The organism is Rhizobium sp. Pop5 (genome assembly GCF_024721175.1).
GTDB lineage: Bacteria > Pseudomonadota > Alphaproteobacteria > Rhizobiales > Rhizobiaceae > Rhizobium.
This window is the reverse complement of record NZ_CP099399.1, coordinates 2,758,559-2,814,999: the sequence shown is the minus strand read 5'-3', so window position 1 is coordinate 2,814,999 and position 56,441 is coordinate 2,758,559. Positions and strand designations below refer to the sequence as shown.

General features: G+C 61.9%; 52 protein-coding genes and 2 pseudogenes (2 of these 54 running past the window's edge). 26 read left to right on the top strand and 28 right to left on the bottom strand.

Features of this window, described 5'->3' with window-relative positions:
* On the bottom strand, positions 1–1,316 hold the 5' portion of the coding sequence (locus NE852_RS16275; protein ID WP_008530658.1) for an aspartate aminotransferase family protein. The gene continues 10 nt to the left of window position 1, outside the view; the window shows 1,316 of its 1,326 coding nt (coding positions 1–1,316); the start codon lies at positions 1,314–1,316; its stop codon lies beyond the left edge, outside the window.
* Between NE852_RS16275 and NE852_RS16270 the strand changes: the two genes are divergently transcribed.
* Positions 1,315–1,572, top strand: coding sequence for a hypothetical protein (locus NE852_RS16270; protein WP_128623586.1), 258 nt, complete (start codon positions 1,315–1,317; stop codon positions 1,570–1,572). The two genes, NE852_RS16275 and NE852_RS16270, sit on opposite strands and share 2 nt — an antisense overlap.
* A complete protein-coding gene (locus tag NE852_RS16265; RefSeq protein WP_008530659.1) occupies positions 1,565–3,538 on the top strand; it encodes a PhoX family phosphatase in 1,974 nt (657 codons plus the stop codon). Before NE852_RS16270 ends, NE852_RS16265 begins: the two co-directional genes overlap by 8 nt.
* Positions 3,539–3,686: 148 nt before the next feature.
* On the opposite strand, the gene NE852_RS16260 is transcribed toward NE852_RS16265, so the two are convergent.
* From NE852_RS16260 to NE852_RS16240, 5 genes are all read right to left on the bottom strand, one after another.
* Positions 3,687–4,004 carry a helix-turn-helix transcriptional regulator gene (locus NE852_RS16260; protein ID WP_008530661.1) on the bottom strand — a complete coding sequence of 106 codons (318 nt, stop codon included), beginning with the start codon at positions 4,002–4,004 and terminating at the stop codon, positions 3,687–3,689.
* A gap of 115 nt (positions 4,005–4,119) precedes the next feature.
* On the bottom strand, positions 4,120–4,869 hold the full coding sequence (locus tag NE852_RS16255) for a HugZ family protein (RefSeq protein ID WP_008530663.1): 750 nt from the start codon (positions 4,867–4,869) through the stop codon (positions 4,120–4,122).
* 31 nt (positions 4,870–4,900) lie between these two features.
* Positions 4,901–5,953, bottom strand: coding sequence for a choline ABC transporter ATP-binding protein (gene choV / locus NE852_RS16250; protein WP_008530665.1), 1,053 nt, complete (start codon positions 5,951–5,953; stop codon positions 4,901–4,903).
* The gene (gene choW, locus NE852_RS16245; protein WP_037172916.1) at positions 5,950–6,795 is read right to left on the bottom strand and encodes a choline ABC transporter permease subunit; all 846 of its coding nucleotides are present in this window, start codon (positions 6,793–6,795) and stop codon (positions 5,950–5,952) included. The genes choV and choW overlap by 4 nt, the downstream gene beginning before the upstream one ends.
* A 74-nt stretch (positions 6,796–6,869) precedes the next feature.
* Positions 6,870–7,826: a choline ABC transporter substrate-binding protein gene (locus NE852_RS16240; RefSeq protein ID WP_258155831.1), complete on the bottom strand. Its 957-nt coding sequence runs from the start codon at positions 7,824–7,826 to the stop codon at positions 6,870–6,872.
* Positions 7,827–8,063: 237 nt separating this feature from the next.
* Between NE852_RS16240 and NE852_RS16235 the strand changes: the two genes are divergently transcribed.
* From NE852_RS16235 to NE852_RS16225, 3 genes are all read left to right on the top strand, one after another.
* Complete coding sequence (locus tag NE852_RS16235) at positions 8,064–8,666, top strand: thymidine kinase (protein WP_008530677.1); 603 nt, start codon at positions 8,064–8,066, stop codon at positions 8,664–8,666.
* A gap of 77 nt (positions 8,667–8,743) precedes the next feature.
* A complete protein-coding gene (locus NE852_RS16230) occupies positions 8,744–9,817 on the top strand; it encodes a hypothetical protein (protein ID WP_008530678.1) in 1,074 nt (357 codons plus the stop codon).
* A 241-nt stretch (positions 9,818–10,058) separates the two neighbouring features.
* Positions 10,059–11,189 carry a DUF2333 family protein gene (locus NE852_RS16225; RefSeq protein ID WP_008530679.1) on the top strand — a complete coding sequence of 377 codons (1,131 nt, stop codon included), beginning with the start codon at positions 10,059–10,061 and terminating at the stop codon, positions 11,187–11,189.
* Here NE852_RS16225 and NE852_RS16220 read toward each other — a convergent pair.
* Together NE852_RS16220 and NE852_RS16215 are read right to left on the bottom strand one after the other, a co-directional pair.
* Positions 11,186–11,653, bottom strand: coding sequence for a PAS domain-containing protein (locus NE852_RS16220; RefSeq protein WP_008530680.1), 468 nt, complete (start codon positions 11,651–11,653; stop codon positions 11,186–11,188). The genes NE852_RS16225 and NE852_RS16220 overlap by 4 nt on opposite strands.
* Positions 11,654–11,701: 48 nt before the next feature.
* A complete protein-coding gene (locus NE852_RS16215) occupies positions 11,702–12,427 on the bottom strand; it encodes a LuxR family transcriptional regulator (RefSeq protein ID WP_037172926.1) in 726 nt (241 codons plus the stop codon).
* Between the two features lie 332 nt (positions 12,428–12,759).
* Between NE852_RS16215 and NE852_RS16210 the strand changes: the two are divergent.
* A pseudogene (locus tag NE852_RS16210) lies at positions 12,760–13,698 on the top strand (hypothetical protein); the annotation flags it as partial.
* Positions 13,699–13,706: 8 nt separating this feature from the next.
* On the opposite strand, the gene NE852_RS16205 reads toward NE852_RS16210, so the two are convergent.
* On the bottom strand, positions 13,707–14,237 hold the full coding sequence (locus NE852_RS16205) for a TIGR00645 family protein (protein ID WP_008530684.1): 531 nt from the start codon (positions 14,235–14,237) through the stop codon (positions 13,707–13,709).
* A 258-nt stretch (positions 14,238–14,495) separates the two neighbouring features.
* On the opposite strand from NE852_RS16205, the gene NE852_RS16200 reads away from it, so the two are divergent.
* Positions 14,496–16,175, top strand: coding sequence for a formate--tetrahydrofolate ligase (locus NE852_RS16200; RefSeq protein WP_008530685.1), 1,680 nt, complete (start codon positions 14,496–14,498; stop codon positions 16,173–16,175).
* Between the two features lie 132 nt (positions 16,176–16,307).
* Here NE852_RS16200 and NE852_RS16195 read toward each other — a convergent pair whose 3' ends face one another.
* Positions 16,308–17,267 (bottom strand): extensin family protein, encoded by a 960-nt coding sequence (locus tag NE852_RS16195; RefSeq protein WP_037172931.1) that lies wholly within the window; start codon positions 17,265–17,267, stop codon positions 16,308–16,310.
* 251 nt (positions 17,268–17,518) lie between these two features.
* Between NE852_RS16195 and NE852_RS16190 the strand changes: the two genes are divergently transcribed.
* From NE852_RS16190 to queF, 6 genes are all read left to right on the top strand, one after another.
* Entirely contained in the window at positions 17,519–19,753 is a 2,235-nt protein-coding gene (locus NE852_RS16190; protein ID WP_008530687.1) for a TonB-dependent hemoglobin/transferrin/lactoferrin family receptor, read from the top strand.
* A 269-nt stretch (positions 19,754–20,022) separates the two neighbouring features.
* On the top strand, positions 20,023–22,212 hold the full coding sequence (locus NE852_RS16185) for an anthranilate synthase (protein WP_008530688.1): 2,190 nt from the start codon (positions 20,023–20,025) through the stop codon (positions 22,210–22,212).
* 101 nt (positions 22,213–22,313) lie between these two features.
* Positions 22,314–22,553, top strand: coding sequence for a hypothetical protein (locus NE852_RS16180; RefSeq protein ID WP_008530689.1), 240 nt, complete (start codon positions 22,314–22,316; stop codon positions 22,551–22,553).
* A gap of 12 nt (positions 22,554–22,565) precedes the next feature.
* Positions 22,566–23,246, top strand: a complete 681-nt coding sequence (locus tag NE852_RS16175; protein ID WP_008530690.1) for a DUF2161 domain-containing phosphodiesterase — start codon at positions 22,566–22,568, stop codon at positions 23,244–23,246.
* 199 nt (positions 23,247–23,445) lie between these two features.
* Complete coding sequence (gene emfA / locus NE852_RS16170; protein ID WP_008530691.1) at positions 23,446–24,360, top strand: CDF family cation efflux transporter EmfA; 915 nt, start codon at positions 23,446–23,448, stop codon at positions 24,358–24,360.
* A complete protein-coding gene (gene queF, locus NE852_RS16165; protein ID WP_008530693.1) occupies positions 24,360–24,824 on the top strand; it encodes a preQ(1) synthase in 465 nt (154 codons plus the stop codon). The genes emfA and queF overlap by 1 nt, the downstream gene beginning before the upstream one ends.
* A 193-nt stretch (positions 24,825–25,017) precedes the next feature.
* Here queF and NE852_RS16160 read toward each other — a convergent pair whose 3' ends face one another.
* Entirely contained in the window at positions 25,018–25,791 is a 774-nt protein-coding gene (locus tag NE852_RS16160) for a DUF2076 domain-containing protein (protein ID WP_008530695.1), read from the bottom strand.
* Positions 25,792–26,022: 231 nt separating this feature from the next.
* Here NE852_RS16160 and NE852_RS16155 point away from each other — a divergent pair, with 231 nt between their 5' ends.
* The 4 genes from NE852_RS16155 to leuA all read left to right on the top strand — a co-directional run bounded on the left by NE852_RS16155 (position 26,023) and on the right by leuA (position 30,052).
* On the top strand, positions 26,023–26,607 hold the full coding sequence (locus tag NE852_RS16155; RefSeq protein ID WP_008530697.1) for an ATP-dependent Clp protease proteolytic subunit: 585 nt from the start codon (positions 26,023–26,025) through the stop codon (positions 26,605–26,607).
* Between the two features lie 184 nt (positions 26,608–26,791).
* Entirely contained in the window at positions 26,792–27,991 is a 1,200-nt protein-coding gene (locus tag NE852_RS16150) for a benzoate/H(+) symporter BenE family transporter (protein WP_008530698.1), read from the top strand.
* Between the two features lie 60 nt (positions 27,992–28,051).
* Positions 28,052–28,177: a hypothetical protein gene (locus NE852_RS16145; protein ID WP_258155830.1), complete on the top strand. Its 126-nt coding sequence runs from the start codon at positions 28,052–28,054 to the stop codon at positions 28,175–28,177.
* Positions 28,178–28,333: 156 nt separating this feature from the next.
* Positions 28,334–30,052, top strand: a complete 1,719-nt coding sequence (gene leuA / locus NE852_RS16140) for a 2-isopropylmalate synthase (protein ID WP_258155829.1) — start codon at positions 28,334–28,336, stop codon at positions 30,050–30,052.
* A 340-nt stretch (positions 30,053–30,392) separates the two neighbouring features.
* Here leuA and NE852_RS16135 read toward each other — a convergent pair whose 3' ends face one another.
* The 4 genes and pseudogenes from NE852_RS16135 to NE852_RS16120 form a co-directional block, all read right to left on the bottom strand.
* Positions 30,393–31,235, bottom strand: a complete 843-nt coding sequence (locus NE852_RS16135; protein ID WP_008530704.1) for an anti-sigma factor — start codon at positions 31,233–31,235, stop codon at positions 30,393–30,395.
* A gap of 1 nt (position 31,236) precedes the next feature.
* Positions 31,237–31,746, bottom strand: a complete 510-nt coding sequence (locus tag NE852_RS16130) for an RNA polymerase sigma factor (protein WP_008530705.1) — start codon at positions 31,744–31,746, stop codon at positions 31,237–31,239.
* A gap of 187 nt (positions 31,747–31,933) precedes the next feature.
* Positions 31,934–32,494, bottom strand: a complete 561-nt coding sequence (locus NE852_RS16125; RefSeq protein ID WP_008530706.1) for a hypothetical protein — start codon at positions 32,492–32,494, stop codon at positions 31,934–31,936.
* 158 nt (positions 32,495–32,652) lie between these two features.
* Positions 32,653–33,560: pseudogene (locus NE852_RS16120) on the bottom strand (metallophosphoesterase family protein).
* A gap of 70 nt (positions 33,561–33,630) precedes the next feature.
* On the opposite strand from NE852_RS16120, the gene NE852_RS16115 reads away from it, so the two are divergent.
* Entirely contained in the window at positions 33,631–34,110 is a 480-nt protein-coding gene (locus tag NE852_RS16115) for an NUDIX domain-containing protein (protein WP_008530716.1), read from the top strand.
* Between the two features lie 83 nt (positions 34,111–34,193).
* Here the strand turns inward: NE852_RS16115 and NE852_RS16110 are convergent, their stop codons facing one another.
* Complete coding sequence (locus NE852_RS16110) at positions 34,194–35,204, bottom strand: glutathione S-transferase family protein (protein ID WP_008530717.1); 1,011 nt, start codon at positions 35,202–35,204, stop codon at positions 34,194–34,196.
* A 203-nt stretch (positions 35,205–35,407) separates the two neighbouring features.
* Here NE852_RS16110 and NE852_RS16105 point away from each other — a divergent pair, with 203 nt between their 5' ends.
* Positions 35,408–35,971, top strand: coding sequence for a GNAT family N-acetyltransferase (locus NE852_RS16105; RefSeq protein WP_008530718.1), 564 nt, complete (start codon positions 35,408–35,410; stop codon positions 35,969–35,971).
* Here the strand turns inward: NE852_RS16105 and NE852_RS16100 are convergent, their stop codons facing one another.
* From NE852_RS16100 to NE852_RS16080, 5 genes are read right to left on the bottom strand one after another with little or no spacing between them, the layout of a single operon-like run.
* Positions 35,972–36,388, bottom strand: a complete 417-nt coding sequence (locus tag NE852_RS16100; RefSeq protein ID WP_008530720.1) for a GNAT family N-acetyltransferase — start codon at positions 36,386–36,388, stop codon at positions 35,972–35,974.
* Positions 36,389–36,390: 2 nt separating this feature from the next.
* Complete coding sequence (locus NE852_RS16095) at positions 36,391–38,460, bottom strand: hypothetical protein (RefSeq protein WP_258155828.1); 2,070 nt, start codon at positions 38,458–38,460, stop codon at positions 36,391–36,393.
* A 1-nt stretch (position 38,461) separates the two neighbouring features.
* Positions 38,462–41,275 carry a DUF4159 domain-containing protein gene (locus tag NE852_RS16090; RefSeq protein ID WP_258155827.1) on the bottom strand — a complete coding sequence of 938 codons (2,814 nt, stop codon included), beginning with the start codon at positions 41,273–41,275 and terminating at the stop codon, positions 38,462–38,464.
* Positions 41,272–42,192 (bottom strand): DUF58 domain-containing protein, encoded by a 921-nt coding sequence (locus NE852_RS16085; protein ID WP_008530728.1) that lies wholly within the window; start codon positions 42,190–42,192, stop codon positions 41,272–41,274. Before NE852_RS16085 ends, NE852_RS16090 begins: the two co-directional genes overlap by 4 nt.
* A 13-nt stretch (positions 42,193–42,205) precedes the next feature.
* Positions 42,206–43,216 (bottom strand): MoxR family ATPase, encoded by a 1,011-nt coding sequence (locus NE852_RS16080; protein ID WP_258155826.1) that lies wholly within the window; start codon positions 43,214–43,216, stop codon positions 42,206–42,208.
* Positions 43,217–43,374: 158 nt separating this feature from the next.
* Here NE852_RS16080 and NE852_RS16075 point away from each other — a divergent pair, with 158 nt between their 5' ends.
* From NE852_RS16075 to NE852_RS16065, 3 genes are read left to right on the top strand one after another with little or no spacing between them, the layout of a single operon-like run.
* Positions 43,375–43,998 carry a DUF1285 domain-containing protein gene (locus tag NE852_RS16075; RefSeq protein ID WP_008530734.1) on the top strand — a complete coding sequence of 208 codons (624 nt, stop codon included), beginning with the start codon at positions 43,375–43,377 and terminating at the stop codon, positions 43,996–43,998.
* Positions 43,995–44,645 (top strand): CoA pyrophosphatase, encoded by a 651-nt coding sequence (locus tag NE852_RS16070; protein ID WP_008530736.1) that lies wholly within the window; start codon positions 43,995–43,997, stop codon positions 44,643–44,645. The genes NE852_RS16075 and NE852_RS16070 overlap by 4 nt, the downstream gene beginning before the upstream one ends.
* Entirely contained in the window at positions 44,642–45,898 is a 1,257-nt protein-coding gene (locus tag NE852_RS16065) for a CCA tRNA nucleotidyltransferase (protein ID WP_008530738.1), read from the top strand. Before NE852_RS16070 ends, NE852_RS16065 begins: the two co-directional genes overlap by 4 nt.
* 67 nt (positions 45,899–45,965) lie before the next feature.
* Here the strand turns inward: NE852_RS16065 and NE852_RS16060 are convergent, their stop codons facing one another.
* From NE852_RS16060 to hemF, 3 genes are all read right to left on the bottom strand, one after another.
* Positions 45,966–46,151, bottom strand: coding sequence for a DUF1059 domain-containing protein (locus NE852_RS16060; RefSeq protein WP_008530739.1), 186 nt, complete (start codon positions 46,149–46,151; stop codon positions 45,966–45,968).
* A 111-nt stretch (positions 46,152–46,262) separates the two neighbouring features.
* Complete coding sequence (locus NE852_RS16055) at positions 46,263–46,523, bottom strand: hypothetical protein (protein ID WP_008530740.1); 261 nt, start codon at positions 46,521–46,523, stop codon at positions 46,263–46,265.
* Between the two features lie 103 nt (positions 46,524–46,626).
* A complete protein-coding gene (gene hemF, locus NE852_RS16050; RefSeq protein ID WP_008530741.1) occupies positions 46,627–47,538 on the bottom strand; it encodes an oxygen-dependent coproporphyrinogen oxidase in 912 nt (303 codons plus the stop codon).
* A gap of 178 nt (positions 47,539–47,716) precedes the next feature.
* On the opposite strand from hemF, the gene NE852_RS16045 reads away from it, so the two are divergent.
* Positions 47,717–47,977, top strand: coding sequence for a hypothetical protein (locus NE852_RS16045; RefSeq protein WP_008530742.1), 261 nt, complete (start codon positions 47,717–47,719; stop codon positions 47,975–47,977).
* Positions 47,978–47,980: 3 nt separating this feature from the next.
* On the opposite strand, the gene NE852_RS16040 is transcribed toward NE852_RS16045, so the two are convergent.
* The gene (locus NE852_RS16040; protein WP_008530743.1) at positions 47,981–49,627 is read right to left on the bottom strand and encodes a Na/Pi cotransporter family protein; all 1,647 of its coding nucleotides are present in this window, start codon (positions 49,625–49,627) and stop codon (positions 47,981–47,983) included.
* 197 nt (positions 49,628–49,824) lie between these two features.
* Positions 49,825–50,286, bottom strand: a complete 462-nt coding sequence (locus NE852_RS16035; protein ID WP_008530745.1) for a tRNA (cytidine(34)-2'-O)-methyltransferase — start codon at positions 50,284–50,286, stop codon at positions 49,825–49,827.
* Positions 50,287–50,671: 385 nt separating this feature from the next.
* Between NE852_RS16035 and NE852_RS16030 the strand changes: the two genes are divergently transcribed.
* Together NE852_RS16030 and NE852_RS16025 are read left to right on the top strand one after the other, a co-directional pair.
* Positions 50,672–52,528, top strand: coding sequence for an ABC transporter ATP-binding protein (locus tag NE852_RS16030; RefSeq protein WP_258155825.1), 1,857 nt, complete (start codon positions 50,672–50,674; stop codon positions 52,526–52,528).
* A 97-nt stretch (positions 52,529–52,625) separates the two neighbouring features.
* Positions 52,626–52,895 carry a ribbon-helix-helix domain-containing protein gene (locus NE852_RS16025; protein WP_008530753.1) on the top strand — a complete coding sequence of 90 codons (270 nt, stop codon included), beginning with the start codon at positions 52,626–52,628 and terminating at the stop codon, positions 52,893–52,895.
* A 350-nt stretch (positions 52,896–53,245) separates the two neighbouring features.
* On the opposite strand, the gene NE852_RS16015 is transcribed toward NE852_RS16025, so the two are convergent.
* On the bottom strand, positions 53,246–53,476 hold the full coding sequence (locus NE852_RS16015; protein WP_008530755.1) for a CopG family ribbon-helix-helix protein: 231 nt from the start codon (positions 53,474–53,476) through the stop codon (positions 53,246–53,248).
* Between the two features lie 166 nt (positions 53,477–53,642).
* Between NE852_RS16015 and NE852_RS16010 the strand changes: the two genes are divergently transcribed.
* Positions 53,643–55,556, top strand: coding sequence for an ABC transporter ATP-binding protein (locus tag NE852_RS16010; RefSeq protein WP_258156710.1), 1,914 nt, complete (start codon positions 53,643–53,645; stop codon positions 55,554–55,556).
* Here the strand turns inward: NE852_RS16010 and NE852_RS16005 are convergent.
* On the bottom strand, positions 55,512–56,441 hold the 3' portion of the coding sequence (locus tag NE852_RS16005) for an endonuclease/exonuclease/phosphatase family protein (protein WP_258155824.1). Its footprint extends 3 nt past the window's final position; 930 of the gene's 933 nt are visible here — the last part of the coding sequence; the start codon falls outside the window, past its right edge; the stop codon is at positions 55,512–55,514. The two genes, NE852_RS16010 and NE852_RS16005, sit on opposite strands and share 45 nt — an antisense overlap.

Here is a 56,441-nt window from a genome sequence, read left to right as displayed (position 1 = left end):
TTCTGCAGGATGGTGCGCAGCTTGCCGAAGAGTTCATCGATATGGTGCTTCTCGATGATCAGCGGCGGGGACAGCGCGATGATATCGCCGGTGGTGCGGATCAACAGGCCGCTTTCATAGGCTTTCAAGAAGGCCGTGAAGGCGCGCTTTGTCGGTTCGCCGGCAATCGGGTCGAGCTCGATCGCGCCGATCAGGCCGGTATTTCTGATGTCGATGACATTGGGGCAATCCTTCAGGGAGTGCAGTGCATCGGCCCAGTAGTCGGAAAGCTCGGCCGCGCGGGTGAGCAGGCCCTCTTCCTTGTAGGTGTCGAGCGTGGCGAGGGCGGCTGCGGAAGCGATCGGGTTGCCGGAATAGGTGTAGCCGTGGAAGAACTCGATCATGTGCTCCGGACCGCTCATGAAGGCATCATGGATCTCGGAGGTGACGAAAACGGCGCCCATCGGGATGACGCCGTTGGTCAGGCCCTTAGCGGTGGTGATCATGTCGGGCTTGACGTCGTAATATTGCGCGGCGAAGGGAGCGCCCAAGCGGCCGAAACCGGTGATGACCTCGTCGAAGATCAGAAGGATGCCGTGCTTGGTGCAGATTTCGCGCAGCTTCTGCAGGTAGCCCTTCGGCGGGATCAGGACGCCGGTGGAGCCGGCCACCGGCTCAACGATGACGGCGGCGATGGTGGAGGCGTCATGCAGCGTGACGATGCGCTCGAGTTCGGTCGCGATATCTCCGCCATGCTCGGGCTCGCCGCGCGTGAACTTGTTTTTGCCGGGCAGGTGGGTGTGCGGCATGTGATCAACGCCGGTTAGAAGCGTGCCGAACATCTTGCGGTTGGAGACGATGCCGCCGACGGAGATGCCGCCAAAATTGACGCCATGATAGCCGCGCTCGCGGCCGATCAGGCGGAAGCGTGAACCATTGCCCTTCACGCGATGATAGGCGAGCGCCACCTTGAGCGCCGTCTCCACGGATTCGGAGCCGGAATTGGTGTAGAGAACGTGGTTCATGCCTTCCGGCGCGATGTCGACCAGGCGGTTCGCCAGTTCGAAGGCCTTGGGATGGCCGAGCTGGAAAGCCGGCGCGTAGTCGAGTTCACCGGCCTGCTCGCGGATCGCCTCGGTGATTTTCGGGCGGCAGTGGCCGGCATTGACGCACCAGAGGCCCGCCGTGCCGTCCAGCACCTGGCGACCGTCATGGGTGGTGTAATACATGTCCTTGGCGCCGACGAACAAACGCGGCTCCTTCTTGAACTGACGGTTTGCCGTAAACGGCATCCAGAAGGCGCGAAGATCGTTCGGTGTATTGAGGCGGTTGGACATGCTGTTCTCCTGGCCGCTGACGGCCCGTTCCCGGGGCTTTACGCCCAAATTTTTACTGCCCGGTCAAATTATCAGCGCTTCCCGAGGCGTCAACGGGAAAGTCTCGAAAGCCGCTTCGTCGGCGCGCTGCCGCAGGCGGCCGTCATCATTCCTTCGCCTCCGCTTGCTAGAAAAGGCGATGGCCCGCGGGCGCGATGGCATTTTGATTAATTCACTGAAATCAAACGATATTTCGACCGGAGATCCTCATGTCTGACCGTCAGAAGACAAGAGCGCGGCCCACCCGGCGCCGCGCATTCGCGCCGAGCTATGGCGCCATCCTCGAAGAGGGCGTTCGCCGCCGCAGCGTTCTCAAGGGTTTCCTCGCCGCAATGGGTGTTGCGGCCTTTGCGCCAGCGCTCGGAGCATCGCGCGCGGAGGCTGCTGTATCCAGCCTGACATTTCCCGAACTCAAGCGTGTCCGCGATACCGCCGACCACTGGCCGGACGGATATGAGCGCCAGATTCTGGCGCGTTGGGGTGACGCGCTTTTTCCCGACAGCCCGGAATTCGACATCGCAACGCTTGATGGCAAGGCCGCTGAGCGGCAGTTCGGCTACAACAACGACTTCACGCAGTTCCTGCCGCTGCCCTGGGGCGAGAAGAGCTCCGATCATGGGCTGATGGTCGTCAGCCATGAATATGCGACGCCCTTCCTGATGTTTGCCGGGCTGACGAAGGAGGACTATCGCGAGAAGCTCTCGGACAATCAGATCCGCGCCGTCATGGCCGCTCTCGGCGTCTCGATCTTCGAAGTGAGAAAGACGGACGGCCAATGGGCGATCGTCAAGGACGGCAAATACAATCGCCGCATCCATATGAGCACGGAGATCGGCATCTCGGGTCCGGCCGCGGGCGACGACCGCCTGAAGACCAAGGCCGATCCGAGCGGAACGGTCGTGTTCGGCACGGTCTCGAACTGCAATGGCGGCATCACCCCCTGGGGCACGATGCTCTCGGGCGAGGAAGGCGCGATGGATGCCTTCGCCGGCGACTACAAGACGCTGGCAAACCAGGAACTGGTCGAGCGTCAGGGTTGGGATGAGGATGAGAACGATATCTACGCCGTGAGCCGCGTCGAGCCGCGCTTCAAGTTCGAGGAAGAGCCGAACGAATGGATGCGTTTCGACTGGGTGGTCGAGATCGATCCGTTCGATCCGACGGCAAGGCCGGTCAAGCGCACCTCGCTCGGCCGCATGACGCATGAGGGCGCGCAGTGCTGCGTCGCCCCCGACGGCCGCGTGGTGGTCTTCATGGGCGATGACGACGATTTCGAATATATCTATCGCTTCGTCACCCGCGATCCCTGGAACCCGAATGATCGCGCCGCCAACAAGGACCTGCTCGACCATGGCACGCTTGCTGTCGCCAAGTTCGAAAGCGACGGCACGATGGCCTGGATCCCGCTCGTTGCGGGCGAGGGGCCGCTGACGGCGGAAGCCGGCTTCAAGAGCCAGGCCGATGTCGTGCTGGCGACGCGCGCCGCAGCCGACCTCGTCGGCGCCACACCGATGGACGGGCCGGAAGGCTTCATCCCGCATCTCGGCACCGGCAAACTTTATGTCGCCATGACGGAGAATGAGGATCGCTTGCCGAAGGGCGAGGGCGGCGACAAGAAGGAGGCGGTCAATATCGCCAATCCGTGCGGCCCCAATCCGCATGGTCATCTGCTGGAGCTTGCCGCACCCGGCGGCCCTGAAAAGCCGGACTATGCGGCTGCGAGCTTCAAGTGGGACGTCTTCATTCTCTGCGGCGATCCTGCCAAACCTGAGGACCAGGCGATGTTCCATCCGGCCACGACCTCCGCCGGCTGGTTCACTGACCCCGACAATCTCGCCGTCGATCCGGCCGGCCGCCTCTGGGTCACGACCGATGGGCCGCCGCCGGAAGGCATCGCCGATTCCGTCTATGTGATGGATACCGAGGGCCCGGGCCGGGCGCTGCCGAAGCTGTTCTATATCGCGCCCGTCGGCTCGGAAACCTGTTCGCCGACCTTCACCTCGGACGGCAGCAGCGTCTTCCTCTCGATCCAGCATCCGGGTGAACTCAGAATGGCCGACAACGAGGATGCGACCTCGATGGAGGATGCCGGCACCAACTGGCCCGATTTCAAGCCCGGCATTCCCGCCCGCCCATCGCTGGTGGTGCTGAGCCGCGCCAACAACGGTGTTGTCGGCAGTTAAATGCGACATGCTTTAAAAGGCACGACCGGCAGATTGCGAAATCTGCCGGTCGTGCCATTAAGGTTCTGGTGCTGAAATATCGTTGTCGCGCCTCCGGGAACATCCCCTTCCGGCACAACATCGGCCGACGTTCATGTCAGCGCTATCATCAGGCTGCGGATCTGCTCCTGCTTTTTGTCAGATAGATGTCCTCCAGCGTCGCCAGGATCTTCATGACCGGCTCGGAGCTGCTGGAATAATAGATGGTCTGCGCATCCCGGCGGGTTTTGACGAGCTTTTGAGCACGCAATTTCGACAGGTGCTGGGAGAGAGCCGACTGGCTGAGGCCAACCTGTGTCGCGAGCACGCCGACGGCGACTTCGCCTTTCACGAGGCTGCACAAGATCAGCAATCTCTTCGGGTTGGCCATGGCCGACAATAAAGCTGCCGCCACGTTCGTGTGGTCGGCCAAATCAGAGGTTTCCATATTGTTATCTTCCTAATGCGAAACGTACATCATCCGTGTTGGCACAGGCCGCCAGCCGGTTTCGACTGGGCGGCAAAAATTAGCAATTAGGCTCGAAGATTGTATATACCTAAATTTAAGGTATCGAGTATGCTATTTTAGATATGTTTGAACAAATGTGATCGGAATCCACAGCGAGGGTTTCGAATTCGTATCGCAGCAAAAAATCACCGGAAATGATATCAAAGCCCGCGGGATCGATACCGCAGATGCGCCAGGAACCCGATTCCGGCGCCTTCAGCCGCGCTGCGAGGGCTTCGGCTATATCGGGGTGGCGTCCTACTAAATCTTGCACTGTCTCGTCAGCTTTTGCGGCAACCTCCTCATTTGCCGGCGACGGGATGATGAGATCGTCGCCTTCGAGCAGGTAGGCGCGGCCGAAGCCGCCGTTGAGGCTGGCCTGTACGGGTTTGAGACAAAAGAAAAGGAAATCGGGAAAGTCGATATAGAGCTTTGCCTTGACGTGGCGATCGAGAAAACGCCTGCGGATGCGCTCGTGGACCGCGCTGCCGCGCTCTACCGGCTCCGCCATGCATTGGGTCGTCAGGCGGGGATGAGCGAGGGGATCGCCCTTGCCGGGCTCACCGGTGAGCAACGATGCGCGCGGATCTTTCGCAAGCGCCTTCGTGTGGGCCGACAGCCTGGAAACGAGAATGACGGGCGCGCCGTCGATATCCGTGGCGAGCAGGACGCGGCTTGCAAAGGGAAAGCCGGTCTCGGGGTCGATAACGGCAATCGCCGCGTACCTTGCTGAACGCAGAAGTACGCGGGCGAGTTTTCGGGCCTCGTCGTCGGTTTCGCGTAAGGGGGAAGGCTGATCTTTCATATCCGCTTTGTGGCAAAGCGGATTGAAAACATCAAGCATCCTCCTTTCGGCGATGGCGGGTCAGGCCGGCGATGATGTCCTGCGCCGTGATCGTGCCGACGACCGAGCCGTTTTCGACGATGCCGATGCTGCCCGGCTGGCGGGCGAGCACGTCGAGGATATCGATAAGCGGGGTTGCGGCGCGGGCTGTGGCGCTGACGCTCATGCCGGCGGCGGTCTGGCCGAGGCCGGGCTGCATGACGTCGGCTGCGGTCAGCATGTTGATCGGATTGAGGTGCTGCACGAAATCGGCGACATACTGATCGGCGGGATTCTTGACGATGTCATGCGGCGTTCCGCACTGGATGATGCGGCCCCCTTCCATGATGGCGATACGGTTGCCGATACGGAAGGCTTCGTCGAGATCGTGACTGACGAAGAGAATGGTCTTCTTCAGCCGCCGCTGGAACTCCAGGAGTTCGTCCTGCAGACGGGTGCGGATCAGCGGATCGAGCGCGGAGAAAGGCTCGTCCATGAGCAGGATCGGGGCGCCTGTCGCAAAGGCGCGGGCAAGGCCGACACGCTGCTGCATGCCGCCTGACAGTTCGTTGACCTTGCGGCCCGCCCATTTCGTCAGGTTGACGAGTTCGAGCTGTTCGCCGACGCGGACCTTGCGCTCGGCCTCCGGCATGCCGGCCAGCTCGAGGCCGAAGCCGACATTCTCGGCGACAGTGCGCCAGGGCAGGAGAGCGAACTGCTGGAACACCATCGAAACGGTGTGGGTGCGCAGGTCGCGCAGCGCCCTGGAACTGCACTTGTAGGGATTGACGGAACCGGTCGTCGTGGAAACCGAGACATCACCGCGCACCACGGGAGCAAGCCCGTTGACGGCGCGCAGAAGGGTCGACTTGCCCGAGCCGGAAAGGCCCATCAGTACCAGGATCTCGCCTTCCTCGATCGTCAGCGAGGCGTTGGCGACGCCGAGCACCAGGCCGGTGGCGGCGCCGATTTCGTCGCGTGTTTTGCCCTGGTCGACCATGGCAAGGGCTGTCTCTGGCCGATCGCCGAAGATGATGCTGACATCCTTGAAGCTTACCGCGGTCATGCGCCGTCTCCTTCACCCGCCGTGCGGAACATGCGGTCGAGAATGATCGCCAGGATGACGATGCAGAGACCGGCTTCAAAGCCTTTCGCGACATTGACGGTGTTCAACGCGCGCACCACGGGCACGCCGAGACCATCGGCGCCGACGAGGGCGGCGATGACGACCATCGACAGCGACAGCATGATGGTCTGGGTGAGGCCCGCCATGATCTGCGGCGTGGCGAAAGGAAGCTCGACCTTGCGCAGCACCTGCATCGGCCTTGCCCCGAAGGCGACGGCGGCTTCGACGAGCGAAGGCGGCGTCGAGATGATGCCGAGGCGCGTCAGCCGGATCGGTGCGGGGATCGCGAAGATGACGGTCGCGATCAGGCCCGGCACCATGCCGAGACCGAAGAGGATGAGGGCCGGGATCAGGTAGACGAATGTCGGGATCGTCTGCATGAGATCGAGCACCGGGCGCATGGCCGCATAGACCCAGGCGCGGCGGGCGGCCGCGATGCCGAGAGGAATGCCGATCACCATGCTGACGAAGGTGGAGGCGAGCACGAGGGCAAGCGTCTCCGTCGTTTCCTTCCAGTAGCCCTGGTTCATGATGAGCAGCAGCCCGAGAAAGGTGAAGAGGGTGATGGCGATCGACCGGCGCAGCCAGAAGGCGAGCGCCGCGACGACGGCGATGACGATCAGCGGGTGAGGCTTCTGCAACACGAAGAGCAGGCCGTCGATGACATGCGACAGCAGGAAAGCGAGCTGGTTGAAGAACCACTCGCCGTTCGATGTCAGCCAGTCCACGAAGGATTTGGCCCACGAGCCGATGGGAATTTTAAAGTCGGTGATCCAATTCAAGGGGGGCGCCTATCCAAAAAAATCATCAATCGGACAAAAATGAAACGGGGCGGCAAACCACCCCGTTCATGTCATCAAAGGCCGAGGCCGGTCTTGGCAGCCGCCAGTGCGTCGCCCTTGCCGTCGCGGGTCTTGACGCCGGCGAGCCAGGGCCCGAGGGCGGAAGGATTGGCCTTAAGCCATTCGGTGGCCGCAGCTTCCGGCTCCTTGCCGTCGTCGAGGATCTTGCCCATGATCTGGTTCTCCATCTCGAGGGAGAACGTCATGTTCTTCAGCATCGCCCCGACATTCGGGCAATCGTTGAGATAGCCGGCGCGGACGTTGGTGTAGACCTTGGCGCCGCCGAAATCGGGTCCGAAGATATCGTCACCGCCGGTGAGGTAGGTCAGCTTGAAGTTGGTGTTCATCGGATGGGGTTCCCAGCCGAGGAAAACAACGGGCTTGCCAGCCTTTTCAGCGCGGGCGACCTGGGCGAGCATGCCCTGTTCGGAGGATTCGACGACTTCCATCTCCTTCATGCCGAAGGTGTTCTTTTCGATCATGTCCATGATCAGGCGGTTGCCGTCATTGCCGGGCTCGATGCCATAGATCTTGCCGTCGAGATCGTCCTTGTGGGCGGCGACATCCTTGAAGTCCTTGATGCCGAGCTCGGCACCCTTGGCATTGGTGGCGAGCGTGTACTTGGCGCCGACGAGGTTGGGGCCGAAGGATTCGACCGACTTATCGTCGATATAGGGACGGACGTCCTTTTCCTGCGTCGGCATCCAGTTGCCGAGGAAGATGTCGATGTCCTTGTTCTTCAGCGAGGTGTAGGTAACCGGCACGGAGAGAACCTTGATGTCCGTCTGATAGCCGATGCTTTTCAGGACGACGGAGGCCGTGGCCGTGGTGGCGGTAATATCAGTCCAGCCGACATCCGAGAAGTGGACGGTGGAGCAGCTGTCAGGATCGGCGGCGAAGGCGGCAGTCGCAACGGAGAGGGCGGCGACGGCAGTTGCAGTGACAAGTTTGAATGCGCTTGTTGTTTTCATTTTAGACTCCCAGTCTTTAAGTCCCCAAGCCAATCACCAATAGCCGAGTTTGACAAGCGACCTCAGTGCGTTTGCGCCGTATCAACGGGTGCGATTGCGACGTTGAGGATTTTTCTCCTGCCCCTCTGTTTTCAAGGGTTTTGGCGATTTCCGCGCATGGATTCCTGTGATTATCGCCGTTACGGGGCTTTTCTTTGCCATCCCGAGCTTCCAATAAGCCGATTAAGGAGAAATCGGATGGCAAAACTCTATTTCAACTACTCGACGATGAATGCCGGCAAGTCGACGATGCTGCTGCAGGCCTCCTACAATTATCAGGAGCGCGGCATGCGCACGGTTCAGCTGATCGCAGCCTTCGACGAGCGCGCCGGCCGCGGCATCATCGGTTCGCGGATCGGGCTGGAGGCCGATGCCATTCCCTTCGAGCCGCACGAAGATCTGTTCGGGCTGATCACGGGTTTGCGCGGAGAAGGTGCGCCGATTTCCTGCGTTTTCGTCGATGAGGCGCATTTCATGACCTCAGCCCATGTCTGGCAGCTCGCCCGCGTCGTCGACAGGCTCGGCATCCCGGTCATGGTCTACGGGCTTAGAACCGATTTCCAGGGCAAGCTGTTTCCGGCCTCGCAAGAGCTCCTGGCGATCGCCGACGAAATGCGCGAAGTGCGCACGATCTGCCATTGCGGGCGCAAGGCGACGATGGTGGTGCGGCTCGATGCGCAGGGAAAGGTGCTGCACGAAGGCGCGCAGATCGATGTCGGCGGCAACGAGAAATATGTCTCGCTCTGCCGCAGGCACTGGGACGACGAAATGAACGGAGCCTGGATCGCCGAGCCGGTCTGAGGCTGATGATGCCGCCTGTTTTCTTTGACGTCGCAAGAGACTAGCTTGGGGCGCAGGAGATTCCCTGGAGAGATCAGGTGCGCAACCCCCCGCCATTCGACAGCCAGTATGAAGCCGCAGGCGGCCTTGCCGAGAAGATTGCGGCGGAGGGCGCCTATTGCGTGGCCGCGATCAACGCCTTCAGCAGCGACGAAACACGGTCGGCCGACGAGGTATTCGTTGATCAGAATGCCCGCTTCCAGGCCCATATTGCCGATGGCGTCGCGCTCGACGCGCTGCTGGCCGAACTGGTCTTTTCGCTCGACCGGCTGACGGCCGAAGTTTCGGCCGATCTCGACAGTTTCCGAGGGCTGACTTTGCGCGAGAAGATGGCAGGCTGGACATCACGCCAACGGATGTGGCGCATGTATACCGAGCGCGTGCGCGAGGCGCCGGTCGTCGAGCGGTTGCTCGATCTTCTGACAAAGTCAGACGTGCTCGCCAGGCTGATCGCAAGCCAGCGCGTCTCGTTGACTGAACGGCACAAGGCGGCCGAACGCGGCCTCGTCGACATCGTCGAGCAGCGGCGCCGGCTGGTCGACTCCATCGATATCGCCCGCCTCAAGATGAAGGAACTCAACGCCAAGGCGCTGACGACGCAGGGCCGTATCGGCGTTTACGGCAACAGGGCGCACTGGGAGCAGATGGAGGCGGAGCGACGGGCGCTGAAGGCAGAGGCCGAGCGCATTTCCGCCGAGGAGCACGAGATGCGCGACGACAGCCAGCGGCGCGAGCACTTCATCGGGTTATTCCAGTCGTTCGTCGATTCGCTGAACGGCAGGATCGCCGTCTGCAACGTGCTGTTGCGCAAGCTGATGATCGATGTCGAGGAGCGGCTGATCATCTACCAGGCGCAGGTCGATACCGACCGCCCGGGCACGAAGATGCGGATCAAGCCGGAGTTCTTTCCCGATATCGCCACACCGATCAGGCTGTTCGAGAAGGGTATGCTGGTCGCCCAGGATCTGGAGCGACGCAAGAGCCGCGCCGATCTCGAAGCTGCGGGGAGGTTCCCGGCCTATGCCGAACCGTCGCCGGAAGCATCGGGAGCGCCGCTGATCGACACGGCGCGCAGGTCCTTCCGCTTCAGTCTGCCATTCCTGCGTTCCTGATCCGTCGGGCGCGTGGTTCGCGCTGCTTTCATTTCTAAAAATCGAAGGCCTCGTGTTGTGCTCGGTCCACCGAGCGCATATGTGGATGCAACGGGGCGGCGATGCCCCACTGCATAATTCCTTAAATCGGAATCGATTTAAGGATAAAATTATGCAGCAATTTAAAGTGCTACAGCGTCCTTTGCGCTTCTGAAAGGATGCGCGGCGCTGTAGTGTTCGCCTCGCCTGACAGGAGACGACGATGCTTGACCGGATAGCCGGTTTTTTCAGGCTGATCGGCCAGACGATCGGCCGCTGGGCCCGCCTGTTTTTCGCCTGGGCCTTCTGGCCCTTCCTTGCCGCACATGGTTGGTATCAGCGCCGAAGCTGGATGATCCGGCTGCCGGTCATCGCGTTCGTGGCACTCTTCGTCGTGCTCTACGGCTATTTCTTCTGGCAGACGCAGGTCTGGACGAATTTCAACACCGCCTTCGTCGATCAGTACAGGCTTTCCGAACGCAAGGTTGCCGCCGGGCAGGAGCTGCCGGCCGCCGAGGGAACTGGGACGACGACCGCAAAGACCTGCCAGCGCTCGGCCATCGTCGACGTGACGGCCGATCTGACCGATTTCAACGTCAATCAGAACGCATGGATTTCCTCCATGCTGCTCTACAAGATGGGCTTCTTCGGCATCGACTGGGACCATACGCCCTTCCTCGACAACAAGGCGTCGTTCCAGCGCGGCATCAACCAGGCGGTTCGCCGGACGTCGGCGGAGCTTGTCGATACGCTCGGGCGCGTGCGAGGCACCTCGGGCATCAACAACGATTTGCAGCGCGCGCGCGGCAATCTGCAGTTCGACGAATACAGCTGGTATTTCGGACTCAATCCCTTCGGCCCGAAGACGCCGACGCCTTCTTTCTATCGCACGGCGATCGGAGACCTGCGCAAATTCAACACCGATCTCGCCGCCTGCAATGCCATTTTCGACGGCCGCGCCGACAATCTGATGCAGTTCATCGACCGCATCGCCAACGATCTCGGCAGCACCTCCGACATGCTTGCGGAACGCTCGGAGCACCATAATCGCGGCTGGTTCGATACGCGCGCCGACGACCGGTTCTGGTTCGCCTACGGTCAGCTCTACGCCTATTATGCCATCCTGACCGCCGCACAGGCCGATTTCTCGCAAGTTGTGCAGGAACGCAATCTCGGCGCGATCTGGGGCGGCACGACGCGGCAGTTCCAGGCAGCGCTGCGCATCCAGCCGGCGATTATCTCGAACGGGCGCGAGGACGGCTGGCTCATGCCGAGCCACCTCGCCACCATGGGCTTCTATATCTTGAGGGTGCGTTCGAACCTCGTCGAGATCAGATCTGTGCTCGACCGCTAAACTTCATCGCGCGGCGTGTTGTCTTCGATGCCGACGATGCGCAGTTTCTCGACGAATTCATAGGTGACGCCGACGATGCCGCCGCCGCTTTCGTCGTCGCGAAAGCGGCCGACGCTGCGCACCAGCTTGTAACCGCCGAGCCGGTTATCGACGCGATAGACGAAATGGAAGCCAACTCGGTGAAGGCTCGCCTGTTCGAAGGTTTCGGCGATCAGGCTGCGATCTTCCTCGTGGATGCGCGACATCAGCTCGGCCAGATTGACCGGGCCGTCGCTGTAGGGAAGGTCGAAGATCGTGTGGACATCCTCGCTTGCGAAGAAATGTCCCGTTTCGATGTCGATGCGCCAGAAGCCAAAAAGGCGATAGGCGGCAAGCATCTGGATGATTTCCGTATCGGTGATGCCGATATGGGCGCGAGATTGTTCGATCTTGTCGACAAAGGGCTGTTCGAAGCGAAGAGGCACGGGGTTCCCCCAGGTCACGGGACGACCCGCTGACTCTCTTCTGAATCCTCAGTTGATCAGCTTCAATCGAATGGCTTTAGCTACCAACTGGGTCCGGTTGACGCAATCGAGTTTTTTGATCGCGTTGGTCATGTAGGCATTCACCGTATGGTCTGACAGCGCCAGGATCTGGCCGATCTCGATCGAGGTCTTGCCCTGCGCCGTCCAGCGGACGACTTCCAGCTCGCGAGCCGAGAGCGCGTTATGCGCGCTTTCCTCGTTTCGCTTGACCGCATTATACGCGTCGAGCGCATGCAGGATGATCATCGCCAGCTCGTTGACTTCGCTCTGGCCAAGCGCCGCACGCTCGCCGCAGAACCAGAAGACCAGGCGCTGGCCGTCGGCTGCGATGGTCGGCATGGCGACACCCGCCGGAATGGCATGGCGCAGCATCAGGGCGCGCAGTTCAGCGGGAAAGGCCTGGCCGTTGACGGCATCGTTCAGATGCCACACCGGCGGCACGGCCGATTCCCTCAGCCGCAAGCCGAAAGGGCAGCCACGCATCATATGCGCACGGTCGAAATCCCTGATATAGGCGGAGGGAAGCGAGCTCTCGATCAGCAGCGGTTTCAGGAGCAGGTCTTCCGGGGAGGGGGCATGCATCACCGTCGCATGCGACAGTCCGAAGGCCGCGGATACTCTGTTGAGCGCCTGTGCAAACAAACCGCGCGTTCTTGCAGCCGCAAGTTCCGCCGAAAGCAGTGACTGTCTTTCAGAGGTGGTCATGTACGACATTTATACGCCCCCGGCAGCCCTCATGTTACCGCTATCAAATACAGAAACTCGGCCATAGGCTAGTCCTACCCCACTTCATACAAGCCGATTAATTCAAATTGTGAAGAAATAGTCACAACTGCGCGCGTCTCGGTTGAGCTGACGCTGACGTAAGTAGCGCTACGGTATCGCTGACGAGCTATTGGTTCGGTAACTGCCAGTTTTGCCTGTGCCGGACCGGAAGGGAATCACTTCGGGGAGAGCCTCGGCGGCAACCGCCATCGAAATCTGGCTTGCCGCGATTCAATGCAATTGCTAAGCGTATTGCCATGTATAACTGAGGCGATCTAATCGTGCGCTTTGCAGGTTCTGTTTTCCAGAAGTATTTATTTTTCCTGACGTTACTTTCTTTGTTCCTTTTTAACTTGCCGATCGCTGCAACTTCGCTGGCCGCGGAACAAAAGAAGCAGGCTGAACAGGCCCCGATGCGTTTCATCGTCGTGCGTAGCTCCCTCTGCCAGGAAAACTGTCCGGAATGGATATCGGCGGAGGGACGCATAACCGCCGAGACGCCCGCTCGCTTGAGAAAGATGCTCAAGAAGCTCGGCGACAGGAAATTGCCGGTCGTTTTTCGTTCGGAAGGCGGCGACGTCGAAGCCGCCTATGTGATCGGCCGGATGATCCGCAAGGCCGGGCTGGAAACGGCAGTCGGCGGTTCGCGGCTGAAGGGCTGTCCGGTTCAGGACACGCTCTGCGAGGCCGCCATCGCAAAGGACGGAAGCGCAGTCGGATATACCTATTCGGCCGGCGCATACTGCTTTTCCGCCTGTCCGCTGGCGTTCGCCGGCGGTACGTCGCGGGTCGCGTCGCAATGGTCCTTCATCGGCGTCCATCAGATCACGACCATCTACAACAGGGTGCATGTCTCCTACCGCATCGAATACAAGATCGTGAACGGCAAGAAGAAGGAAATCTCCCGCAAGGAGGTCGGACGGAAGGTGGCCGGCCAGAGCAGTTCCACCAAGCTCGGCAAGAAAGCCAATGCCGCTCTCACAGCCTATCTGAAGGAAATGGGCGTCAGCAGTGACCTGATCGACATGATGATGAGTGCCACGCCCGACAACATCCATATCGCGCCAGCTGCGGATGCTCTTCGAACAGGTCTCACCACGGCTATGCTGGCTTACAACGAGTGGCCCGGCATGCCGCTCTGCGCGCCGGATGCCGCAGCCGAGGCTGTCTGCCATGGCCATCGCGCGATCGAGACGCCCGCGCCAGCCTTAGCGACGCCCTCGGGCGGCTAGCCCTTATCTTTCAGATCATTCTTCGACGTCACGCTCATCAGCTTCTCGAGGAAGCCGAGCATAACGGCGGAGGCGACGAAGGCGAGGTGCATGAAGGTCAGCCACATGATCTTGGCGTCGGCATATTTGTCGGCGTTGAGGAAGACCTGCAGCAGGTGGATGGAGGAGATGGCGACGATCGAGGAGGCGACCTTGATCTTCAGGCTGCCTGAATCGAGCTTGCCGAGGAAAGAGACCTCGTTGTCGGCATCGCTGGCCTCGTCGAAGCGGCTGACGAAATTCTCGTAGCCCGAAATCATCACCATGACGATCAGGCTGGCGACGAGGGCTGCGTCGATCAGGCCTAGCATGGCAAGGATCATCTCCGCCTCGTCGAGTTCGAAGACGCCGGCGGCAATCTTCAGGAACTTGTAGCCGAAGGAAACGCCATAGACGGCGAGTGCCGCCACCAAGCCGATATAGAAGACGACAAGCAGCCAGCGGCTCGACAGGATGATGCGCTCGATGATGAGTTCCAGTGATTTCATATCTTCACCCTGTCAAACCATGAGGTTGAATGCCACATAAACGCCTAGCGCATCGACTCGAAAATCGGAATCGATTTTCGAGTCGATGCGCGGATTGAAATTGTTACCGCGTCCTTTGGGCGTCTGAAAAGACGCGCGGCGCTGCAAGTGTGGCGCCCGCAAGGCGCGGCGCTATTCACACCTCGCCGATATTTCGCTATCCCGATGAAGGGAGAAGGAAAGCCTCCGTTCCCGCGGAGGTCGGGACGGGGAACATCCATGCCAGCAATCAAGTCCGACATCGAAATCGCGCGCGCCGCGGCCAAGAAACCGATCTCCGAGATCGGGGCGAAACTCGGCATTCCGGTTGAGCAGCTCGCCCCCTACGGTCACGACAAGGCGAAGGTAAGCGCCGAATTCATCGCCGCGCAGGCGGGCAAGAAGGACGGCAAACTGATCCTCGTCACGGCGATCAATCCGACGCCGGCGGGCGAGGGCAAGACGACGACGACCGTCGGGCTCGGCGACGGGCTGAACCGGATCGGCAAGAAAGCCATCATCTGCATTCGCGAGGCTTCGCTCGGGCCCTGCTTCGGCGTCAAGGGCGGGGCAGCTGGCGGCGGCTATGCGCAGGTCGTGCCGATGGAAGACATCAACCTGCATTTCACCGGCGATTTCCACGCGATCACCTCTGCGCACAATCTGCTGGCGGCGATGGTCGACAACCATATTTACTGGGGCAATGAGGAGAATATCGACATCCGCCGCATCACCTGGCGGCGTGTCATGGATATGAACGACCGGGCGCTGAGGAGCATGGTCTGCTCGCTCGGCGGTGTCGCCAACGGCTTTCCGCGCCAGGGCGGGTTCGACATCACCGTCGCCTCCGAAGTGATGGCGATCCTTTGCCTTGCCACCGACCTTAAAGATCTGGAGCGGCGGCTCGGAGACATCATTGTCGGCTACCGCTTCGACAGGACACCGGTGCATGCGCGTGACCTGAAAGCCGATGGCGCCATGGCGGTGCTTCTGAAGGACGCGATGCAGCCGAACCTGGTGCAGACGCTGGAGAACAATCCGGCTTTCGTGCATGGCGGGCCTTTCGCCAACATCGCCCATGGCTGTAATTCGGTGACGGCGACGAAGACAGCGCTGAAGCTCGGCGACTATGTGGTGACCGAAGCAGGCTTCGGCGCCGATCTCGGCGCCGAAAAATTCTTCGACATCAAATGCCGCAAAGCCGGGCTGAAGCCGGATGCGGCCGTCATCGTCGCCACCGTGAGAGCGTTGAAGATGAATGGCGGGGTGAAGAAGGAGGATCTCGGCACGGAGGACGTCTCAGCGCTGAAGAAAGGCTGCGCCAATCTCGGCCGGCACGTCGCCAATGTGCGCCGCTTCGGCGTGCCCGTGGTCGTCGCGATCAATCATTTCACCTCGGACACCGATGCCGAGATCGCGGCGGTCAAGGAATTCGTCTCGCGGCTCGGCGCCGAAGCGATCCTCTGCCGGCACTGGGCGAAAGGTTCGGCCGGCATCGAGGAACTGGCGCACAAGGTGGTGGAGCTTGCCGAATCCGGCCAGGCGAAATTCCAGCCGCTCTATGGCGACGATCTTTCTCTTTTCGAAAAGATCGAGATTGTCGCCTCGAAGATCTACCATGCCGGCGAGGTGACGGCCGACAAGGCGGTGCGCGACCAGCTGCAGACATGGGAGGACCAGGGTTACGGCAAACTGCCGGTCTGCATGGCGAAGACGCAATATTCCTTCTCGACCGATCCGAACCTGCGCGGCGCCCCGGAAGGGCATATCGTTTCCGTGCGGGAGGTGCGGCTTTCAGCCGGCGCCGGTTTCGTCGTGGCCATCACCGGCGAGATCATGACGATGCCGGGCCTGCCGAGATCACCGTCGGCGGAGCGGATTTTCCTGAACGACCAAGGTTATATCGAGGGGTTGTTCTGATCCGGGGATGGTGAAGGGACAGGACGCGACCTTTCGATTTCCACTTCTCACCGACGGGAGAAGACGGTAAGCCGCGCCGCCTCCGTTCTTGGTCAGCTCTCACTCGACGGCATGTTTCAAGCGCTGAAACCATCAATGGCAGTAACGATAGCCGCCCTTTCTCTCGATCACGTCGAGGTGGAAATGGGTTTCGTGGGCGGCGTCGCTTTCGGGGTCGAGGACGGTGGTGAAATAGAGGCAGCCGGCGGCGCTGACGGTGCGCTGGAAGGCGCCGGTCAGTGTCGGGTCCTCGCGGCGGGAGCGGACGGCGACGTCGTCGCCCTTTTCGAAATGGAAGCTCGCAATGTCTATGGCGTTGCCGCGGGCATGTTCGGAGATCTTGCCGGTTTCGGCGCCGTTGCGCAGGCGGCACATATAGGCGGTCGCCTGGTTGACCGTCGTGAGGCGGCCCTGTTCCGGCAGGGCGGCTGATGCGGTGGGGATGACGCTCTCCTTCATCCAGCGCGCTAGGGCGAGGGCGGCCGGGCAGCGGATCGTCGCCTCCGGCTTCAGTTTGATGCCGGGCAGGGCCTCGGAAACGATGATCGGCTTGTCGATGCCGCAGCCGTTGCCGTCGTCGATGCGCGGCGTTTCCTTGAAGACGACGCCCAAGGCCTGGAGTGCCGCTGTGCATTCGGCATGCTCTTTGTCGCTTTCGGGCTCGATGGTCAGATGCTGCTCTTCCAATGTCTGCTCGCCGGGCGGCTTGGCTTCTTCCGGCGCCTGCGGGCTTTCGAGCCCTCCCGGCGGCAATGGCGGACCTTGCATCGGTTTTGCGGGCTTCGCCGGTTCGGGCGGCGGCGCGGGTGGGTGTTCCGGCGCCGGTGCCCCGGGCTCCTTCACGTCAGGCTTCTGCTGGGGCGCCGGCACATCTTCCGGCGCGGGTGGCTCGGCCTTATCGGGGAGCGGGGTGGGTTTCGTCGTATCCGCAGTGTCCGGTCGAGCTTGAGGCACTGGGCCGTGCGGTGGCAGGCGGGCGCCGGTAAGAAAGGCGGTTGCGGCGAAAAGGATCGCCAGTATCGAAAGTTTTCTCAACGCATCCGCTTCCCTGATGTCGATGGGAGAGGAATAACGCGCGAGGGCGGGTTTCGTTGCAATTGTGCAACGTCCGGAAAGATCGCTTAAACGTGATTATAATATTCAACATAAGTTCGTGACTTATGTTGACAATGTAAGTCATGTTTTTTATGCGGCGAAAAGAAGGTGAAATTCCACTTCGCCTTCATCCGTAAAAGCCCAGCCAGCCCCTCGAGCGTTCGACGCCACGACCAGCCAGCCCGGTATTCATCATCAGAGGGTAGGTTATGATCGTCCGGCATTGGCGCTCGGTATTAATGGTCTGCACGGCAGCCGCAGTTGTTCTTCCTGTATCGCAGTCTTTCGCGCAAAGCGCTTCGGCGACCGCGCCGCAAGCGACGGCGGATGATAGCACCGTCCTGCAGAAGATCGTCGTCAAGGGCAAACGCGTGGCGCCGGGCAGCGTCGCCGATACGCCGCTGGCGACCGAAATCACCAAGAAGCAGCTGGAAGAAAAGCAGGTCACGAGCTACGACGATATCGGGCGCAGTGTCGATGCGAGCGTAAACTATTCGCGCGCCGACTCGGGCTTCAACCTGCGCGGTCTTTCCGGTTCCCGGATCCTGACCACCATCGACGGCATTCCGATCCCCTATATTTCGAACAGCGCGCGCCAGGGTGCTTTCGCGCCTGCTAACGCCAACGGCGGCGGCGATACCTTCGATTTCGATTCGCTCTCCTCGCTCGATATCGTGCGCGGCGCGGATTCGAGCAAGGGTGGTTCGGGCATGCTCGGGGGTGCCATCGTTCTCAATACGCTGGAGCCGGAGGATCTCATTCCCGAAGGCCGCAATTGGGGTGCGATCGTCAAGTCGACCTATGACAGCGAAGATCGCAGCATTTCCGGCTCGGCCGCCGCTGCCAAGAAGATCGGCAACACGTCGATCCTGTTTCAGGGCGGCTACCGCAAAGCGCATGAACGCGACAATATGGGCGACAATGACGGCTATGGCCGTCCTCGCACCGAGGCGGATCCCGCCGATTTCGACCAGCACAACCTGCTTTTCAAGCTGCGCCAGGACCTGGAAGGCGGCCATCGTATCGGCCTCACGGCTGAACGCTTCCGCCGCGATCTGAATACCGACCTGCGCGAACTCCAGGGCGGCACGACGCCCCGCAATTTCATGACCAACAATTATGACGGCCGCGAGCAGCGCGACCGCGATCGCGTTTCGCTCGACTATGACTATGAGGCGCAGTCTTCCGACGCTTTTTTCAGCAGTGCGCGCGCTACGCTCTACTGGCTGGATCTGAAGAAGGAAGCCGGCAGCAAGGGTCGTACGACCGCCAATGTCGCCTATGGCCGTAACAACAAGATCGAAAACGAAACCTGGGGCTTCAGCGGCACGGCGACGAAGGACTTCGAATATTCCGGTCTCAGCCACTCCGTTCGCGTTGGTCTCGACGTCGGCGTTTCGAGCTGGAGCCAGTTTAGCTCGGCGCTTTGCCCGACACCGACGACCTGCCCGGCGCTGAACAACCAGGCTGAGGTGCCCGATGTCGACAGCCAGAATCTGGCATTGACCTTCGAAGACAAGATCGAAATCGGCAATACCGGCTTTGCCCTGACGCCCGGCTTCCGCTTCGATTGGTTCAACTACGATCCCTCGACCGGCAGCGGCTTTGCAAACAATACCGGGCTTACCCGTTTCGGCGACCTTCGCGACCGGACGGAAGCCGGCCTGTCGCCGAAGATTCTGGCGACATACGATCTGACACCCGACGTGCAGCTCTATGCGCAGCTCGCCGTCGGCTTCCGTGCGCCGACGGTCGACGAGCTCTACAGCCGCTTCTACAACCCTACGGGCCGCTACGCCCAACTCGGCAATCCGGATCTGGAGCCGGAAATCGGCCGCGGCGTCGAAATCGGCGCCAATTTCGACACGGGCGATTTCACCGGCCGGGTCGCGGCTTTCCACACCCGCTACCAGAATTTCATCGAGACGGTGACGAGCGTCGATGCGACCGGTTTCACGACGTTCAACTACACGAACGTGTCGTCAGCCGTGATCTCGGGCGTTGAAGCCAGCGCCGCAAAGGCGTTCAACAACGGCATCAACCTGCATGCCTCGCTTGCCTATGCCTATGGCCGCAACGAGGATACGGGCAAGTACCTGCGATCGGTTGCACCCTTCAAGGCGATCGTCGGCGGCGGTTGGAGCAACGATAGCTACGGCTTCGACCTTTCTTCCACGCTCTCGGCAGGTATGCCTGACGACGATGCTGCGAACACATTCGATGCGCCTGGCTACGGCATCGTCGATCTGACGGCATGGTGGACGCCGGAACAGTTGAAGGGCCTGCGCATTCAAGGTGGTGTGTACAACATCTTCGACCAGGAATATTTCAATGCGCTTGCCGTGCGCGACGTCAACCTGACTTCGCTGACCGCGTCCCAGCCGCGTGAGTGGTATTCCGAGCCGGGCCGCACATTCAAGATCTCGATCACCAAGACCTTCTGAGCGCCGATCATATCTTTAAGGCTGGGGGGAGGGCGGCCTTCGGGCCGCCCTTTTCATTCCCGCAATCGCCTCTTGCACGACGGCTGATCTCAGGCTAACAATTTTCCCATGATCACGTCCTTGAACATTGCTGTTTGGTGGTGGGCTCGCTGAGGCGGCCTCGACCAATCGTGTCCAAAGACGACGACGAGTGAGCCGCCCGAAACTTCGAGGCGGCTTTTTTGTTTTATCGCCGCCTGTCGTCCGGGCCCCGATAACGGAGTGGAACAATGGTAACGATCCTGCGGGATGATGGTGCGGAAATCTACGAGACCAAGGGCGGCATCACTGTCACCCGGCAGCGGCGGGCGATACCCTATGCCGATGCGGTCTCTTCTTATATCGACAAGCTCGACGAGCGCCGCGGCGCGGTGTTTTCGTCGAACTACGAATATCCGGGCCGTTATACACGTTGGGATACTGCCGTCGTCGATCCGCCGCTCGGCATCTCCTCCTTCGGGCGCGACGTCTGGATCGAGGCCTATAACGAGCGCGGCGAGGTCATTCTCGGCTTTGTGGCCGAGCGGCTGAAGATGGTGCCCGAACTCGTGCTCGGCGCTTCCTCCGCCCGTCGCCTCGACCTTTCCGTCAAGACGCCGGACCGGGTGTTCACCGAGGAAGAGCGCTCGAAGATGCCGACGGTTTTCACGGTGTTGCGTGCCGTCACCGACCTCTTCTATTCGCAGGCGGATGCGAGCCTCGGGCTCTACGGCGCCTTCGGCTACGACATCGCCTTCCAGTTCGATGCGATCGATCTGAAGCTGACGCGGCCGTCCGACCAGCGCGACATGGTGCTCTACCTGCCGGACGAGATCCTCGTCGTCGACAATTACGCCGCCAAGGCCTGGATCGACCGTTATGATTTCGAGAAAGGCGGCGTAACGACCGAAGGCAAGGCCGGCGATATCGCGCCGGAGCCTTTCAAGCATACGGATGCCATTCCGCCGAAGAGCGACCACCGGCCGGGCGAATATGCCGAGCTCGTCGTCAAGGCGAAGGAAAGCTTCCGCAAGGGCGATCTCTTCGAAGTCGTGCCCGGGCAGAAGTTCATGGAGCGATGCGAAAGCAAGCCGTCCGATATTTCCAAGCGGCTGAAGGCGATCAATCCGTCGCCCTATTCCTTCTTCATCAATCTTGGCAATCAGGAATATCTGGTCGGCGCTTCACCCGAAATGTTCGTGCGCGTATCCGGCCGCCGCATCGAGACCTGCCCGATCTCGGGCACGATCAAGCGCGGCGATGATCCGATCGCCGACAGCGAGCAGATCCTGAAGCTCTTGAATTCCAAGAAGGACGAATCCGAGCTTACCATGTGCTCGGACGTCGACCGCAACGACAAGAGCCGCGTCTGCGAACCGGGTTCTGTCAAGGTGATCGGCCGCCGGCAGATCGAGATGTATTCGCGCCTCATCCACACGGTCGACCATATCGAGGGGCGGCTGCGCGACGATATGGACGCTTTCGACGGATTCCTCAGCCACGCCTGGGCCGTCACTGTCACAGGGGCGCCGAAGCTCTGGGCGATGCGCTTCATCGAGAGCCGTGAAAAGAGCCCGCGTGCATGGTATGGTGGGGCGATCGGCATGGTCGGCTTCAACGGCGACATGAACACGGGCCTGACGTTGCGCACCGTGCGCATCAAGGACGGCATCGCCGAGGTGCGCGCCGGCGCGACGCTGCTCAACGATTCCATTCCAGAGGAAGAAGAAGCCGAAACCGAATTGAAGGCCTCCGCCATGCTTTCCGCCATCCGAGACGCCAAGACCGGCAATTCCGGCAAGATTCAGCGCGACGTCGCAAGCGTCGGCAAGGGCGTCAGCATCCTGCTCGTCGACCATGAGGACAGCTTCGTCCACACGCTCGCAAATTATTTCCGCCAGACGGGTGCGACGGTTTCGACCGTACGCACGCCGGTGCCGGAGGAAGTTTTCGATCGGCTGAATCCGGATCTCGTCGTCTTGTCTCCCGGTCCCGGCAATCCCAAGGATTTCGACTGCAAGGCGACGATCAAGAAGGCGCGGGCGCGCAACCTGCCGATCTTCGGCGTCTGCCTCGGCTTGCAGGCGCTTGCCGAGGCCTATGGCGGAGAACTGCGCCATCTCGCGCTGCCGATGCACGGCAAGCCGTCGCGCATTCGCGTGCTAGAGCCGGGCATTGTCTTCTCCGGCCTTTCCAAGGAGGTGACGGTCGGCCGTTACCATTCGATCTTCGCCGATCCCTCGACCCTGCCGCGTGAATTCATCATCACGGCGGAAAGCGAGGACGGCACGATCATGGGTATCGAACACGCCAAGGAGCCGATCGCCGCAGTACAGTTCCATCCGGAATCGATCATGACGCTCGGCGGTGACGCCGGTATGCGGATGATCGAGAATGTCGTGGCGCATCTGGCACGCAAGGTGAAGACCAAGGCAGCTTGAGGTCAGTTCTGCCTCGCCCCTTTCCGCGTGGGAAGGGGCGAGGGTTGACTCTATCAGGCAAATCAGAACATTTCCGGAACGATCAACCGGGAACTATCGCCGTGGCCAATGCTGAGAAGTTCATCATCCTTCCCTACCGCAAGAACCGCGGCAACCTCGTGCCCGGCGAAATGCGCCAGGCCTCGAATGCCGTCAGCGCGGAAAAGATCGCTTCGGCGATGGCCGAGCGTTTCGTCGGCGTTGCGGCCTATGCCGTGATCGTCGACGAGGAGACCGGCGACATGACCTCGCCGCGGTTGCTCGCAAAACATGGCGAGATTGCCGATCTCAACCCCGCCTGAGCGCCTTTTTCCATGGAGACGTCGCTCTACCTGCCGGTCAAAGCCTTCCTGGAGACGGCCGGTTATGTCGTCAAGGGTGAAGTCGCAGGATGCGATCTCGTCGGCTTGAGCGATGGCGAGCCGCCTATTGTGGTGATCTGCGAGCTGAAGCTCTCCTTCAATCTTGAACTGCTTCTCCAGGCGGTCGACCGGGCTGCGATGAGTGATGAGGTCTGGATCGCTGCGCGCGTTTCGGCCAAGGGGCGCGGGCGAGAGAGCGACAAACGCTACCGCGACCTTTGCCGGCGGCTCGGAATCGGTATGCTCGGCGTCTCGGATGGCGGCGAGGTCAGCGTCATCGTCAGCTCCGTGTCACCGATGCCGCGCACCAATCCGAAGCGGCGTTCTCGCCTCGTCAAGGAGCATCAGCGTCGTCGCGGCGATCCCGCCATCGGCGGCGGTTCGCGGGCACCGATCATGACGGCCTATCGCCAACAGGCGCTGCTCTGCGCGGCCGCGCTCGAGCGGGGTGTCGTGCGCCCGCGGGATATGAAGGCGCTGACCCCAAAGGCCGGGCCGATCCTGCGCGACAACGTCTACGGATGGTTCGAGCGCCAGGAAAAGGGCGTCTATGCCCTGACGCCGGCGGGGCAGGCCGCCCTTCTGCAATGGCCGCAGTCCGTCCAGCTCGATCCGGCCGCCTCGGTGCTGTAGCGGGATTGCGTATCCTGCGCCTGCACTGCCTGTTTCCCGGGGCGACAACATCTGTGAGAGACGTGTCATTCTCTTTGACAAATCCTCCATCATCGCCCATATCACCCTCAACTGGGCCGCCTGCGCGACATTCGCGTGGGCGGTTTTGCATTTCAATGGCTTAGACCCTGCAATTCATTCGCAACCGCAGGAGGACGATATGAGCGACAACGGCGATCTCACGGTTCGGAAGCTGGCGATGTGGGGGATTCCACTGTCGCTCGGCGTCATGGGGCTGAAGATGGTGGCCTGGTGGGTCACCGGCTCGGTGGCGCTGCTCTCGGATGGGCTCGAATCGACGGTCAACGTCGTTGCCGCCTTCGTCGCCTTCTTCGTCATCCGCTATGCGCAGAAGCCGGCCGATCACGACCATCCCTTCGGCCACCATAAGGCGGAGTATCTCTCCGCCGTCACCGAGGGCGTGCTGATCGTCGTTGCCGCACTGCTGATCGTCAACGAGGCGATCGGTTATCTCGCCGCGCCGCGCATGCTCGATGCGCCGGTGCTCGGCCTTGCGATCAATTTCGCGGCCGGCCTCATCAACGCGATCTGGGCGCGGCTTTTGATCCGGAGCGGGCGCAAACACCGGTCGGCGGCGCTGACGGCGGATGGGCAGCATATCATGTCCGACGTCGTCACCTCGGTCGGCGTGCTCGTCGGCCTGCTGCTGGCGTTGGCGACCGGTTACGCGATCTTCGACCCCGTGCTTGCCATCCTCGTTGCCGTCAACATCATCTATCAGGGCTGGAAGGTGATCTCGCAGTCAATCGGCGGGCTGATGGACCAGGCGGTTGAACCGCAGGAAGAGGAGGCGATCAAGGAGGCAATCGCTACCCATGCGGCAGGTTCGATCGGAGTGCATGACCTGAAGACGAGGCGGGCGGGCACCGTCACTTTCATCGATTTTCACCTGGTGGTGCCCGGCACTATGTCCGTGCGGCAGGCGCATGATATATGCGACCGCCTTGAGGATGCCATCAGGATGGTTCACGAGGGCGCTAAAATCGCCATTCATGTGGAGCCGGAGGGCGAAAAAGCCCACGGCATCCGCGTCAAAGTCGTCAAGGAGGCATGATGCCGAATACAGATGTTTCCAGCCTGTCGATGCTGGGTCAGCAGACCGAAACCGCCAAATCGCCTGAGGAGGCGGTGCTGGAGAAGGTGCCGTCCAACCATGCCGGAACCGACTATGTGGTGCGCTTCACCGCCCCGGAATTCACTTCACTCTGCCCGATGACCGGGCAGCCGGATTTCGCCCATATCGTCATCGACTATATCCCGGGCGAATGGCTGGTGGAATCGAAGTCGCTGAAGCTCTTCCTGCATTCCTTCCGCAATCACGGCGCGTTCCACGAGGATTGCTCGATCTACATCGCCAAACGCATCGTCGAGCTGCTCGATCCCAAGTGGCTTCGGATCGGCGCCTACTGGTATCCGCGCGGCGGCATTCCGATCGACGTCTTCTGGCAGACGGGCAAGCCGCCGGAAGGCGTATGGCTGCCGGAGCAGGGGGTTGCTACCTATCGTGGACGTGGGTGAGCTGCGGTGCCGCCAAAGGCGGCAGCAATCGATAGCTTTTCCTTCAACGCAATTCCGGACGAAAAACCGCTGCGCGCTTTTTCTGGAATTGGTCTGAATCGATTGCAGCGGCGAACGCCCTGAGCCCAAGCGAAGGGCAGGGCAACGGTGCGGCAATTGAACCAGCTGCCGCTCCCTCCTTGACTATCAATCCTCAGACATCCGTAACGTCGCCGGACGAGTCATCGCTGTAATCGTCGCCATCGTCGTAATCGGCCTGCTGAATATTGTCATTGTCCCTGTCGTCGGCATTATCCGAAGCTTGGCGGGTGCCGTCGTTGCCATAATAGTTGTTGATGACGGTTTCTTCGGTCGGTGCGCTGGCATTGCCGAAGGGGTCGGCGCCGAAGGGCGAGCCCAAGCCGAGTGAGGACATGTGATTGCCGAAGATGCCGCTCAGCGAATTGGCAAGCAGCATGCCGCCGGCAACGCCCGCCGCCGTGCCAAGGGCGCCGCGCAGGAAGCTGCCGCCGGCAGACGGCGCATAGGCTTGCTGGCTCCAGGGGCCGGTCGGCTGCTGCGGCATCTGGCGGTCATAGCCGCGGGGTTCGTCATAGGAGCGGGAGGGCTGGCCCCAAGGGCCGGGATTGGAGGGGCCGGGATTGGATGGAACTGGGGCTGGCTGCTGCGTCTGGGTATTGCCGAAGATCGAACTCAGGAAGCCGCCGCCCTGTTCGGCCTGGTGGTGCTCGCTCGCGCCGGCTTCGAGCTGTCGGACGCGCTCCTCGAGTTCCTTGATATGGTTGGCCGCCGCTTCCAGTCCCTTTTCCTGAACGATGACGGCCTGAGCTAGATAATAGGTGGCTGACGGCTGTTCGCGCGTCGCCTGGTCGATCAGGGCTTCGGCCTCGCGGTCGCGCGGCTGGGCGGCTGCCGTGCGCACGCGGTCGAAAAGGGCGGTCAGCAATTGGCGTTCTTCCGGTGACATGTCCTGTCTCCTGTTGATCTCGTATGGCGGTTGCCATGTGAGGGGTGAGGTAGGAACCGATTCTGGCTTTTCAAAGCCTTTCATCGTTACATTTCAGTAAGGCTTGCAGAACTGCGCGCGGCTTCTTAAGGATATCTCCACCGCTTCGGTGCCTTGTGTTTTTCCCGCATTGTTTTAGGCATTGAGTCGCACTATGTGCGAGGAACCCGAATTCATCTCCGAGAGGTTCGAATGAACGACGAAGAACAGGACGACAAGACGAAGGAACTGCCGCTCGGCAAGGAAACGGAGGCGAATCTTTTCAAGTCGCGTTCGATCTTCATCTATGGACCGATCAACCAGGAACTGGCGCAGAAGGTCTGCTCGCAGCTCGTGGCGCTTGCCGCGGCCAGCGACGAAGATATTCGCATCTATGTCAATTCGCCCGGCGGTCACGTCGAATCCGGCGATTCCATCCATGACATGATCAAGTTCATCAAGCCGAAGGTCTGGATGATCGGCACGGGCTGGGTCGCTTCGGCCGGCGCGCTGATCTATGTCGCGGCTCCGAAGGAGCGGCGCTTGTGCCTGCCGAACACGCGCTTCCTGCTGCACCAACCGTCGGGTGGCACGCGCGGCATGGCATCCGACATCGAGATCCAGGCACGCGAGATCATCAAGATGAACGAGCGCCTGAACAAGATCATGGCGGAGGCCACCGGCCAGCCGCTCGACAAGATCGCCAAGGATACGGATCGCGACTATTGGCTCTCGGCCGAAGAGGCGAAGGACTATGGCCTCGTTTCGCGCATCGTGACGTCGCAGTCCGATATCTGAGCTTTCCAAGCTCAAGCCGTTAAGAACAGCCCTTGCCTGCCAACCGCAGGCGAGGGCGTTTCGTTTTCAGACGATGCTTGCGGTCATCCATCGGCGAGGGCTGGACGGAAAAGGCTGATTCCGGACTTGCGCGGGCGGCAACTATCATGCTCCGTGCGCCATTCCCGCAATTCAGAGTTTCGTCATGCTCAAAGATTTCTCAATCCAGGCCCTGTTCATGGGGCTGCTTGCCGCTTTCGTCGGTTCCGCCAGCTCTTTCGCCGTTGTGCTGCATGGGCTGCAGACGGTGGGAGCGACGGATGCGCAGGCGGCTTCGGGGCTGATGGCATTGTCGATCTCCATGGGCGTCTGCGCGATCGTGCTCAGTGCCGTAACGCGGTTGCCGATCAGCATCGCCTGGTCGACACCGGGCGCAGCACTGCTTGCAAGCACCGGCGCGATCGAGGGCGGCTTCAATGCGGCGGTCGGCGCGTTTCTGATCTGCGCTCTGCTGATTATCATCGCCGGGCTGTTCAAGCCGCTCGGTCGGGCGGTCGCCGCCATTCCCGCGCCGCTTGCCAATGCGATGCTATCAGGCGTGCTGATCGGGCTCTGCTTCGCGCCGGTCAAGGCGATCGGTTTCAATCCGCTGTTCGGGCTGCCGATCGTCATTTCCTGGATCGTCGTCGGCGCCTTCAAGCGCCTCTGGGCGGTGCCGGCCGCACTCGCCGCCTTCGTGCTGGTGCTTGCCTTCGGCGTCGATATTCCCGCCGGCGCCTTTTCCTTGCTCGAGCGATCGCTGGTCCCGACGGCGGAATTCGTCTGGCCGGTGTTTAACTTTGCCGCTTTCATCTCGATCGCTCTGCCGCTTTTCATCGTGACCATGGCCTCGCAGAACATTCCCGGCATCGCCGTCCTGAAGGTCCACCATTACGATCCGAAGCCTGGTCCGCTCTTTGCCGTCACCGGCTTCTTCTCTTTGCTGTCGGCGCCTTTCGGCGGCCACGCGGTCAATCTGGCGGCGATCACCGCGGCCATGTGCGCGGGGCAGGATGCGCATGCCGATCCAAAGCGGCGCTACTGGGCATCGCTGATCGCCGGCGTCGGCTATATCGTCCTCGGGCTGCTTGCCGGCGCGGTCACCGCTTTCGTCGCGCTCGCGCCGCCCATTCTGATCGAGGCGGTGGCGGGACTGGCGCTGGTCGGGGCCTTCTCATCCTCGGCGATGTCGGCCTTCCAGGCGGTGGAATCGCGCGAGGCGGCGGCGATCACTTTCCTCGTCACCGCATCGGGCGTTTCCTTCGGCGGCATCTCAGGCGCTTTCTGGGGATTGATCGCCGGCGGGCTGATGCTCGTGCTGCAGCGGCTGGTGAAGATGTCGAAAGATCGCGCTCAGCAACGGTAACGGAAGCCGGCGGGCCGCGAGGGCTTGCCAGTTTTCCCGCCCGAGGTTATAAGCGCGGCCATGAAGACCTCAGGCGCCAAGATTTCCGACACGATTGCACGCGGCCGTATCGCCCTGCGTGACAACACACGCGCCCTGACCTCGCTTCTTCTCCTCGGCCTTACGCGCGGTTGCCGGGTCCGTTGAGGAGCGCCCGGCGGCCGAAAGCCCGCCCGGCATCGCTCCTCGCGACTCACTTTCAAAATTGACCTAACGACCGACGAAGGTCCGCATTTGTTTATCGCCAAGCCCGATGCGATCGGCTAAGGAGCGAGGCAAATGCCGGGACGAGGAGACAAGACAATGGACAACACCAACAGCCGAGCCTCCGCCAAAGGCATGCCCGATGCCGCGGTGAAATACCGACCCTATCCGCAGGTGAACATTCCCGACCGCACCTGGCCGACGAAGACCATCACCAAGGCGCCTGTCTGGTGCTCGGTGGATCTGCGCGACGGCAACCAGGCGCTCGTCGATCCGATGGGCCACGACCGCAAGGCCCGCATGTTCCATCTGCTGCTCGAGATGGGCTTCAAGGAAATCGAGATCGGCTTCCCCTCGGCTTCGCAGACGGATTTCGATTTCGCCCGCTGGTGCGTGGAGGAGGGCAACGTACCCGCCGACGTCTCGCTGCAGGTGTTGGTGCAGTGCCGCCCCGAACTGATCACCCGCACTTTCGAAGCACTGGAAGGCGCAAACCGGCCGATCGTGCACTTCTATAATTCGACCAGCGAGCTGCAGCGCCGCGTCGTTTTCGCCAAGGATGTACGGGGCATCAAGCAGATCGCCGTCGATGCCGCCAAGATGATCACCGACATGGCGGCCAAGGCCGGCGGCGGCTATCGCTTCGAATATTCGCCCGAAAGCTTTACCGGCACCGAGCTGGAAGTGGCGCTGGAGATCTGCAACGCCGTCATCGAGGTGGTGAAGCCGACGCCCGACAACAAACTCATCATCAACCTGCCGTCCACCGTCGAGATGGCGACGCCGAACGTCTATGCCGACCAGATCGAGTGGATGTGCCGCAACCTCGACAATCGCGAGAACCTGATCGTTTCGCTGCATCCGCATAACGACCGCGGCACCGGCATCGCCGCTGCCGAACTGGCTTTGCTGGCCGGTGCCGACCGCGTCGAAGGCACGCTCTTCGGCAATGGCGAGCGCACCGGCAATGTCGATGTGGTGACGATGGCGCTCAATATGTTCACGCAAGGGGTCGATCCCGGGATCGACTGCTCGAATATCGAGCGCATCAAGGAAGTGTTCGAATATTCGAACCAGATGGCGATTGCCGAGCGTCACCCCTATGTCGGCGAGCTGGTCTATACGGCCTTCTCCGGCTCGCATCAGGATGCGATCAACAAGGGCATGAAGGCGGCGCAGGTCGCCAATCATCCGGTCTGGGAAGTGCCTTATCTGCCGATCGATCCGCGTGACGTCGGCCGTTCCTACGAGGCGATCATCCGCATCAACTCGCAGTCCGGCAAGGGCGGCATCGCCTATATCCTGCAGCAGGATTATGGGCTCAACCTGCCGCGTAACCTGCAGGTCGAGTTCCGCGAGGACATCCAGCGCATCACCGACGTAGAGGGCAAGGAGCTTCCCTCGAAGCGTATCCATGACCGCTTCATCGAGCGCTATGTGACGCAGCCCGATGCGCGCCTCAGGTTCGTCGACCACCACACCTATCCGGACACCGAGCGCAAGGGTCAGCGGATCGTCGCGGCCGAGATATCAGACAATGGCGAGATCAAGCGCATCGAAGGGCGCGGCAACGGCCCGATCGACGGCTTCATCAACGCGCTGTCGCATTATCTCGGCATCGAAATGTCCGTCGAGGACTATTCCGAGCATTCGCTGCAGCACGGCTCGAACGCGGCGGCGATCTCCTATGTCGAGACCTCCTATCCCGGCGGCAAACTCTTCGGTGCCGGCATCAATACCAACATCGTCGCGGCGTCGCTCGAAGCGATTGTTTCGGCGGCCAATCGGGTGCTTGAGGTGAAGGCCGGCAAGGCCTGATCCTGGAAAGACCCAGGCCGCGATTGCGTCAGTGCAGCGCGGCCTGATGACTAGGTTGGCTCGTTGTGCCTTCGCTTAGCGCAAGCGCGAGCAATGAAGGGCCTGCCGTGCGGCCCGCTCATCCGCCCTACGGGCACCTTCTCCCCGCTGGGGAGAAGAGGGAGCAAGCCGTTCGCTATGCCTTCCCACTGCAGACGCTTTTAGGAACTGAGACATTGCCACATGTCTCTTCTCCCCTCGGGGAGAAGGTGCCGGCAGGCGGATGAAGGGGCGGCTGGTGCTGATGGTCGATGTTGCCTCGTTCGCACGCCGACCGTTCGCCATATACTACAGCCGATAATCAAATCGCCGTAGCGATTTCCATCGCCAGCTGGCTGAGGGCTGCTTCGGCGGAGGGGCCTGCGAGGACGTAGGAGGTGCCGGCATTGTGCCAGGTGACCAGGCCGATCTCGTCCTTGATCGTTTCCTTGAAATCGTCGGTCTCGGGCGGCTGCGCGTCCTTGCGGAAGCAGATGGAGATGATGTCGCCGTCATTGTTGGAATAAACGAGCTGGCCGACAGGGCGGTTGTCGCCGAGAATGACGCGGGCGCCCTGGAAGGTCCAGGATTGGCCGCTGAGATCGGGCACGCGGAAGGGGACGCCGATTGCGGTCGTCAGCCAGCTGGAGATTTCCTCGGCCTGCGAGGCAGGCACTTCGACGAGATGACGGGGCTGGCGCATCAGCAGGCGTTGATAGGCGGTGACGTCGCCCAGCCAATCGTTTGTATTGGCAGGCGCCGTGGCAGAGGTCGTGGTGGCGATATCGTCGGCATCCGGGCTTTTGCCGACGAAATAGCCGATGCCGCAGCCGACGACGAAGAGGATGAGGGCGGCGGCCAGCGCCTGCGGACCGCTAGGCGCCAGTTTCACCTGCGGGCGCGTGGCGCGCTGGGCAATCGGCGTCTTCGGCGGCTGCGTGCTCTTGATCGAGCGGACGAGAGAGAGCGGCACCGGCTCCTTCAGGACGTCTTCGAGGCGGCGGCGGCCGAAATCGGCGCCGTGGCGCAGCTTCTCATGCAGCCGGCGCGCATTCTCGTCGCTTGCCAGGCGCTGCTCCAGTTCGTGCCGCTGTTCGGGCGAGACTTCGCCGTCGAGAAGGGCGGTGAGCTGGGCTTCGAGCGGCAATTTTCTGAGATCGAGCAATTCAGTACCTGTGGATCGGGTGGGAGCCGGCGAGCCCGGCGAAATGCAGCCTTGCGGTGGCGAGCTGGGAGACGACGCTGGCCGCGGGAATGCCCATGATGTCGGCCGCCTGCTGATAGCTGTGGCCCTCGACGTCGACGAGCAGGAAGATCGAGGATACGCCATCCGGCATTTCGGCGATCATGCGATGAATGACATCGGGATCGGCCGCGGCCGAGCGTTCGCGCGCGGCCTCTCTGATATCGGTGACGTTGCCACGGACCGACGCCTTCGGCTTGCGCTTGCGGCTGTCGTCGGCCCATTGCTGGCGGGCGAGCGTATAGATCCAGCTTTCCAGCCGGCCTTCGCCGTTCCACTGATGTCCCTTGGCGATGGCGCGCTGACAGATCGCCTGGACCAGTTCGTCGGCCACGGCTGCATCACCCGCGAGCGTGATCGCGAAGCGGCGGAGGCGGGGCAGAAGACCGACGAGGTCACGCCGGAGATCGATGGTCGTTGCGGGCTGACGCATTGTCTATCCAAGAAGCATTCACAATGGTTTCGCGGACGAAGGGTTCGCCATCGGGCGCGAAACCGGCTTTATCGACACCGGCGATGCAAGAGCTTTATGAAACAAGTCTCCTGCACTGTGCAAGCATCCGGTCGTCTTCATCCCCCTTTCTCAAGGGATTTTCGTAGCGTAGCCCGCAAAGCTTGCGTCAATATGTCCTGTACCCGTTCAAGCTTTGCAGCAGGGCGCGGTAGGCCCAGGTCCCCTCGCCGCCGCGATCGCGGATTTCGACGAGCTGGACGCGGGCGCCCTGAATGTCTCCCTGTTCCGCCAGCGCCATGCCCATGTAAGAGCGGGCGAGGATGTAGTTCTCATCCGCCTGCAGCGCCTTGCGATAATAGGACATGCCGAGTTCCATGCGGCCCGCCTTGCGGTTGGCATAACCGAGATAGTTCAGGATGCGCGGGTCGTTCTGGTTGCTGGCGAGGTTCAGCACGGTGATGGCGTTCTCATACTGGCCGGCATAGGCGAATTCGCGGGCGAATTTATAGAGATCGTCGTCGTTGAAGCTGCTCTTCTTCGGGGTGACGCATTCCTTCTTAGCCTTGTCCCAGACCTTGCCATCGGTGCAGGTCTTGGTCGTCTGGGTCTTCGGAGGCGGATTGGTGTCGTCGTTGTTGCCGCCGACCGCGAAAGCGGCCGTAGCCATGCCGACGGCAAAGCCGGCAACAAGCGAAAGTCTGCACAAGCGATGGAAAGGGGAAGTCATTGGCGGCTCCGTTCTGAGGCGATGCAGTTATCAGGAGTGTACGCTTAACGCCAAAAATACCAAGGGGGTAAGCGGCCCCCGCGGCAAATGTTGCGACGACGGCCCGATCTCCTCACAGACTGATTCAAGCGCCGCATAAAGACGGTTCACAGAGAACGCTAAGGGGCGAAAATATCAGTGCTTTCCTGCATGACCGCATCGCCGGTCCTGTTCACGCTGAAGCGTTCGCCGGTGAGCTCCCAGGCGCCGGGAGAGCCGTCGATCGAGAAGAGGTTGTAGGCGGCGGGCGGCTTGATGCTGCCCGGTCCCTGCGAGGCCGAGGCGACGCCGACGACGGGCACCGGCTGCACCTGGCCGCGCAGCCAGTGCAGCGTATTGAGGTGCGTGTGGCCGTGCAGCACGAGCTCGGCGCCGCCGGTCGAAATCACGGCGGCGAAGCGGCGGATACCGATCATGCGCTTGTGAAAGGCGGTGGCGCCGCGGATCGGCGGATGATGGATCATGACGACGCGGAAGAGGCCGGCTTCACCAGCTGCGCGCAGCATGTTCACCGTATCGCGGGCCTGGCGGGCGCCAAAGAAGCCGGAGGCGGCGAAGGGGGGGTGGCGACCGCCGTCGAGCAGCCGACGATCGCGACTTTGCCGCGCACGCGCAGATAGGGGAAGATATGGCGGTCTTCCTGCCGTTGCGGCGGGGAAAGATCACCGCGGACATAATCGTACCAGGCGCGCATCGACTTCTCGTAGGCGCCGGGCACATAGGCGTCGTGATTGCCGGGAACGACCGAAGTGTCGGCGGGATCGCCGAGTTCGCGCAGCCAGGCGGCGGCGGCGCGGATCTCGATGCCGCTCGCCAGATTGACGAGATCGCCGGTGACGGCCAAGTGATCGGCCTGATGGGCACGGATGTCATCGAGCAGCAGATCCAGCGTACTGCCGAAAAGGTGCTTGCGTCGATTTCGATGCCAGTTCACAAAGCCGGTTATGCGTTTTGAAAACAGCTCTTGAATGGAAAGACGGGGCAGCGGTCCGAGGTGGACGTCGGAAATATGCGCGAGCTTGAACATGCTACGAGACATAGACCAGCTTATTGACAATTCAAACACATCCGGCGTGATGAAGAGCTGAAACGGAGCAATGGTGGATAACGAGAAGCGGCCCTTTCACATCAGAGCGGCCCTGCGCCTCCTGCATGTCTATTTCTCCTTCGCCCGCGGCATGACGATGGGCGTCAGAGCCGCCTGCTTCGATGCGGAGGGGCGGATTTTCCTTGTGCGCCACAGCTATGTCGGCGGCTGGCATATGCCGGGCGGCGGGCTCGAGCGCAACGAGACGGTCGAGGAAGCGCTGGTCAAGGAGCTGCGCGAGGAGGGCAACCTCAGGATTATCGGCAAGCCGCGGCTTGTCCACGTCTATTTCAATACCTCGATCACCCGGCGCGACCATGTCGTGTTCTACCGGGCGACCGTCGAGCAGACAGCGGTTCGTCCGCCGGATTGGGAGATCTCCGACAGCGGGTTCTTTTCACTCGACAACCTGCCGGCGGGCACGACCGAGGCGACGCATCGCCGCCTCGCCGAGCTTCGGGGCGAGCAAGAGCCCGACCACCGCTGGTGAGAGGCTTCAGGCGGCGTTCAGCCTGCTGCATAATTTCTTAAATCGGATTCGATTTAAGAGTAAATATGCAGCAATTTAGAGTTCTACAGCGTCCTTTGCGCGTCTAAAAAGACGCGCGGCGCTGTAGTGCGGCCGTGCGGGCTGTCGAGATCGAGGACCGGGCCTAATGGGACGATACCGGTCGGGTTGATCGTCTTGTGGCTGCGGTAATAATGCTGCTTGATGTGCTTTAGGTTCACCGTCTCGGCAACGCCCGCCGTCTGATAGAGATCCTTGAGATAGCCTGGCAGGTTGCGGTAGTCGGCGATGCGGCGGATGTTGCACTTGAAGTGGCCGACATAGACGGGATCGAAGCGCACCAGCGTGGTGAAGAGGCGCCAGTCGGCTTCAGTCAGCCTGTCGCCGAAGAGGTAGCGGCCCTTGCCCAGGCGTTCGTCGAGCATATCGAGCGTCTCGAACAACTTGCCGACATTTTCCTGATAGGCTTCCTGGGTGGTGGCGAAGCCCGCCTTGTAGACGCCGTTGTTGACCGTGTCGTAGACAGTGGCGTTCAGGGCGTCGATTTCGGCGCGAAGATCCTCAGGATAGAAATCGACCGTCGAGCCCGTCAGCCCGTCGAAGGCGCTGTTGAACATGCGGATGATCTCGGCGGATTCGTTGTTGACGATCGTGCCTGACTTCTTGTCCCAGAGGACGGGAACGGTCACGCGGCCGGAATAGTGCGGATCGGCTTTGGCGTAGATCTGCCAGAGGGTGGCAGCGCCGTAGAGCTGGTCGCCGGTGGCGCCGTCGCCGACCTTGAATTCCCAGCCGTTCTCGACCATCAGCGGATCGACGACGGAGACCGAAATCAGCTCTTCCAGCTTCTTCAGCTTGCGGAAGATCAGGGTTCGGTGTGCCCAGGGGCAGGCGAGCGAGACATAGAGATGGTAACGCCCGGCCTCGGCCTTGAAGCCGCCGCTGCCGGAAGGGCCGGGTTCGCCATCCTGCGTCACCCAGTTGCGGAACTGCGAGGGCTGCCGCTTGAATTGGCCCTTGCTCTCTTTCGTATCGTACCAGATGTCATGCCAGACGCCGTCCACCAGCATTCCCATGATCGTCATTTCCTTGATTTGCGTGTCGGGAGCGAAGTTAGCTGAGATAGCGGGACTTTGCAGGCGGTAAAGATTGAACAGTGCGTCACGCTTGGCAAAAATGTATTTTGCGTTGGACGACGGAAATTTTTCCTGCTATCGGCCTTTCCACAATTTGAGAGACCCTGCCTGATGTTCATCTCCAGAAACCCGCGACGACGCTGATGCTCCCGAACGCCCATGGCGTGTTCGAGACCCATCAATCTGTCCATCCGGTTTCTGTCATCATGTACAAGCACGACCTCGTCTACCTCACAGAAGACGCGTCTCATGACGCCGCCATCGAACACATCAACGAAGAAGCCTTCGGTCCGGGCCGCTTCACACGGGCTGCCGCGCGCATTCGCGAGCAGGGGCCGCATGATCTCTCGCTCTCCTTCATCTGCACAGACGACGGCGAAACGATCGCCTCCGTGCGCATGACGCCGGTGCTGGCCGGCACCGTCAAGGGGCATCTTCTCGGTCCGCTCGCGGTGCGGCCCTCCCACAAGAACATCGGCATCGGCCGGGAACTGGTGCGGATCGCGGTGGAGGCGGCAAGACGCAAGGGCTCGGAAGCCGTCATCCTCGTCGGCGATCCGCCCTATTACGGTCCGCTCGGCTTCGAGAAGGTCGCCTACAACGCGCTTACCTTCCCCGGCCCGGTCGATCCCGGCCGCGTGCTCGTCGTTCCGATCGCCGAGGGCGTGCACGAGCGCCTGAAGGGCACAATTGCCTGGCACGGATGATCAGAGATTTTTCCGGAGGAAGCTGCGGGTGCGGCCTTCCGGGAATTCCTCAAGCTCCCCGAAGACTTCATAACCCTGACGGAGATAGGCGCGGAGAGCCTGCGGGCTGAACGTGTCGATCCAGGCGCCGCGGCAGCCGCGGGCTCTCGCCTCTTCTTCGGCCTTCGCCAGGAGCTTGCCGGCGAGACCGGTGCCGCGCAACGTATCGGGAACATAAAGCATCTGGGTGAAGAGCCAGCCCCAGGCGGTAAAGCCCGAAAGGCCGCCGGTCACCTTGCCGTCGGTGTCGCGGATGAGGACGGAAAGCGGTTGGCGATCCGAGGGGCCGACATCCCCCGCGTTGAAGGCCGTGAGTGCATCGGCAATCGCCGCGAGTTCCTCCTGCGAGGGCGAAGCGGTAAGCTCGAATTCCGCCACTACTACCGTCCCTCGCGCCACCACATGGCGCCGAAGGCGAGCAGCAGGATGCCGACGCCGGCAAAACCGGCAAAGAGCGGCAGCGTGTTGATGCCCTTCAGAACCGTCTCGCTGGTCATGCGGATCATCATGCGTTCATTGTCGGAGACGCGGACCTGGCCGCGCACCGGCAGGATCGGCGGTACGCTGATCGCGCCGTTTTCATTGGCGACACGGGTCACGAGACCCTTGCTCCTGTCGGCGACCGGTTTCAGTACATCGGTTGTCGAGATCATCGCCTTGAATTCCGGTGCGTCGACGGCGCCGATATGGACGAGCGTCGACAGCTTGCCGTTGCGGATTTCGAAGAGCCCGATCTCGTCCATCCGCTTCTCGGCCTTGTAGAGCCCGGGCTCAGTCTGGGTAAGCGGCAGAGTTTCGGTCTTGCCTGAGGGATAACGCACGGTGGCGTTGCCTGGATTGTCGCCGATCGTCTGGCGGGTGACTTCAAGGGTGCGGCCGGAGGCGCGCGCCGTCAGCGCTTCTTCCTCGAGCGCCGGTTCCTTCATGAGCCAATGGGCAATGCGGCGATAGAGCGAGACATTGGGGCCGCCGCCTTCGAAGCCGCGCGCCCAGAGCCAGCCCTGATCGGAAAGCAACATGGCGACACGTCCCTGGCCGGCGCGGTTCAGCACCAGCAGCGGATGGTTGTCGGCGCCGAGCATGATCGTCTCGCCCTCAGGCTTTTCGACGTCGACGCTGCGGAACCAGCGGCCCCAATGCGGCGGGTCCTCGCCCGAGCCGTCGAGACCGCGCGTGACGGGATGTTTGCGGCCTTCCTCGGAAAGGCGGGGGTAGAAGGCCTTTTCGATCATCTGGCCGGTGGGCATTGCCGGCAGCACCGAGGAAAGCGGCGTCATCGCGATGGAATCGGGGCCGGCATGCTCGGGGCCGGCCGCGATCAGCAGCGCGCCGCCGTTTTCAACATACTGGGCGATGTTGTCGTAATAGAGCAGCGGCAGCACGCCGCGATGCTGGTAGCGGTCGAAGATGATCAGGTCGAAATCCTTGATCTTGTCGACGAAGAGCTCGCGCGTCGGGAAGGCGATCAGCGACAGTTCGTTGATCGGCGTGCCGTCCTGCTTTTCCGGCGGACGCAGGATGGTGAAGTGGACGAGATCGACCGAGGCGTCGGATTTCAAGAGGTTACGCCAGGCGCGCTCGCCGGCATGCGGCTCGCCGGAGACGAGCAGGACGCGCAGATTCTGGCGGATGCCGTCGATGACATGGACGGCGCGGTTGTTGGCGGCGGTGACTTCGCCCGGAAGCTCGGCGACGGAAAATTCGAGAACGTTGCTGCCGCCGCCCGGCACCTGGAAGGAGAAGGGCGTATCCTGGCCGGGCGTCGCCCGCAGGGTGGCGATTTCGTTGCCGTTCATCTTGACGATGACGTCGGCAGTGCCGCCCGGGCTCGGGCCGTCGTCGAAGACGCGCAGGATGACCTGCTGCTCTTCGTTGACGATGCCGAAGCGCGGCCCTTTGATGACTTCGATGCGGCGATCGAATTCCTTGGGCTTGCCGGTCACAAGGCCGTGGATCGGCGCGTTGAAGCCGAGGGCCTGGTTGGCGGCCGGGACATCATGGACTTCGCCGTCGGTCAGCATGATGGCGCCGCCGACGCGGGAGGGAGGGACATCGGCGATGTTGGCGGCCAGCGCATCGAACAGGCGCGTGGAGGGCACGTCGGAATTGACGTCGCCTTCGACGTCGACGAAGCGGGGCTCTATCTGGGGAAAGCGGGCGAGCTGCCCTTTCAGGGCCGCCAGCGCCTCGTCGGTCATCTCTATGCGGTCGGGCGTCTGCTGGCTCTGGCTTCGGTCGACGATGACGGGAACGATCGTCGACAGCTGATCCCGGTCCTCCTGCAGCAGTACCGGATTGGCAAGAGCGGTGAGCAGGGCGAGCGCCGCCAGCGTCCTGATCCAGGCGCCGCGAACGCCGCGCCAAAGTGCGAACGCGGCGATGACGGCGCTGACGACGGCGAGTGTTGCCAGAACCGGCCAGGGCAGGAAGGGCGAAAAATCGAACGTCATATCATTGTCCTAACCGCTCAAGCAGGTCGGGAACATGAACCTGGTCGGTCTTGTAGTTGCCGGTCAGCATATACATCATGATGTTGACGCCGGAGCGGTAGGCATATTCGCGCTGCGTTTCATCGGACGGCACGGTCGGCAGCATCGGTATGCCGTTGTCGTCGATCGCCCAGGCGCCGGCGAAATCATTGCCGGTGATCAGGATCGGCGAAACGCCGTCGGCCGTCGCCGCCGATTTTTCGGTCGCTTCGCGGCCGCCTTGCCGGGCCTCGATCCAGAGAGGGCTGCCGGTGTAACGGCCGGGGAAGCTCGAGAGCAGATAGAAGGATTTCGTCAGCACGTGATCTGATGGCACCGGCTCCAGCGGCGGGATGTCGAGATTGGCGAGGATCTGCTGCAGCCTCTCACCGTTGGCGCTGACATTGCCGCCATTGTCCAGTGCGCTGATCTGATCGCGTGTGTCGAAAAGCACCGTGCCGCCGTTGCGCATATAGGCGTCGATGCGGCTGATCGCGGCCGAGGATGGCATCGGTGCCGTCGCCGAGACCGGCCAGTAGATGATCGGATAGAAGGCGAGTTCGTCCTTGGTGAGGTCGAGGCCCACGGGCGGCGCCGGCTCCAGCGTCGTACGGAAGGTCAGGAACTGGGTAAGGCCTTCAAGGCCGCGCTCCGATACATTGTCCACGTCCTGCTCGCCGGTGACGACATAGGCGAGGTGGGTATTATCAAGCCTTTCCAGAATGAGATCGTCGCCAGGCCGGGTGTCGTTGGCGTGAAGCGTGCCGGGCTGCAGGAGAAAGCCGGCTGCGACCGCGACTGCAATCACGCCCACGGTGCGGACGGCCGGACGCAATCGCGAGAACGCGCCGTTCATGAAGAGGACGATCAGGCTATCGGCGAGCAGCAGCAGAAAGGCTGCGAGGAACAGCGCCGGCTTTGCCGACCAGCTTTCGCCGCCGATCAGCCCTTCGCGAATGGCATTGGTTCCCGATATGTCGAGCGGTTTCAGTTCGGCATCCTCCGGCAGCACGTTCAGGGAGGTGAAACCGTCTTCCGAGCCGTAGAGCCCGGGCGGGTTGTCGAAACTCGCCGTCGGTTCGGTTCCGGCCTGGGGGATCAGCGGCCGCGCCGAACCGGTCTCGGAGACGAGCAAGCCCTTGGCCGTCAGCATGCGGAACGGCGGCAGCGTTTCGGCAACACGCGCATTGCCGCGCGCCTCCGACGTCACGCCGCCCGAACGCGATATCTGCAGGAGATGGCGCAGCATGTCGACGAAGGTACCCGAGATCGGCAGATCGGACCAGGTCGCTTCCGCGGTGACGTGGAACAGCACGATCTGGCCGGATGCGAGTTGTTTCATCGTCACGAGCGGCGTGCCGTCGGCCAGGCTCGCCCAGGTGCGCTCGGCAAGATCGGGCGTCGGTTCGGCAAGCACCTGCCGCTTGACGACGACATCGGCGGGGCGCGCTATGCCGGCGAAAGGCCCGAAATTCGGAAATTCGGCCAGCAATTGCGGCTCGCTCCAGGACAATGTGCCGCCGAGCGCCCGTTCTCCCTGGCGCAGAATGACGGGGATCAGTGGATCGTCGGCAGGTGCTGCCGCCATGCGCGGGCCGGCAAAACGCAGGAGCATGCCGCCGTTCGATATCCAGCGCGTCAGGGGTTCGTAGGTCTCCTCCGGCAGCCGGCCGATATCGGCCATGATGATGATGGAGGGATTGCTGGCGAGGAGCTTCGGTATGGCGACGGCAAGATCGGAATCGCCGGGTTGGATCAGATCCGCATAAGGCTGGAGCGCTCGCTGGATATAATAGAGCGGCGAGAGCAGCGGCTGGAACTCGTCGCCGCTCGCACCCGACAAGAGGACGACGCGGCGGCGCTTGAAGGCGTCGTCGAGAAGATGAACCGCGCCCGCCGTCGCACCATTGTCCACGCTGATGCGTGCGAAATCGTTGCGCATCTCGAAGGGGGCGGTGATCGAACTCGTGGCGACGCTCTGGCCGGGGCTGAAATCCACCCTGCCATTGGCGATCGAGCGGCCCTGCGCATCGGCGGCGTTCAGCGCCACGGTTGCGGCATGCGAACTGTTGAGGCGCGTGACCTTGACGGTCATGGCATCCGCCGCGTTGTTGGCAGCAGTGACGGCAACCGTCTTGGCGGCGTCGCCCTCGATCAGGCGGAGATCGGCAGGCTGGAGTTCGGCGAGCTGGCGCACCGTGGCATCGCCGGCTTTGGCGGCTGCGCCGTCGGTGAGGAAGGCGAGGGTGCCGGGCTTGGTGCCGTTCAGGGCGGCGCGCAACGCCTGGAAGGCGCGCTCGCGATCGGGCACCAGCGGTCGGGGCTCGGCTGCGCGCAGCTTGTCGCGGGCGCTAGCCGCGGTGCCGGGCACGGCGTCGTTGGTCGGGTCGGCGGTGAAGGCGATCGATACGGGCGTGCCGGCGGCTTCGGCGTCGTCTATCAGCGCGCCGGCGGTCTGGACGCGACGCTCCCAATCGGGTGCCGCTGCCCAGCTGTTGTCGACGAAGAGGACGAGCGGGCCGCCTGATGCCAGCGAACTGCTGCGCGGGTTGAAGACCGGATCGGCAATCGCAAGGATGATGGTGGCGGCAAGCAGCATGCGCAGCAGCGTCAGCCACCACGGGCTCTGTGCCGGCGTCTCCTCGCGCTTCAGAACGGATGCGAGGATTTTCAGCGGCGGGAAGATCTCGGCCTTCGGGCGCGGCGGCGTCAGCCGCAGCAGCCACCAGATGACGGGGAGCGCGACAAGGGCGCCGAGAATGGCGGGATAGGCAAAAGCGAAGGGGAGGGCGTTCATAGCTGCCCTCCATGCGTCGCCTTGGCCGGCATGCCCGAGAGATACATGTGTATGGCGACCAGTGCTTCCGAAGCGAGGTGATCGGTGTGGTGGGTCGCAAATGTCCAGCCGAGATGGCGCAGCGACTGGCCGAGGCTCTCCCTGCGCGCGAGATAGGCGCTGCGATAGGCCTCGCGGATGTGTTCGGCGCGGCCGGAAATCAGCTTGGCGCCGGTTTCCGGATCGGTGAATTCGGTGCGGCCGCTATAGGGAAATATCTCTTCGGCCGGATCTGCTATCTCGACGACATGGCCGCGCAGGCCGCGGCGGGCAAGCGGACCGAGGCGCTCCATGACCGCCTGCGCATCGTCGAGGAAATCGCCGATGAGAACGAGGTCGCTCCAGCCGCGGATCATCGCCGTTTCCGGCAGGCCGCCGGTCAGAGGCGTGTGCATGAGCGCCGACGCCAGCCGTTCGGCGGCGTTGCGGGTGGAGACGGGATCCATGATGCCGGGGCAGCCGATGCGTTCGCCGGAGCGGGCAAGGACCTCGGCCAACGCCAGCATGACGACCAGCGCCCGGCTTTCCTTGGAGACGCTGCCGTAGCTCGACTTGTACATCATCGAGGGCGACATGTCGCACCAGAGCCAGATGGTGTGCGCCGCCTCCCATTCGCGCTCGCGCACATAGGTATGGTCGTCGCGGGCGGAGCGGCGCCAATCGATGCGCGACAGGCTTTCGCCTTCGGCATAGGGGCGAAACTGCCAGAAATTCTCGCCGATACCGCGCTTGCGGCGGCCATGCCAGCCAGCAATCACCGTGTTGGCGATGCGCTTTGCTTCCACCAGGCAGTCCGGTATCAGGGCCGCCCGCTGTCTGGCGCGTGAAAGGGCATCGCTGCCTGACGTCGGGTTGACGATCTGTCCGATAGATGCCACGCGTCCGGCTTCCTTATCCCTTTGCCTGTCTGACCAGTCCGGCGACGACGTCTCGCACCGACATGCCTTCGGCGCGGGCGGCGAAAGTCAGCGCCATGCGGTGCTGGAGAATGGGTTCGGCGAGCGCGAAGACATCGTCGAGGGACGGGGCGAGACGGCCTTCGTAGAGCGCACGGGCACGGGCGCAGAGCATCATCGCCTGGCCGGCGCGCGGGCCCGGACCCCAGGCGACGTTCTTGTCGGTCGAAGCATTGCCCTGGCCGGGACGGGCGGAGCGCACCAGCGAAAGAATGGAGTCGACGACCGTGTCGCTCACCGGCATCTGGCGCACCAGCGCCTGAATCTCGATCAGCCGCTGCGCATCGATGATCGCTTTGGGCCGGGTTTCGCTCAAGCCGGTCGTCTCGAGCAGGATCTGGCGCTCGGCGGCAAGCTCGGGATAGTTGACGTCGACCTGCAGCAGGAAACGGTCGAGCTGGGCCTCGGGCAGGGGGTAGGTGCCTTCCTGCTCCAGCGGGTTCTGGGTGGCGAGCACGTGGAAGGGTGCGGGCAGGTCGTAGCGCTGGCCGGCGATGGTGACGTGATATTCCTGCATGGACTGCAGCAGCGCCGACTGCGTGCGCGGCGAGGCGCGGTTGATTTCGTCGGCCATCAGAAGCTGGGCGAAGACCGGGCCCTTGATGAAGCGGAAGGAACGGCGGCCGCTGTCGTCCTGGTCCATCACCTCGGAGCCGAGAATATCCGAAGGCATCAGGTCGGGCGTGAACTGGATGCGGTTGGCGGCAAGACCGAGCACCTCGCCGAGCGTCGTCACCAGCCGGGTCTTGGCAAGGCCGGGAACGCCGACGAGCAGAGCGTGGCCGCCTGACAGTACCGCAAGAATGGTATTCTCCACCACGCCTTCCTGACCGAAGATCACCTTCGAGACTTCCCCACGGATGGCGGCGATATCGGAGAGCGCCCTTTCGGCGGCGGCGACGATCGCCTTATCATCGAGGCTGGCTTCGGTCTTCATCATACCCATGGGCATCTCCAACGGCTGAAATCATTCGGCAGCGAATCGGCGGACTTATACATCCGCCTCATACTCGATAGAGTTATGGAGATGCGACGGGCTGACAAGTTCGTTACGAATGACTATCTCGTGACTTCACTTCGTTAAGGACAAACCGGGACGGAAGAATGGCAGCCGAGGAAATCAGCGGACGGGCGGATGCAGCGGGGCTTGCCGCGCTGATTTCGCGCGCGTCCCAGGAAAACGGCGGCAAAAAACGCGGGTTGCCGCCGGTCGAGCGGTGGAATCCGCCCTTTTGCGGCGATATCGACATGGAGATCAGGGCCGACGGCACCTGGTTCTACATGGGTACGCCGATCGGCCGGCCGGCGCTGGTGCGGCTGTTTTCGACGGTTTTGAGAAAGGACGAGGACGAGAAAACCTATCTCGTAACTCCTGTGGAAAAGGTCGGGATCAGGGTCACCGATGCGCCTTTCATCGCCGTGGAGATGAGTGTGACGGATCGGGATGGCCAACAGGTGCTGACATTCCGCACCAATGTCGGCGATGTTGTGGAGGCGGGAGGAGAGCATCGGCTGCGTTTTGCCATAACAGGCGGCAATGCCGAACTGAAACCCTATCTGCATGTGCGCGGGCGGCTGGAGGCGCTGGTGTCACGTGCGGTGATGTATGAACTAGCGGCACTCGGCGAGACACTCGACGTTGAGGGGCAGGCGATGTTTGCGGTCCGCTCCGCAGGCGAGGTCTTCCCCATCATGCCGGCCGACGAACTGGATGCGCTTTGCCGATGAACGATGCGATTCCCCAACGTTATCCGCTGTTTTCAGCAGCCGAGTTCCGCCGCCGCGCGCTCAATCAGAACGGCGGGCCTGTGGACCATGCCTGGCGCGATCACGGCGACCATATTCTCAACCCCGACATCGTGGCGGAGGTCGCGACCTTCAAGCTGCGTGATGCCGCCGTGCTCGTGCCCGTCGTCGATGACGGCGAGGAGGCGCATGTGATTTTCACCAAGCGCACGGCGACGCTGCGCAAGCATTCCGGTCAGATCGCCTTTCCCGGCGGCTCGATCGATCCGGCCGACATCTCGCCCGAAAGAGCGGCGATCCGCGAGACGGAGGAAGAGATCGGCCTTGCCGGCTCTTTCGTCGAAACCGTCGGGCGGCTGCCGAACTATCTTGCTTCGACAGGTTTCCGGATTACGCCGGTGCTCGGCGTCGTCACCCCCGGCTTCGCGCTGAGGCCGAACCCGGCCGAGGTGGACGACGTGTTCGAGGTGCCGCTTTCCTTTTTGATGAACCCGGCCAATCACAGCCGCGACAAACGCATCATCGACGGCATCGACCGGCATTTCTACCGCATGCCCTATGAAACCAGGATGATCTGGGGCATCACCGCCGGCATCGTCCGCACGCTTTACGAAAGGCTTTATGCATGACCGGCCTTGCCGACCAAGCATGGTTCCGCGATCCGGCGCTCGGCCGGGTGCTTGCGCTTCTCAACACCAACGGCGGGGAAGCTCGGGTGGTGGGCGGCGCGGTGCGCAACAGCCTGATGGGGCTGCCGGTCAGCGATATCGACATCGCCACGACGCTGACGCCGGAGATCGTCATCGAGCGGGCGGCGGCCGCCGGCGCCAAGGCGGTTCCGACGGGCCTGCAGCACGGCACGGTGACGCTTGTCATCGACGGCAAGCCCTTTGAGGTGACGACGCTGCGCACCGACGTCGAGACCGACGGGCGCCGCGCCAAGGTTGCCTTCAGCACCGACTGGAAGGCCGATGCGGAACGGCGAGACCTGACGATCAATGCGCTCTATGCCGATGCCAGAGGCGAGGTGGTGGATCTCGTCGGCGGGCTTGCCGATATCGAAACGCGCAATATCCGCTTCATCGGCGATGCGGCGACGCGCATTGCCGAGGATCATCTGCGTATCCTGCGCTTCTTCCGCTTCTTTGCCTTTTACGGTTCCGGACGGCCGGATGCCGAGGGGCTGAAGGCGTGTTCTCATGCGCGTTCGAAACTGAAGACGCTGTCGGCGGAGCGCGTCTGGTCGGAGTTGAGAAAGCTGCTCGGTGCCGCCGATCCCGGCCGGGCGCTGCTCTGGATGCGCCAGGTGGCGGTGCTGACCGAAATCCTGCCGGAGTCCGAAAAATGGGGGATCGATGCGATTCCGTCGTTGGTCGCCACCGAAAAGGCTTTCGGCTGGGCGCCCGATCCGCTGCTGCGCCTTGCGGCGATCGTGCCGCCGGATGCGGCGCGGCTGGAAGCGCTTGCCGGTCGGTTGAAGCTTTCCAATGCGGAAGCGGCCACTCTCAAGGCCTGGGCGATGGCGGCTCCGGTCAATGACGAAATTTCCTCGGCCGCCTTCGAACGGCTGCTTTATCGCAATGGTGCCGAGGGCATCACGACACGGCTGAAGCTGGCGCTCAGCATTGCGCGCGGCAAGGCCGAAGGCGATCTTGCCGAAATGGCGCGCACGGCGCGCCTCATAAAGCTCCTCGATCAGGCGATGAATTGGAAGAAGCCGCCATTTCCCGTGAATGGTGGCGACGTCATCTCGGCCGGCATTGCCGCAGGCCCGCGCGTCGGCGAACTGCTAGCGGCGCTGGAAAACCAGTGGGTGGAGGAAAATTTCGCTTCCGACCGGGCAGCATTGCTCGCCCGGCTGCAGGAGCGTCTCCGATCATGACATCGCGCCGCATCCGGTGGATGCGGCGCGGCTCGACCGTCATAGCTGACGTCTGGCCATCGGCAAATCAGGCTGCGGTCGCTTCGTCGCGGATGCGGGCCTTGATGTTGTCGACCATGTTTTCGCGGATGATCGTTTCGCCGTGATCGGCCCTCATGTGCTCGACGGCACGGCGGATCACTTCTGCGTCATTATCCGCCCGAGTGTGCCAGGCGCAGCCGGGAACGAGCGTGCCGCATTCGAAAAGTCGCATGATTTTCTCCTCTGTCTGAACGCAACGGCCATCGCGCTTTCACGCGATTGATGAATGTACGTAGGAAGAGAAGGTTCCGGCCGGCATCAGGTGTCGACCGGACAAGGTCTTTCAATCGGGCATCGCCCAGGCTTTGTAGGTATCCGAGAGATGGCGGGGCATGTTGCTATTGGCTGCCTCTCTCTGCAGTTCCTCCGGCGATTTTCCGCCGGCGAGCTGCAGCTTGACCTGCTCGATGAAGCAGCAGAGAGGCAGATCCGAGCCGCTCTTGGCCCTCAGTTGCTCAGCGATGCGCGTCAGGAACTCCGGCGTGTCGATGACCCGGGTTTCCTGAGCTTTCGCGGGTGCAGGCGAACCACTTTGTATCGTCATGACAATCCTCCTCCGATTGTTACGCACATACATATCAAGTTAGGACGCACTGAATTTTTATGAAGGTCCCTCAGTTCGAATTTATCGACGAGAGTTTACAGTCTCACGGCCAGCGGACGACGGGGGGCAGCGAGGAGAGAATGGATTCGACGTTGCCGCCGGTCTTCAGGCCGAAGATCGTGCCGCGATCATACAGCAAATTGAATTCGACGTATCGGCCTCGCCGGATCAATTGTTCGTCACGGTCTGCCTCTGTCCACATCTTATTGAAATTGGAGCGGACGATCTTCGGATAGACCATGGCGAAGGCCCGGCCGACATCGCGCGTGAAGGCGAAATCGGCGTCCCAGCCGCCGGCTTCCTCGCTCGAATGCAGCCAGTCGTAGAAGATGCCGCCGATGCCGCGGGGCTCGTTGCGGTGCTTCAGGAAGAAATACTCGTCGCACCAGGCCTTGTAGGCGTCGTAATCGGCGACGGCATGGTTGCGGCAGGCGATCTCCATGGCCTTGTGGAAGAGCTGGCTGTCCTCATCCTCCTGCGTGCGGCGGCGCGACAGCACCGGCGTCAGGTCGGCTCCGCCGCCAAACCAGCGGCTCGTGGTGACGACCATGCGGGTGTTCATATGCACCGTGGGAACATTGGGATTGACGGGATGGGCAATCAACGAGATGCCTGAGGCCCAGAAACGCGGATCATCCTTGGCGCCTGGTATCTGAGCCCGGAAATCCGGGGAGAATTCGCCGTGCACGGTTGAGGTGTGGACGCCGACCTTCTCGAAGACGCGGCCTTCCATCATCGACATCCGGCCACCGCCACCCGCGCCATTTTCGCGTGACCAATCCTTGGCGGCGAAGCGGCCCGGTTCCTGATCGGAGAGTGGGCCAGCCAGCTCGTCTTCGAGAGCTTCGAAGGAGGCGCAGATCGCATCGCGCAGCCCCTCGAACCAGCTGCGGGCAGCCGCCTTCTTCTCTTCAATATCGTCAGGCAAGCCGATCGGCAGTTCCGGTCTTTCCATGTCACGCCTCCGGCGGGCGACATCCGGTAAGGACGCGACTCGCTCATTCCTGGTTTCCGGCCACATCTAGCAGGTGGCGCCGCGCCTCGCCAAGCATGGCCCGGCACCGGCAGCACTTCCAAGATTCGACTCGCAAATCAAGGATTTCGATACTACCTTTTCGCAAGAGGTAGGTTTGATGGCAAAAATTCCAGGACCTCCGTCTTTCGACGGCCTGAAGCGCAGAATGGCGAGACATCGGGCGGAAAATCCTCCCCGCAAGAAAGACCATTTCGTGCGTGAGACATATTGCCTTGGCCTGCTCGACGCCCGCGCCAAGGCGCGCGAATGGTTCGACGAATATCCGAAAGCCGCTTATTGGACCGAGGTGGAAAGCTGGCGTCAGCTCGACGGCGACCAGATCGAATTCACCATGCGCCGCCTGCCTTCCGCCGACTGACCGTCACTCCACGCCAGTCCGTACGCGGCTCTCGATCAAAAGGCCGCTTTCATCCATGATCGGATGCGCCACCGAGACGATATGGGCGTTAACGCGCTTCAGGTCGCGCAGCATGTCGAGATGCAGCGAACTCGTCTGCAGGCTGTCGGCGCGGCCGTCGCGCAGGCGTTCGAGATGGCGCTCGGCCGACTGCTTCTCCATCCGGCGCACCTCGACCTTTACCTCCATCATCTGCCGCGCCAGATTGAAATCGCGGGTGACGAAGATGGTCTGGGCGACGCGCAGATTGTCGATCGTCAGGTCGAACAGCTTGCGCAGTTCCTGATGACCGTCGTCTGAAAATTTCAGGCCTAGCGAGATCTTCTTCGCCACCTCCTCCCGCAAGCCTTTTTCGATGATGTCGCCCATATGTTCGAGGTTGATCGCATAGTCGATGACGACGATTGAACGGCGGGCGTTCTCATCGGTCAGCCCGTCGCGGCCGAGCTTCGAGAGATAGACTTTCACTGCCTGCTGCAGCCGGTCGACGCGCTCTTCGAGAGCCGGGATTTCAGCAAGTTTGCCGGCATCATTCTGCTCGAAGGCTTCCGAGACCCTGACCAGCATGCGCTCGATGAGGTCGCCGACGCCGAGCACTTCGCGGGTGGCGCTGGCAAGCGCAATGACGGGTGTCGAAAGCTCCTGAGGATCAAGATATTTCGGAGCGTTGTCAGGCTCGGCCTGATCCGGCACCAGCCGGGCCATCAGGGTCGCGAGCGACCGCGAGAATGGCCAGGCGAGCGCTGCGAGCAGAAGATTGAAGGCGAGATGCGCGTCGACCGGCAGTTTGGCCGGGCTGAAGGGCAGCATCTGGATGAGTTCGGCGCCGTAGCCTGCGAGCGGCAGGGCAAGGAAGCAGCCGGCCATGCGCACGATGAGATTGCCGAGGGTGACGCGTCGGGCCGAGACCGGGCCGGACAGGGTCGCGACGACAGGCGGTATTGCGCCGCCGAGATTGGCGCCGAGCACGAGCACGACGATGAGTTGGGCGGAGATGAGGCCGGCCGAGGCGAGCGACAGGATCAGAACCACCACCGCCAGACTCGACGACGACAGGAAGGCGAGTGCTGCCGAGAAGAGAAGCGCCACAGGCAGCGCGCCGTCCAATAGGCCGATGAAGGCGCCAAGGGCTGGAGAGGCGCGCATCGGCTCGGTCGCAAGGCCGAGGAGATGCAGCGACAGCAGCATCAGCCCGATGCCGATCAACGCTGCGCCGCCACCCTGGCGGGCGCTGGAGCGGCCACGGTAAAGCACGATGCCGGAAAGGATGAGAAGCGGGGAAAGCCATTCGATGCCGGTGGCGACGATCCAGGCGGTGATCGCCGTGCCGACATTGGCCCCGAGCAGGACGATCTGTGCCATGCGCGGCTTGATGAGGTCACGTTCGACGAAGGATGCGGTCATCAGCGCGGTTGCCGTCGAGCTCTGCAGCGCGATGGTTGCCACCAGGCCCGACACGAACGAGCGCAGGCCGCCACGCGTGCCGGTCGCCAGCCCTGTTCTCAGCCGGGCGCCGAAGGCCCTGGACATTCCGTCCTTCACCTGTGCGAGGCCAAACAGCAGCAGGGCTACCGCGCCGAACAGGTTGATCATGATGACCGTGGATTCCATTTCCTTGTTTTTATTCTTCTTTCTATGTCTGGAGAAATGAAGGCCCGGGCTTTTCTGCCTCAAACCGTTGAAATCATGGAATCTGTGCGAATCTTTTTGATTGCTCGGCTAATGAATATAAGCCGTTTTTGCTGATCGGCAACGCCGGTTTGCGACATTCCGGAAGAGATCGGCACATCGGTCGAAGCCGGCGCCGATCAAGCCCAGACGGTCTGGCGCATCGCCTCGCCGACGATCATCGCCGCCGAGACGGCGACGTTGATCGAGCGCTGGCCTTCGACCATTGGGATCAGGATGCGGGCATCGGCCTTTTCATGGACGTGATCCGGCACGCCGGCGCTTTCGCGGCCGAAAAGCAGGATGTCGTCCGAACGGAAAGCAAGGTCGGTGTAGCGATCCGCGGCCTTGGTCGAGGCGAGGATGAGGCGGCGCCCTGTTGTCGCGCGCCATGCCTCGAAGCTGTCCCAGTTGACATGGCGCGTGAGCGCGGCCGCGGCGATATAATCCATGCCTGATCGTTTCAGGTTGCGGTCGGAGACGTCGAAGCCAGCGGGCTCGATCAGATCGACGGCGAAGCCGAGGCAGGCGGCAAGACGCAGGATCGTGCCCGTATTGCCTGGGATATCAGGCTGGTAGAGTGCCAATCTGAGGTTTGTCATTTCGCGCCGTTTGTTTCGTTTCGCCGCGAGAGGCCTAATATAACTGTGATTTCGGCGCAACAGGGCGTGGTTTGGCCCGGAAACATTCAATTTGCGCCATCCCAGGGCTGGAAGTTTCGCGCTTTTCGCGTTATGCATGCACGTCTTCAATCGCCAGCAGGGAGGGCCACATGAATATTTTGCTCATTATGCGCTTTCCCGCCGTGATGCCGGTCAAGGCGACATGGCGCCGCTAGAGCGGGCTTCCTTCTAAAAATTCCCCTTTTGATGCATTGCGCGGCTGTGTGAGCCTCGCCCTTAGAACGTCCGGATCCCATATGTGCTTGCGTGGCGCTGGGATGGCGCGAAGCCGGGAGCCGGAACGCTGAGGTTTCGGAGCAATTTCATGTTTGGCTGGTTTGAACAGAGACTCAATCCCTTTCCGAGCGAGGAGCCGGTGGCCCCGCCGAAAGGTCTCTTTGCCTTCTGCTGGCATTACAGCAAGCCGGCTGCGCCCTGGCTCGGCGTGATGGCCGTGCTGACGGCGTCGATCGCCGTCGGTGAAGTAGCGCTCTTCCAGTTCCTCGGCGACATCGTCGACTGGCTGACGAACGCCGACCGCGCCACATTCCTGCAGACGGAAGGCCACAAGCTTTTCTGGATGGCGGCGCTGGTGCTGGTCGGCTTGCCGGTGGCGGCCGGCCTGGACTCGCTCATCATGCACCAGATGCTGCTTGGCAACTATCCGATGATCGCGCGCTGGCAGATGCATCGCTTCCTGCTGCGCCACAGCATGACGTTCTTCGCCAACGAGTTCGCCGGGCGCGTCGCGACCAAGGTGATGCAGACCTCGCTTGCCGTGCGCGAAACTGTCATGAAGATCCTCGACGTCTTCGTCTATGTCGTCAGCTATTTCCTGACGATGATCATCGTGATCGCGGCGGCCGACTGGCGGCTGATGATCCCGATCCTCGTCTGGCTCGCCATCTATATCGGCATCGTCGCCTATTTCGTGCCGCGGCTTCGCAAGATCGCGGCGATGCAGGCCGATGCGCGCTCGATGATGACGGGGCGCGTGGTCGACAGCTATACGAACATCGCGACCGTCAAGCTGTTTTCGCATGCGGGCCGCGAGGAGGTTTATGCCAAGGAGGGCATGGACGAGTTCCTGCAGACCGTGCACAGGCAGATGCGCAAGGTGACGCTTTTCCACATCAGCGTCTACGTGAACAACTGCGTGGCGCTCTTCGTCGTCTCGGGCCTGTCGATCTGGTTCTGGCTCAACGGGGCGATCTCGGTCGGCGCGATCGCGATCGCCATCGGCCTTGCCATGCGCGTCAACGGCATGTCGCAATGGATCATGTGGGAAGTCTCGGCGCTGTTCGAGAATATCGGCACGGTCTACGACGGCATGGAGATGATGAGCAAGCAGCACGACATCGTCGACAAGCCGGGTGCGCCGACCCTGACGGCGAAGAAGGGCGCGATCCACTACGATCGCATCCGCTTCCATTACGGCAAGACCAAGGGTGTCATCGACAGCCTGTCGCTCGACATCAAGGCGGGCGAAAAGGTGGGTCTGGTCGGCCGCTCGGGCGCCGGCAAGACGACACTGATGAGCCTGCTCCTGCGCTTCTACGACCTGGAAGCCGGCCGCATCATCATCGACGGGCAGGATATCTCAGGCGTCTCGCAGGAGAGCCTGCGTTCGCTGATCGGCGTGGTGACGCAGGACACCTCGCTGCTGCACCGCTCGATCCGCGATAACATCGCCTACGGCCGGCCGGAGGCGACCGATGCCGAGGTGATCGAGGCGGCCAAGCGCGCCAATGCCTGGGAGTTCATCGAAGGGCTCGTCGACATGCAGGGCCGCCAGGGCCTCGACGCCCAGGTCGGCGAACGCGGCGTCAAACTGTCAGGCGGTCAGCGGCAGCGCATCGCGATCGCCCGCGTCTTCCTGAAGGACGCGCCGATCCTGGTGCTCGACGAGGCGACCTCGGCGCTCGATTCAGAAGTCGAGGCGGCGATCCAGGAGAACCTCTTCGCCCTGATGGAGGGCAAGACGGTGATCGCGATCGCCCACCGGCTTTCGACGCTGACGGAGATGGACCGGCTGATCGTGCTCGACAAGGGCCGGATCATCGAGGCCGGGTCGCATGGCGAACTGATCGAGGGCGGCGGCATCTATGCCGACCTCTGGAACCGCCAGTCCGGCGGCTTCCTCTCCGATCACGCCGAGGAGACGGAAGAGGCGGCGGAGTAAGAATAGGCCCTCCCGGCGCGAGCGGGGAGGACTTCTTAACCGTTGAGAACAGTTAAGAAGCTATGTTAGGCTCGCTGATATCGACGAGGAATTGCTTATGGCGACCGTGACGATCTCATTGCCTGACAGTCTCAAGGCTTTTGTCGAAAGCCAGATGGCGAGCAAAGGCTATGGTAATGTCAGCGAATATTTCCGCGGCCTCGTTCGCGAGGCGCAGGAACGCGAAAACGAGGCGCGGCTCGAGGCTTTGCTGCTCGAGGGCCTGGCGTCGGGCGACGCCGTAGAGGCGACGCCTGCATTCTGGAGCGATCTGAGAAAAGAAGCCGCGCAGCTGCTGGCTGCGCAGAGCAAGAAGAAATCGCCGTGAAGCTTGCCGTCAAACCGGCAGCTCTCAACGATATCCTGTTGCAGTTCTCCTATCTCTCGAAACATGCCGGAGAGGAACCCGCTCTGCGGTTCCTGGATGCCGCTGAGCAGTCTTTCATCCGTCTTCTGGAATATCCGAATTCCGGCACGCCGGGCATTCGGCAATTCAAATCTCATCGGCATAAGATCTTGGCCCGTTCCCGGTTTCGAAGATATTCGCGCCTACTATATCGTTGAAATTGAATTGGTTACGATCATACGTGTCCTGCATGGACGTCGAGATGTTATCGGTATTCTTGGCGGAAATTGACGCGCGCCGGCAAGGATGCGGCGCTTGCGCACGCCGTCCATTCAAAGGCTGTCGGCCCAGTCGATCACGCGGTCGTGTTCGACGACAACGATGGTGTTGGCGGCCGCTATCGTGCGCAGCGCGGCGATGCGGCGGCGCTCTTCGCGGTCGAGCCAGGCGGTAAGGGCTTCGGTGACGATTTCATCGCGCGGCTGTGCCAGGTCGATAGCCATGGCATCGAGCCGTTCGGCAAGCGGAAGCGGAATATGCGCATCGAGCATTTTCGTTTCCATGGACCCTCTCTCCGGTGATGAAGCGCGATCGTATCGTCAGATTGTGACGGGCTCGGGAGCAATCAATGGTGATGCCGCCGATGTTACCGATAATTACGAAAATATAAGGTTGCGTCCGCTTTTCATTCCCTTTGCCGCACCCTTCGATCCGCCTATATCGTTTCCCATGTTCCTGCGCCCCATACTCCACCTGTTCGAAACCTGGATCGATCCCTTTCGTCCGCGCGCCAATCTCCAGCCGCCGCGTGGAACGCTCGGGTTCATCCGGTTCTATATCGGCCAGGCGAAGATGCCGTTCATCGCCATGCTCATTCTCGGCGGCGCATCGGCGGCCATCGAGGCCGCGCTCTTCTGGTTCGTCGGCCGGCTGGTCGACATCCTCGCCAGCATCACGCCCGGCGCCGGCTGGAGCGGCCTCCTTGCAGCCCATGGCGGCGAGCTGTTCGGCATGCTCGCCCTCATCGGCATCGTGCGCTTCGTCGTTGCCTTCCTGATCGCGCTGGTCGACCAGCAAGTCATCACGCCCGGCTTCTACAATCTAGCACGTTGGCAATCCTATCTCCACGTCTCCAGGCAGTCTTTGTCGTTCTTTCAGAGCGATTTCTCCGGGCGCATCGTCACCAAGGTCTGGTCGGCCGGGCAGGCGACCGGCGATCTCGTCACGTCGCTGATGGAAAGCGTCTGGTTTGTCGGCATCTATGCCGTCACGACGCTCGCGCTCGTCGCCCGGCTGGACTACTCACTTGCCGCCGTCGTTCTGTTCTGGCTCGGCGCCTTCAGCCTGCTCGCCCGCCATTTCGTTCCGAAAATCCGCCATCACTCCCGCGAAACGGCGGAAGCCGGATCGATGCTGAACGGGCGGATGGTCGATTCCTACAGCAACATGCAGACGCTCAAGCTCTTTGCGCGCGACGAGGAGAGCGACCGCTACATGCGGCAGGGCTTCGACATCTTTCAGGACTCGGTGCTGCGCTTCACGCGGTTCATCACAGGTGTTCGGGCCTCGATGGCGCTGCTCTCCGGCCTGATGATCGTGACGATGGCGGGCCTGAGCGTCGATCTTTGGCTGCGCGGCCTCGTCAGTTCCGGCGCGGTGGCCTTCTCGCTGGCGCTGGTGCTCAGGCTGAATTTCCTGCTCGGACGGCTGATGACGCAGTTCAACGGCATCATGCGCAATCTCGGCACCATCCAGAATGCCGCCGAGCTCATCTCCCAGCCGCTCGGACTCGTCGATCGGCCCGACGCGAAGAACCTGGTGATCCGGCAGCCCGGCATCCGCTTCGACAATGTTTCCTTCCAATACGGCAAGGGTCATGAGCCCGTCGTCAAGAATTTCTCCCTGACCATCCGCGCGGGCGAGAAGGTCGGCATCGTCGGGCGTTCGGGCGCCGGCAAATCGACGCTGATGAACCTGCTGCTGCGCCTCTACGATATCCAGGGCGGGCAGATCCTCGTCGACGGCCAGGATATATCGGCCGTGACGCAGGAATCGCTCAGAATGCAGATCGGCGTCGTCAGCCAGGATACCTCGCTGCTGCATCGTTCGGTGCGCGACAATATTCTGTTCGGGCGGCCGGATGCCGGCGAGGAGCGGTTGATCGAGGCGGCGAGACGCGCCGAGGCCATCGACTTCATTTCCCGCCTGCAGGATCAGCAGGGCCGCAAAGGCTTCGATGCGCATGTCGGCGAGCGCGGCGTCAAGCTGTCGGGCGGGCAGCGCCAGCGCATCGCCATTGCCCGCGTCATGCTGAAGGATGCGCCGATCCTCGTGCTCGACGAAGCGACCTCGGCGCTCGATTCGGAAGTGGAAGAGGCGATCCAGTCCAATCTCCATCGGATCATGGAGGGCAAGACGGTGCTCGCGATCGCCCATCGGCTATCGACGATCGCCGCGCTCGACCGCCTGATCGTCGTCGATCTCGGCCGAATCATCGAGGAGGGAAGCCATGACGAACTGCTTTCGCGCGGCGGGCTCTATGCCGAACTCTGGGCACGCCAGTCCGGCGGCTTCCTGGCGACGGACGAGGATCAGGGCTTAGGGATCGACGACAAATTCCGCCATGAGGCCAAAATGATTTGAGCCGAAGCCGTCCTTGATGCGGCTGACCGATTTCAGACGCAGAGGCGCTTTGGAGAAGATGTGGTCGATCGGAATGCCGAAGGGACCGGCGATGATCGGCCATGTCGCGGGCTCCAGCGACACCGTGCCCAGGCCCTGTCTGCGCATGAGATACTGCACGTCGGGCGCCAGAATCGACGTGTTGAAATCGCCGGCAAGAACGAGCGGCCCCGGCAGGGTAGGGATAATCTCGTCGAGATCTTCGATCTCAAGGCCGTGGAATTCGTCATAATAAGGTTTGGTCAGGTGCGCGGCGAGGAAATTGACCTTCGTGCCGTTGAAATCGATGGTCGAGACCGTCAGCCGGTTGCGCCAGAGCAGGCCAAGACTGCGGATGCGGGGTTCGATCAGCGGGCGCTTCGACAGGACGAGCGTATCGCATTGCTCCATGCCGACACCGCAGCCGACGTAATAGGGATAGGTTTTCAAGAACCGCGGCAGTTCCGACAGCAGCGGCTCGGCCTCCAGGATGTTGACGACGTCGGCGCCCGAGGCGATGACCATGTCGGCGATCGCAGGGCCGTTTGCGAAATTATCGTTCTCGATGTTGAAGGACATCAGCCGGAAAAGAGCCGGACGGTTCTCCTCGACTGTTGGTTCGACGAATTCGCGCGTCATCAGGAGGCCATGGACGGCGAGGGGGATCGATACGCCGAGCGTCAGAAAGCCATACCAGTGCCGCTTGACGAGAAGGGCCGCGATGGAGGCGACCGCCGCAGCCACCGCCAGATGGAGCTGGAAGCTGTAAAAGAAGGAAAGTAGATAGAAATCTTTGACGTAACGCAGCGACACGACGGCAAGGACGAGTGTCGTGAGGACGCTGAATACGCAAAAAATCGTGTCTCT

What these genes read in the sequence shown, in the direction of transcription:
- NE852_RS16270 (WP_128623586.1), top strand. Translation starts at nt 1,315, where the DNA reads ATGCTGTTCTCCTGGCCGCTGACGGCCCGTTCCCGGGGCTTTACGCCC.
- NE852_RS16265 (WP_008530659.1), top strand. Translation starts at nt 1,565, where the DNA reads ATGTCTGACCGTCAGAAGACAAGAGCGCGGCCCACCCGGCGCCGCGCA.
- NE852_RS16260 (WP_008530661.1), bottom strand. Translation starts at nt 4,004, where the DNA reads ATGGAAACCTCTGATTTGGCCGACCACACGAACGTGGCGGCAGCTTTA.
- NE852_RS16255 (WP_008530663.1), bottom strand. Translation starts at nt 4,869, where the DNA reads ATGAAAGATCAGCCTTCCCCCTTACGCGAAACCGACGACGAGGCCCGA.
- choV (WP_008530665.1), bottom strand. Translation starts at nt 5,953, where the DNA reads ATGACCGCGGTAAGCTTCAAGGATGTCAGCATCATCTTCGGCGATCGG.
- NE852_RS16240 (WP_258155831.1), bottom strand. Translation starts at nt 7,826, where the DNA reads ATGAAAACAACAAGCGCATTCAAACTTGTCACTGCAACTGCCGTCGCC.
- NE852_RS16235 (WP_008530677.1), top strand. Translation starts at nt 8,064, where the DNA reads ATGGCAAAACTCTATTTCAACTACTCGACGATGAATGCCGGCAAGTCG.
- NE852_RS16225 (WP_008530679.1), top strand. Translation starts at nt 10,059, where the DNA reads ATGCTTGACCGGATAGCCGGTTTTTTCAGGCTGATCGGCCAGACGATC.
- NE852_RS16215 (WP_037172926.1), bottom strand. Translation starts at nt 12,427, where the DNA reads ATGTCGTACATGACCACCTCTGAAAGACAGTCACTGCTTTCGGCGGAA.
- NE852_RS16205 (WP_008530684.1), bottom strand. Translation starts at nt 14,237, where the DNA reads ATGAAATCACTGGAACTCATCATCGAGCGCATCATCCTGTCGAGCCGC.
- NE852_RS16200 (WP_008530685.1), top strand. Translation starts at nt 14,496, where the DNA reads ATGCCAGCAATCAAGTCCGACATCGAAATCGCGCGCGCCGCGGCCAAG.
- NE852_RS16190 (WP_008530687.1), top strand. Translation starts at nt 17,519, where the DNA reads ATGATCGTCCGGCATTGGCGCTCGGTATTAATGGTCTGCACGGCAGCC.
- NE852_RS16185 (WP_008530688.1), top strand. Translation starts at nt 20,023, where the DNA reads ATGGTAACGATCCTGCGGGATGATGGTGCGGAAATCTACGAGACCAAG.
- NE852_RS16175 (WP_008530690.1), top strand. Translation starts at nt 22,566, where the DNA reads ATGGAGACGTCGCTCTACCTGCCGGTCAAAGCCTTCCTGGAGACGGCC.
- emfA (WP_008530691.1), top strand. Translation starts at nt 23,446, where the DNA reads ATGAGCGACAACGGCGATCTCACGGTTCGGAAGCTGGCGATGTGGGGG.
- queF (WP_008530693.1), top strand. Translation starts at nt 24,360, where the DNA reads ATGCCGAATACAGATGTTTCCAGCCTGTCGATGCTGGGTCAGCAGACC.
- NE852_RS16160 (WP_008530695.1), bottom strand. Translation starts at nt 25,791, where the DNA reads ATGTCACCGGAAGAACGCCAATTGCTGACCGCCCTTTTCGACCGCGTG.
- NE852_RS16155 (WP_008530697.1), top strand. Translation starts at nt 26,023, where the DNA reads ATGAACGACGAAGAACAGGACGACAAGACGAAGGAACTGCCGCTCGGC.
- NE852_RS16150 (WP_008530698.1), top strand. Translation starts at nt 26,792, where the DNA reads ATGCTCAAAGATTTCTCAATCCAGGCCCTGTTCATGGGGCTGCTTGCC.
- NE852_RS16145 (WP_258155830.1), top strand. Translation starts at nt 28,052, where the DNA reads ATGAAGACCTCAGGCGCCAAGATTTCCGACACGATTGCACGCGGCCGT.
- leuA (WP_258155829.1), top strand. Translation starts at nt 28,334, where the DNA reads ATGGACAACACCAACAGCCGAGCCTCCGCCAAAGGCATGCCCGATGCC.
- NE852_RS16130 (WP_008530705.1), bottom strand. Translation starts at nt 31,746, where the DNA reads ATGCGTCAGCCCGCAACGACCATCGATCTCCGGCGTGACCTCGTCGGT.
- NE852_RS16125 (WP_008530706.1), bottom strand. Translation starts at nt 32,494, where the DNA reads ATGACTTCCCCTTTCCATCGCTTGTGCAGACTTTCGCTTGTTGCCGGC.
- NE852_RS16115 (WP_008530716.1), top strand. Translation starts at nt 33,631, where the DNA reads ATGGTGGATAACGAGAAGCGGCCCTTTCACATCAGAGCGGCCCTGCGC.
- NE852_RS16110 (WP_008530717.1), bottom strand. Translation starts at nt 35,204, where the DNA reads ATGGGAATGCTGGTGGACGGCGTCTGGCATGACATCTGGTACGATACG.
- NE852_RS16105 (WP_008530718.1), top strand. Translation starts at nt 35,408, where the DNA reads ATGCTCCCGAACGCCCATGGCGTGTTCGAGACCCATCAATCTGTCCAT.
- NE852_RS16095 (WP_258155828.1), bottom strand. Translation starts at nt 38,460, where the DNA reads ATGACGTTCGATTTTTCGCCCTTCCTGCCCTGGCCGGTTCTGGCAACA.
- NE852_RS16090 (WP_258155827.1), bottom strand. Translation starts at nt 41,275, where the DNA reads ATGAACGCCCTCCCCTTCGCTTTTGCCTATCCCGCCATTCTCGGCGCC.
- NE852_RS16080 (WP_258155826.1), bottom strand. Translation starts at nt 43,216, where the DNA reads ATGGGTATGATGAAGACCGAAGCCAGCCTCGATGATAAGGCGATCGTC.
- NE852_RS16075 (WP_008530734.1), top strand. Translation starts at nt 43,375, where the DNA reads ATGGCAGCCGAGGAAATCAGCGGACGGGCGGATGCAGCGGGGCTTGCC.
- NE852_RS16070 (WP_008530736.1), top strand. Translation starts at nt 43,995, where the DNA reads ATGAACGATGCGATTCCCCAACGTTATCCGCTGTTTTCAGCAGCCGAG.
- NE852_RS16065 (WP_008530738.1), top strand. Translation starts at nt 44,642, where the DNA reads ATGACCGGCCTTGCCGACCAAGCATGGTTCCGCGATCCGGCGCTCGGC.
- NE852_RS16060 (WP_008530739.1), bottom strand. Translation starts at nt 46,151, where the DNA reads ATGCGACTTTTCGAATGCGGCACGCTCGTTCCCGGCTGCGCCTGGCAC.
- NE852_RS16055 (WP_008530740.1), bottom strand. Translation starts at nt 46,523, where the DNA reads ATGACGATACAAAGTGGTTCGCCTGCACCCGCGAAAGCTCAGGAAACC.
- hemF (WP_008530741.1), bottom strand. Translation starts at nt 47,538, where the DNA reads ATGGAAAGACCGGAACTGCCGATCGGCTTGCCTGACGATATTGAAGAG.
- NE852_RS16045 (WP_008530742.1), top strand. Translation starts at nt 47,717, where the DNA reads ATGGCAAAAATTCCAGGACCTCCGTCTTTCGACGGCCTGAAGCGCAGA.
- NE852_RS16040 (WP_008530743.1), bottom strand. Translation starts at nt 49,627, where the DNA reads ATGGAATCCACGGTCATCATGATCAACCTGTTCGGCGCGGTAGCCCTG.
- NE852_RS16035 (WP_008530745.1), bottom strand. Translation starts at nt 50,286, where the DNA reads ATGACAAACCTCAGATTGGCACTCTACCAGCCTGATATCCCAGGCAAT.
- NE852_RS16030 (WP_258155825.1), top strand. Translation starts at nt 50,672, where the DNA reads ATGTTTGGCTGGTTTGAACAGAGACTCAATCCCTTTCCGAGCGAGGAG.
- NE852_RS16025 (WP_008530753.1), top strand. Translation starts at nt 52,626, where the DNA reads ATGGCGACCGTGACGATCTCATTGCCTGACAGTCTCAAGGCTTTTGTC.
- NE852_RS16015 (WP_008530755.1), bottom strand. Translation starts at nt 53,476, where the DNA reads ATGGAAACGAAAATGCTCGATGCGCATATTCCGCTTCCGCTTGCCGAA.
- NE852_RS16010 (WP_258156710.1), top strand. Translation starts at nt 53,643, where the DNA reads ATGTTCCTGCGCCCCATACTCCACCTGTTCGAAACCTGGATCGATCCC.